General features: G+C 57.3%; 41 protein-coding genes, 1 tRNA gene and 1 pseudogene (2 of these 43 only partly in view). 15 read left to right on the top strand and 28 right to left on the bottom strand.

Annotated features, from left to right (window positions below; genetic code table 11):
* Positions 1-1,174, bottom strand: the 5' portion of a protein-coding gene (gene nrdD, locus ACSBQQ_RS16250; RefSeq protein ID WP_060428771.1) for an anaerobic ribonucleoside-triphosphate reductase. It extends 965 nt beyond the left edge of the window; 1,174 of the gene's 2,139 nt are visible here — the first part of the coding sequence; the start codon lies at positions 1,172-1,174; the stop codon falls past the left edge of the window.
* Between the two features lie 244 nt (positions 1,175-1,418).
* On the bottom strand, positions 1,419-2,333 hold the full coding sequence (locus ACSBQQ_RS16245; RefSeq protein WP_060428770.1) for a LysR family transcriptional regulator: 915 nt from the start codon (positions 2,331-2,333) through the stop codon (positions 1,419-1,421).
* 106 nt (positions 2,334-2,439) lie between these two features.
* Between ACSBQQ_RS16245 and ACSBQQ_RS16240 the strand changes: the two genes are divergently transcribed.
* Positions 2,440-2,964 (top strand): NAD(P)H-dependent oxidoreductase, encoded by a 525-nt coding sequence (locus ACSBQQ_RS16240; protein WP_047729213.1) that lies wholly within the window; start codon positions 2,440-2,442, stop codon positions 2,962-2,964.
* A 33-nt stretch (positions 2,965-2,997) separates the two neighbouring features.
* On the opposite strand, the gene treC is transcribed toward ACSBQQ_RS16240, so the two are convergent.
* From treC to treR, 3 genes are all read right to left on the bottom strand, one after another.
* Positions 2,998-4,662, bottom strand: a complete 1,665-nt coding sequence (treC, locus tag ACSBQQ_RS16235; protein ID WP_060428768.1) for an alpha,alpha-phosphotrehalase — start codon at positions 4,660-4,662, stop codon at positions 2,998-3,000.
* Positions 4,663-4,729: 67 nt separating this feature from the next.
* Positions 4,730-6,145 (bottom strand): PTS trehalose transporter subunit IIBC, encoded by a 1,416-nt coding sequence (treB, locus tag ACSBQQ_RS16230; protein ID WP_033636857.1) that lies wholly within the window; start codon positions 6,143-6,145, stop codon positions 4,730-4,732.
* A 129-nt stretch (positions 6,146-6,274) separates the two neighbouring features.
* The gene (gene treR, locus ACSBQQ_RS16225; RefSeq protein WP_060428766.1) at positions 6,275-7,222 is read right to left on the bottom strand and encodes a trehalose operon repressor TreR; all 948 of its coding nucleotides are present in this window, start codon (positions 7,220-7,222) and stop codon (positions 6,275-6,277) included.
* Between the two features lie 423 nt (positions 7,223-7,645).
* Here treR and mgtA point away from each other — a divergent pair, with 423 nt between their 5' ends.
* Together mgtA and ACSBQQ_RS16215 are read left to right on the top strand one after the other, a co-directional pair.
* On the top strand, positions 7,646-10,354 hold the full coding sequence (mgtA, locus tag ACSBQQ_RS16220; RefSeq protein WP_049232430.1) for a magnesium-translocating P-type ATPase: 2,709 nt from the start codon (positions 7,646-7,648) through the stop codon (positions 10,352-10,354).
* 211 nt (positions 10,355-10,565) lie between these two features.
* Positions 10,566-12,956: a beta-N-acetylhexosaminidase gene (locus ACSBQQ_RS16215; protein WP_039567705.1), complete on the top strand. Its 2,391-nt coding sequence runs from the start codon at positions 10,566-10,568 to the stop codon at positions 12,954-12,956.
* A gap of 36 nt (positions 12,957-12,992) precedes the next feature.
* Here the strand turns inward: ACSBQQ_RS16215 and ACSBQQ_RS16210 are convergent, their stop codons facing one another.
* From ACSBQQ_RS16210 to argF, 6 genes are all read right to left on the bottom strand, one after another.
* The gene (locus tag ACSBQQ_RS16210; RefSeq protein ID WP_060428764.1) at positions 12,993-15,980 is read right to left on the bottom strand and encodes a non-ribosomal peptide synthetase; all 2,988 of its coding nucleotides are present in this window, start codon (positions 15,978-15,980) and stop codon (positions 12,993-12,995) included.
* Positions 15,981-16,184: 204 nt separating this feature from the next.
* The gene (gene ridA, locus ACSBQQ_RS16205; RefSeq protein ID WP_033636862.1) at positions 16,185-16,571 is read right to left on the bottom strand and encodes a 2-iminobutanoate/2-iminopropanoate deaminase; all 387 of its coding nucleotides are present in this window, start codon (positions 16,569-16,571) and stop codon (positions 16,185-16,187) included.
* A 157-nt stretch (positions 16,572-16,728) separates the two neighbouring features.
* Entirely contained in the window at positions 16,729-17,193 is a 465-nt protein-coding gene (gene pyrI, locus ACSBQQ_RS16200; protein WP_033636863.1) for an aspartate carbamoyltransferase regulatory subunit, read from the bottom strand.
* A gap of 12 nt (positions 17,194-17,205) precedes the next feature.
* Positions 17,206-18,141 carry an aspartate carbamoyltransferase gene (pyrB, locus tag ACSBQQ_RS16195; protein WP_033636864.1) on the bottom strand — a complete coding sequence of 312 codons (936 nt, stop codon included), beginning with the start codon at positions 18,139-18,141 and terminating at the stop codon, positions 17,206-17,208.
* A gap of 298 nt (positions 18,142-18,439) precedes the next feature.
* Complete coding sequence (locus ACSBQQ_RS16190) at positions 18,440-20,008, bottom strand: ABC transporter substrate-binding protein (RefSeq protein ID WP_060428762.1); 1,569 nt, start codon at positions 20,006-20,008, stop codon at positions 18,440-18,442.
* A 195-nt stretch (positions 20,009-20,203) separates the two neighbouring features.
* Positions 20,204-21,223 (bottom strand): ornithine carbamoyltransferase, encoded by a 1,020-nt coding sequence (gene argF, locus ACSBQQ_RS16185; RefSeq protein ID WP_060428760.1) that lies wholly within the window; start codon positions 21,221-21,223, stop codon positions 20,204-20,206.
* A gap of 162 nt (positions 21,224-21,385) precedes the next feature.
* On the opposite strand from argF, the gene rraB reads away from it, so the two are divergent.
* Positions 21,386-21,811, top strand: a complete 426-nt coding sequence (gene rraB, locus ACSBQQ_RS16180) for a ribonuclease E inhibitor RraB (protein WP_004933365.1) — start codon at positions 21,386-21,388, stop codon at positions 21,809-21,811.
* Positions 21,812-21,991: 180 nt separating this feature from the next.
* Positions 21,992-22,756, top strand: coding sequence for a tRNA isopentenyl-2-thiomethyl-A-37 hydroxylase MiaE (gene miaE, locus ACSBQQ_RS16175; RefSeq protein ID WP_060428758.1), 765 nt, complete (start codon positions 21,992-21,994; stop codon positions 22,754-22,756).
* 15 nt (positions 22,757-22,771) lie between these two features.
* Here miaE and ACSBQQ_RS16170 read toward each other — a convergent pair whose 3' ends face one another.
* The 5 genes from ACSBQQ_RS16170 to pepA form a co-directional block, all read right to left on the bottom strand.
* Complete coding sequence (locus ACSBQQ_RS16170) at positions 22,772-24,379, bottom strand: GMC family oxidoreductase (RefSeq protein WP_060428757.1); 1,608 nt, start codon at positions 24,377-24,379, stop codon at positions 22,772-22,774.
* 226 nt (positions 24,380-24,605) lie between these two features.
* On the bottom strand, positions 24,606-25,109 hold the full coding sequence (locus ACSBQQ_RS16165; RefSeq protein ID WP_033636872.1) for a GNAT family N-acetyltransferase: 504 nt from the start codon (positions 25,107-25,109) through the stop codon (positions 24,606-24,608).
* A 200-nt stretch (positions 25,110-25,309) separates the two neighbouring features.
* A complete protein-coding gene (locus ACSBQQ_RS16160) occupies positions 25,310-28,186 on the bottom strand; it encodes a valine--tRNA ligase (RefSeq protein ID WP_060428755.1) in 2,877 nt (958 codons plus the stop codon).
* Positions 28,187-28,198: 12 nt separating this feature from the next.
* Positions 28,199-28,648, bottom strand: coding sequence for a DNA polymerase III subunit chi (locus tag ACSBQQ_RS16155; RefSeq protein ID WP_060428753.1), 450 nt, complete (start codon positions 28,646-28,648; stop codon positions 28,199-28,201).
* 84 nt (positions 28,649-28,732) lie between these two features.
* Positions 28,733-30,244 (bottom strand): leucyl aminopeptidase, encoded by a 1,512-nt coding sequence (pepA, locus tag ACSBQQ_RS16150; RefSeq protein ID WP_033636874.1) that lies wholly within the window; start codon positions 30,242-30,244, stop codon positions 28,733-28,735.
* A 282-nt stretch (positions 30,245-30,526) separates the two neighbouring features.
* On the opposite strand from pepA, the gene lptF reads away from it, so the two are divergent.
* Together lptF and lptG are read left to right on the top strand one after the other, a co-directional pair.
* Entirely contained in the window at positions 30,527-31,621 is a 1,095-nt protein-coding gene (gene lptF, locus ACSBQQ_RS16145; RefSeq protein ID WP_044029829.1) for an LPS export ABC transporter permease LptF, read from the top strand.
* Positions 31,621-32,691, top strand: coding sequence for an LPS export ABC transporter permease LptG (lptG, locus tag ACSBQQ_RS16140; RefSeq protein WP_033636876.1), 1,071 nt, complete (start codon positions 31,621-31,623; stop codon positions 32,689-32,691). Before lptF ends, lptG begins: the two co-directional genes overlap by 1 nt.
* Before the next feature lie 61 nt (positions 32,692-32,752).
* Here the strand turns inward: lptG and ACSBQQ_RS16135 are convergent, their stop codons facing one another.
* Positions 32,753-33,511, bottom strand: coding sequence for a DeoR/GlpR family DNA-binding transcription regulator (locus tag ACSBQQ_RS16135; RefSeq protein WP_060428751.1), 759 nt, complete (start codon positions 33,509-33,511; stop codon positions 32,753-32,755).
* Between the two features lie 200 nt (positions 33,512-33,711).
* Between ACSBQQ_RS16135 and ACSBQQ_RS16130 the strand changes: the two genes are divergently transcribed.
* On the top strand, positions 33,712-34,428 hold the full coding sequence (locus ACSBQQ_RS16130) for a helix-turn-helix transcriptional regulator (protein WP_033636878.1): 717 nt from the start codon (positions 33,712-33,714) through the stop codon (positions 34,426-34,428).
* Here the strand turns inward: ACSBQQ_RS16130 and ACSBQQ_RS16125 are convergent, their stop codons facing one another.
* From ACSBQQ_RS16125 to ACSBQQ_RS16085, 9 genes are all read right to left on the bottom strand, one after another.
* Positions 34,429-35,073, bottom strand: a complete 645-nt coding sequence (locus tag ACSBQQ_RS16125) for an acyl-homoserine-lactone synthase (protein ID WP_033638656.1) — start codon at positions 35,071-35,073, stop codon at positions 34,429-34,431. It lies immediately after the preceding gene.
* 1,259 nt (positions 35,074-36,332) lie between these two features.
* Positions 36,333-36,725, bottom strand: a complete 393-nt coding sequence (locus tag ACSBQQ_RS16120) for a VOC family protein (RefSeq protein ID WP_033648625.1) — start codon at positions 36,723-36,725, stop codon at positions 36,333-36,335.
* A 1-nt stretch (position 36,726) separates the two neighbouring features.
* A complete protein-coding gene (gene fucP, locus ACSBQQ_RS16115) occupies positions 36,727-38,058 on the bottom strand; it encodes an L-fucose:H+ symporter permease (RefSeq protein ID WP_033648624.1) in 1,332 nt (443 codons plus the stop codon).
* Positions 38,055-39,584, bottom strand: a complete 1,530-nt coding sequence (locus ACSBQQ_RS16110; RefSeq protein ID WP_033648622.1) for a xylulokinase — start codon at positions 39,582-39,584, stop codon at positions 38,055-38,057. The genes fucP and ACSBQQ_RS16110 overlap by 4 nt, the downstream gene beginning before the upstream one ends.
* A 66-nt stretch (positions 39,585-39,650) precedes the next feature.
* Entirely contained in the window at positions 39,651-40,364 is a 714-nt protein-coding gene (gene deoC, locus ACSBQQ_RS16105) for a deoxyribose-phosphate aldolase (RefSeq protein WP_241865632.1), read from the bottom strand.
* A gap of 189 nt (positions 40,365-40,553) precedes the next feature.
* Positions 40,554-41,939, bottom strand: a complete 1,386-nt coding sequence (locus ACSBQQ_RS16100; protein WP_074027173.1) for a GntP family permease — start codon at positions 41,937-41,939, stop codon at positions 40,554-40,556.
* On the bottom strand, positions 41,939-42,904 hold the full coding sequence (gene denD / locus ACSBQQ_RS16095) for a D-erythronate dehydrogenase (RefSeq protein ID WP_060422658.1): 966 nt from the start codon (positions 42,902-42,904) through the stop codon (positions 41,939-41,941). The genes ACSBQQ_RS16100 and denD overlap by 1 nt, the downstream gene beginning before the upstream one ends.
* Positions 42,905-42,934: 30 nt before the next feature.
* Positions 42,935-43,702 (bottom strand): DeoR/GlpR family DNA-binding transcription regulator, encoded by a 768-nt coding sequence (locus tag ACSBQQ_RS16090; protein ID WP_033636886.1) that lies wholly within the window; start codon positions 43,700-43,702, stop codon positions 42,935-42,937.
* Positions 43,703-43,757: 55 nt separating this feature from the next.
* Complete coding sequence (locus ACSBQQ_RS16085) at positions 43,758-44,012, bottom strand: hypothetical protein (protein ID WP_140367545.1); 255 nt, start codon at positions 44,010-44,012, stop codon at positions 43,758-43,760.
* 82 nt (positions 44,013-44,094) lie between these two features.
* On the opposite strand from ACSBQQ_RS16085, the gene ACSBQQ_RS16080 reads away from it, so the two are divergent.
* The 7 genes and pseudogenes from ACSBQQ_RS16080 to ACSBQQ_RS16050 all read left to right on the top strand — a co-directional run bounded on the left by ACSBQQ_RS16080 (position 44,095) and on the right by ACSBQQ_RS16050 (position 55,301).
* Positions 44,095-44,179 (top strand) — tRNA-Leu (locus ACSBQQ_RS16080).
* A 185-nt stretch (positions 44,180-44,364) separates the two neighbouring features.
* Positions 44,365-45,618, top strand: a complete 1,254-nt coding sequence (locus ACSBQQ_RS16075; protein WP_060428747.1) for a tyrosine-type recombinase/integrase — start codon at positions 44,365-44,367, stop codon at positions 45,616-45,618.
* Positions 45,619-46,273: 655 nt separating this feature from the next.
* Complete coding sequence (locus ACSBQQ_RS16070) at positions 46,274-46,915, top strand: hypothetical protein (protein WP_072269935.1); 642 nt, start codon at positions 46,274-46,276, stop codon at positions 46,913-46,915.
* 65 nt (positions 46,916-46,980) lie between these two features.
* Positions 46,981-48,897, top strand: coding sequence for a site-specific DNA-methyltransferase (locus ACSBQQ_RS16065; protein WP_060428745.1), 1,917 nt, complete (start codon positions 46,981-46,983; stop codon positions 48,895-48,897).
* Positions 48,898-48,901: 4 nt separating this feature from the next.
* The gene (locus ACSBQQ_RS16060) at positions 48,902-51,532 is read left to right on the top strand and encodes a DEAD/DEAH box helicase family protein (RefSeq protein WP_060428740.1); all 2,631 of its coding nucleotides are present in this window, start codon (positions 48,902-48,904) and stop codon (positions 51,530-51,532) included.
* 217 nt (positions 51,533-51,749) lie between these two features.
* A pseudogene (locus ACSBQQ_RS16055) lies at positions 51,750-52,834 on the top strand (IS3 family transposase).
* 379 nt (positions 52,835-53,213) lie between these two features.
* The gene (locus ACSBQQ_RS16050; protein WP_060428734.1) at positions 53,214-55,301 is read left to right on the top strand and encodes a DUF262 and DUF1524 domain-containing protein; all 2,088 of its coding nucleotides are present in this window, start codon (positions 53,214-53,216) and stop codon (positions 55,299-55,301) included.
* A gap of 98 nt (positions 55,302-55,399) precedes the next feature.
* Here the strand turns inward: ACSBQQ_RS16050 and ACSBQQ_RS16045 are convergent, their stop codons facing one another.
* Entirely contained in the window at positions 55,400-56,353 is a 954-nt protein-coding gene (locus tag ACSBQQ_RS16045; protein WP_072269934.1) for a hypothetical protein, read from the bottom strand.
* A 339-nt stretch (positions 56,354-56,692) separates the two neighbouring features.
* On the bottom strand, positions 56,693-57,671 hold the 3' portion of the coding sequence (locus ACSBQQ_RS16040) for an HNH endonuclease (RefSeq protein ID WP_060428732.1). Its footprint extends 140 nt past the window's final position; the window shows 979 of its 1,119 coding nt (coding positions 141-1,119); its start codon lies off the right edge, out of view; it ends in the stop codon at positions 56,693-56,695.

The raw sequence follows: 57,671 nt of genomic DNA, 5'->3' as shown, positions 1-57,671 counted from the left end.
CGTAGGTGCCCAGGAAGCTGCGGCAACCCATCGGCGTTTTGAACGAGCCGGTGACTTTTACCACCTGATCGTAGTTGAGGATGTCCGGGTACATGCGCTTGCTGGCGCACTCCAGCGCCAACTGCTTGATGTCGTAGTTCGGATCGCCGTACTGGTGGTTGAGGCCGTCGCGGATGGCGAACACCAGTTTGGGGAACACGGCGGTCTTGCGGTTTTTGCCCAGCCCGGCGATGCGGTTTTTCAGGATCGAGCGCTGGATCAGGCGCGATTCCCAACTGGTGCCGAGGCCGAAACCGAAGGTGACGAACGGCGTCTGGCCGTTGGCGGTGTGCAGGGTGTTGACCTCGTACTCCAGCGACTGGAAGGCGTCGTAACACTCTTTCTCGGTGCGCGCCATGGCATAGCCTTTGGCGTCCGGGATCTGCCATTCCTCCGCCACCTGCAGGTGTTTGCGGAAGCTCTCGTCGACGAACGGCGCCAGGATTTCATCGATGCGGTTGATGGTGGTGCCGCCATAGATATGGCTGGCGACCTGGGCGATGATCTGCGCGGTCACGGCGGTGGCGGTAGAGATCGACTTCGGCGGCTCAATCTCGGCGTTGCCCATCTTGAAGCCGTTGGTCAGCATGCCTTTCAGATCGATCAGCATGCAGTTGAACATCGGGAAGAACGGCGAGTAGTCGAGATCGTGGTAGTGAATTTCGCCGCGTTCATGGGCCAGTACCACGTCGCGCGGCAGGATGTGCTGCTTGGCGTAGTGTTTGGCGACGATGCCCGCCAGCAGGTCGCGCTGGGTGGGGATCACCTTGCTGTCCTTGTTGGCGTTCTCGTTCAGCAGCGCGCGGTTGCTCTGCTCGACCAGGCCGCGAATTTCCTGGTTCAGGCGGCCGCGCAGCTCGCGCGCCACGTCGCGATCGTGGCGGTGTTCGATATAGGCGCGCGCCAGCTGTTTGTACTCGCCGGCCATCAGCTGGTTTTCCACCGCCTGCTGGATCTCGTGGATATCGACGCGCGGCTGCTGCTCCATGCGCTGAGCGACCACGCGGGCGACGGTGGCGCAGTAGTCGGCGTCGACTACGCCCACCGCCAGCGCGGCGCGCTCGATGGCCTGCGCGATGCGCGCTTCGTCAAAAGGTACCTGGCAACCGTCCCGCTTAATCACTACTGGTTTCACGTTGTACTCCTTGTTCCCCGAGGGAGCGTTCATACCCGCCTGGCGTGGCGAGCAACCGTCAAATTTCGCTTATCCACAGGGCAAAGCCGCAGCGCGTAAGGGCTGTGGCGGCGTGTGGATGATTTTGTGGATAACTACTATATATAGGTGTTCGCAATTCTTAATGCACTATATATAGATATTGGCGCGATTCTTTTGATGTAGAACAAGGAAAACGGAAGAGCGTGCGCAAGCTGAACAGTCGTCAATCGCTCACTGGCCGATCGCGAAAATGTTCCAGCAGAAAGTCGACCCAGACGCGCACCCGCGGCGGCAGATCCGCCGAGGCGTAATAGAGCCACAGCTGCACCGGGCGCGGCCAGCACTCCGCCAGCACCGGCCGCAGCGTGCCCTGCTCAAAGTGCTTTTCGAGGTACCAGCGCGCCAGGTTGACGATGCCGAGCCCGGCCAGCGCCGCATCCAGCAACATTTCCGGGCGGCTCACCACCAATCGGCCGTTCAGATCCAGCGCCAGCGTTTCGCCCTGATGGCGTAGCTGCCATTTGACGTGGCGGCCGTTGCTGGGGTTGCGGTGCAGCAGGCAGTCGTGCCGCAGCAGGTCGTGCGGCGTTTGCGGTTCACCGCGCCGCGCCAGATAGTCGGGCGACGCCGCCAGCACCATGTGCATCGGGTAGAGCGGGCGCGCCACCAGCCGGCTGTCGGGATCGACCCGGCTGCCGATGCCGACGTCGAAGCCTTCGCCCACCAGATTCACCACCCGGGCGTCCAGCGCCAGATCGAGATCGATCTGCGGGTAGCGCGCCAGAAATTGCGGGATCAACGGCATCAGCATCTGGCGGCCAAAGCCGGGGATCATCGTGACGCGCACCACCCCGGCCGGCGCCTGCCGCTCGCCGCCGGCGCTTTCCAGCGTCGCCGCCAACGCCTGCCACAGCGGCGCCACCTGCGCCAGCAGCGCTTTGCCCTCGTCGGTCAGCAGCACGTTGTGGGTATTGCGCTGAAACAGCCGCAGCGCCAGCTTCTCTTCCAGCGCGCGGATATTTTTGCTGACCGCCGCCGGCGTGACGCCCAGCTGGCGGGCGGCGGCGGAGAAATTTTGCGCCTGCGCGGCGGCGAGGAAGGCCGGCAGCAGGCGGTGCACGTCAAAGGGCAGCGACATAGTGGTTGATACTTTCGGTTGAAATTGAAGTGACTTTTAACAGCCTACACCTGAAGCGGCAGAAATGGAAAAATGCCTCATCTTCTTTACGTTCAAGGAATCATTTATGTCACGCATTTTAGTGTTAACCGCCCATCGCACCCCCGACGAGTCGCGCATCAACCAGGCGCTGATCGAGGCCGTGCGCCCGCTGCCTAATGTGACCGTGCACGAGCTGATCCGCGCTTACCCGGATTACCGCATCGACGTGGCGCGCGAACAGGCACTGCTGGAAAGCCACGATGCGGTGGTGATGATGTTCCCGTTTTTCTGGTACAGCTCGCCGGCGATCCTGCGCGAATGGCAGGACGCGGTATTAACCTATGGTTTCGCCTACGGCAGCGAGGGCACCAAACTGCACGGCAAGCCGCTGCAGCTGGTGGTGAGCACCGGCGGCAACGCGCAGGCCTACACGCCGGCAGGTTACAATCGCTATCCGGTGCAGGATCTGCTGCTGCCATTCCACGCGCTGGCTAACCTGACCGGCATGGATTATCTGCCGCCGCACCTGGTGCAGGGCGTGACCGACATGAGCGATGAGCAGTTGGCGCAAGCGGCCGCCGGGGTGGTGGCGCTGATGGGGACATTGTAGGGCGCAGTTCATTCATCGCTGCGCCCTGCGGGGTCAGTCTTCGAGCAGCCACCATATCGCTTCGAACGGCCGCAGCGTCAGCGCCTGCGGCTGATCCGCCGAGTCGCTGTAGTTGCTCATCAGCGGGCGCCACTGGGCGGAGGCTTCCACGCCTTCCGCCGCCCAGGCCAGCGGCTCGCGGCTCAGGTTGGCCACCACCAGCAGGCGCTGGCCGTTCCAGCTGCGCTGATAGCACCACAGCGCCGGGTGATCCGGCGCCAGATCCTGATAGTCGCCGTGGGTCAGCAGCGGATACTGCTTGCGCAGGGTGATCAGCTGGCGGTAGGCGTAAAACACCGAGTCGAGGTCGGCCAGCGCCGCGTCGGCGTTGATCTGCGGGTAGTTCTCGGCGCAGCCGATCCACGGCGTGCCGGTGGTGAAACCGGCGTGCGGCGCGGCGCTCCACTGCATCGGCGTGCGGCCGTTGTCGCGCGATTTGTCCGCCAGGATCGCCAGCAGTTCGGCGTCGCCGCGGCCCTGGGCGCTCAGCTCGGCGTACATGTTCAGGCTTTCCACGTCGCGATACTGCTCGATGGCGCGGAAGCCGGGGTTGGTCATGCCGATCTCTTCACCCTGGTAGATATAAGGCGTGCCCTGCATGCCGTGCAGCACCATCGCCAGCATTTTGGCGGCCGGCACCCGCAGTGCGCCTTCATCGCCGAAGCGCGATACGATGCGCGGCTGATCGTGGTTGCACCAGAACAGCGCGTTCCAGGCGCGGTTATGCATCCCCTGCTGCCAGTGGCGGAAGATCTGTTTTAACTCCACATAATCCGGCGCCGCCCGCGTCCATTTTTCACCGCCGGCGTAGTCTACCTTCAGATGGTGGAAGTTGAAGGTCATCGACAGCTCTTCGCCGCTCTGCGCCGCGTATTGCTGGCAATGCTCGAGCGTGGTGGAAGACATCTCGCCCACCGTCATCAGGCCGCGTGGCTGGAACACGTCGCGGCTCATTTCCTGCAGGAACTCGTGAATGCGCGGGCCGTCGGTGTAGAAGCGGCGGCCGTCGCCTTGGCTGTCGGACGGGAAATCCTGCTGCTTGGACACCAGGTTGATCACGTCGAGGCGTAGGCCGTCGACGCCTTTATCTGCCCAGAACTGACACACTTTCTTCAGCTCTTCGCGCACCGGCGGGTGTTCCCAGTTGAGATCCGCCTGCTCGACGGCGAACAGGTGCAGATAGTACTGGCCGCTGTCGGCGTGCCACTGCCAGGCGTTGCCGCCGAACTTGGAGCGCCAGTTGTTCGGCGGCGTATCCCCCTCGCCGTCGCGCCAGACGTAAAACTGGCGATACGGGCTGTGGCGATCCTGCGCGGCCTTGAACCACGGATGCTCGGTCGAAGTGTGGTTGAACACCATGTCCATCACGATGCGGATGCCGCGCCGGTGGGCGGCGGCGACCAGCTGCTCGAAGTCCGCCATGGTGCCGTAAGCCGGATCGATGGCGCAGTAGTCCGCCACGTCATAGCCGTTGTCCACCTGCGGCGATACGTAGACCGGCGTCAGCCAGATGGCGTCGACGCCCAGCTCCTGCAGATAGTCCAGCCGCCGGGTCACGCCGGCCAAATCGCCGTAGCCGTTGCCGGTGCTGTCTTGAAAACTCTTCGGATAAATTTGGTAGATGACGCCGTTCTGCCACCAGGGGGTTGGGTTGCTCATAGCTGTATACCTTTGAATCGTGACAACGGGCCCGCGTGAGCGGGCCCCTACATTCATTTTGCGTCAATTAAACCGGCAGCTCGCCGCGGGCGGCCTTGCGTTTGTAGACCATGATGGTCAGCACCAGCGGGATGACGATCGCCACCAGAATCGCCAGCGAGTAAATCAGCCAGAACTGCGGCTTGATAGACAGGATGCCCGGCAGGCCGCCGACGCCGATGCCGTTGGCCATCACGCCGTCCAGGCCGCAGATCAGGCCCGCGATCGCGGAGCCGATCATCGCGCACAGCATCGGGAAACGGTATTTGAGGTTGATGCCGTACATCGCCGGTTCGGTCACGCCGAGATAGGCGGAGATCGCCGCCGGCACCGAGATTTCACGCTCGTTGGCCTTGCGGCTGATGATGATGATGCCGAGCACCGCCGAGGCCTGCGCGATGTTGGACAGCGCAATCAGCGGCCACACCGGGGTGCCGCCCATGCTCTGAATCATCTGCATGTCGATGGCCAGCGTGGTCTGGTGCACGCCGGTGATCACCAGCGGTGCATACAGGAAGCCGAACAGCGCGGCGCCCACCGGGGCGAAGCTGCCGGTCATCACCGCTTTCACCGCCCAGGCAACCCCGTCGCCGATCATGCGGCCGAACGGCCCGATCAGCGCGTGCGCCAGGAACACCGCCAGCAGCAGCGAAACCACCGGCACCACCACCAGATAGAGATAGTCGGGGACGATCTTTTTCAGCCGGGTTTCGATCCAGCCCAGCGCCATGCCCGCCAGGATCGACGGGATCACCTGCGCCTGATAGCCGACTTTCTGGATCACGAACCAGCCGAAGTTCCACACTTCCGGCGTTTGCTGGCCGAGCAGGTAGGAGTTCATCAGCTGCGGCGACACCAGGGTGACGCCCAGCACGATGCCGAGTACCGGGGTGCCGCCCATCTTTTTCACCGTCGACCAGCAGATGGCCACCGGCAGGAACATGAAGATCGCTTCACCGAGCAACCACAGGAAGTCGTAAATGGTTTTCCACGCCGGGTGCATCTGCGCCAGCGTTTGGCCGCCGGACATCGGGATGTCGCCAATCACGTTGCGGAAGCCGAGGATCAGACCGCCGCTGATCAGCGCCGGCAGCAGCGGGAAGAAGATTTCGGCGAAGTGGGAGATGGTGCGCTCGGTCCAGGTCATGTTCTGGCGCGCGGCCACCTTGGCCTGTTCTTTGTCGGCCTCGTTGACGCCGGTGCTGGCGATCAGCGCCTGATAGTAGTCGCCGACGTCGGTGCCGATCACCACCTGGAACTGCCCGGCGTTGGTGAAGCAGCCTTTGACCATCGGCAGCTCTTCGATTTCCTTGGGGCTGGCCTTGCTGGGGTCGTTGAGGACGAAACGCAACCGGGTAATGCAATGGCTGACGGTGGCGATGTTTTCGCGGCCGCCGACCAAAACAATCAGGCGATCAATATCCTGCTGTTTTACTTTGCTCATTATGGGATACCTGCAGAGGTGTTGGCTGAGTAATGATCAAAGCTTAGTCACTCGGATTTTTTTATGGAATGGGAACGTTCCCGGTTTGGGGCGAGGATCACAAAATGACAAAAAATGGTCGTCTTTTAATCAGGAAAGTTTGCTGGGCACCACCAGGCGGCGGATCCCCTGTTCACCGTTGAGCTGCGCCAGCAGCTGTTGCGCCGCCAGCAGGCCGGCGCTGCCGTAGCCGAACTCCACCGACAGAGTATCGGGGAACAGGAAGCTGAGCAGCGGGGTGTTGCCGATGGCGCACACCTGGATGGCGCGCGTCGGCTGCTGCTGCAGGTACTTTATCGCCCCCAGGGCGATGCTGTCGGAGGCGCAGATCAGTGCGCTGGTGTGTGTATCAATCACTTCGGCGGCGTGCTGGAAACCGCTCTGGTAGCTCAGCTCGCCCAGCGTGGCGCGCGGCGTGAGCTTGAGGCGTTCACAGGCGTCGAGATAGGCCTGATAGCGGCGCTGGCCGGTGGTGGCGTCGCTGAGCTGCACCCCCAGATAGCCGATGTGCCGGTGCCCTTGCCGGTACAGGCGATCCATCAGCAGGTTCACCGCGCCGGCGTCGTCGTAGCAGACGGATGAAAAGCCGTCGTATTCGCGCACCATCACCACCATTTTTTCCTGCCACGGTTTGAGCATCGCCGCGGTCAGCCCGGTAAAGCCGAACAGGATCACGCCGTCGACGTTGCGCTGGCGCAGCACGTGCAGGTGCTCCTGCACCAGGCGGGTTTCGAACTGGCTCTCCATCACGATAGGATCGAAGCCCTGCTGATACAGCAGCGGCAGCATGGTGCGCACCGCCTGGTTTTCCGACGGCGAATCGAGACGGGAAACGATGATGCCCACCACTTTGTCGCTCTGGCCGCGCATGGCGCGCGCCGACTTGGAGGGGGTAAACCCTTGCTGACGGATCACCGCTTCTACCCGTTCGCGGGTCTGCGGGCTCACGCTGCCTTCGTTGTTCAGCACCCGTGAGACGGTGGATTTGCCTACGCCGCTCAGGCGTGCGATGTCCTTGATGGTCAGCCGGTTTTGCATGGTTTACTTTTCGTTGAGGTGGACAGGCGTAACATAATGGCCTGTAAAACAATGTCCGTCAGCATAGCTCATTTTCCCAGGCGGATCTTGAGGCAATACGGGATTGTTGCACTGCGCTGAACGGCCGCTCCTGCCGCTCTGTTTTTCCCTTTACCGGAGGTGATTCCCCATATGGACCCCGACCCGACTGCTTTAGACACTCACTCGGTTCACCGGTAAAACCTTTCCGCCTGGCGCTGCTGTTTTACCGGTGAAGTACATCACGGTAACCGGTGGCGCGCGCTTCGTCGTTCGCTCCTGCTGCTGAAAAAAGAATAAGGATCTGCGTTGGCAGAGGCTTTTTGGCGCACCCGCCATCCGCCCGGCCGATGACGATCCCCGTTTACCCGCTGCCGTGAGGCACCGGGCGACGAGGTGCGAACCATGAAACTGAAAAAACTCCCCCGTCAGCTGCTGGGCCTGTTCGCCCGCGGCCTTCCGCGCCGTTTGGTGCGCCGCGACAGCCTGCTGGACGGCGTCGGCGGCGCTGCGCACGATATGCCGGCCGGCCTGGCGCAACAGCGGCTGGAATGCGCCGCCGCAGAGACGATGCAGCTGTTTGAGCGTTTTCACAGCCACCCGGAAGGCATCACCGCCCATGAGGCGGAGCAGGTGCGCCGGCGCTGCGGCGAGAACGTCATCGACGATCAGCAGAAAGAGGCCTGGTGGCAACACCTCTGGCACTGCTACCGCAACCCGTTCAACCTGCTGCTGACCGCGCTCGGCATGATCTCGTACGCCACCGAGGATCTCACCGGCGCGCTGGTGATCGCGCTGATGGTGCTGATCTCCACGCTGCTGAACTTCATCCAGGAGGCGCGCTCCAACCGGGCGGCCGATGCGCTGAAAGCGATGGTGAGCAACACCGCCACGGTGATCCGCAGCGATGCGCTCACCGGCAAGAGCGAACACGTGGAGCTGCCGATCGCGCAATTGGTGCCGGGCGATATCGTCAAGCTGGCGGCCGGCGACATGATCCCGGCGGATCTGCGCCTGCTGTCGGCCAAGGATCTGTTCATCAGCCAGGCGGCGCTGACCGGCGAATCGCTGCCGGTGGAAAAATCCGCGGCGCCGCAGGCGCTGGCGGCCGATCCGCTCGACTGCCAGAACCTGTGCTTCATGGGCACCAACGTGGTCAGCGGCACCGCGCTGGCGATGGTGATCGGCACCGGCGGCGGCACCTATTTCGGCCAGCTGGCACAGCGCGTCACCAGCCAGGAGCAGCAGCCGAACGCCTTCCAGAGCGGCATCAGCAAGGTCAGCTGGCTGCTGATCCGCTTTATGCTGGTGATGACGCCGATCGTGCTGCTGATCAACGGCTACACCAAGGGCGACTGGTGGGAAGCGGCGCTGTTCGCGCTGTCGGTGGCGGTCGGGCTGACGCCGGAAATGCTGCCGATGATCGTCACCTCAACGCTGGCCAAAGGGGCGGTGAAGCTGTCGCGCCAGAAGGTGATCGTCAAACGCCTGGACGCCATCCAGAACTTCGGCGCCATGGACATTCTGTGCACCGACAAGACCGGCACCCTGACTCAGGACAAGATCGTGCTGGAGCGCCACACCGATGCGTTCGGCGCCGGCAGCGAACGGGTGCTGCGCTACGCCTGGCTGAACAGCTTCTACCAGACCGGGCTGAAAAACCTGCTCGACGTGGCGGTGCTGAGCTGCGCGGAGCAGAATCGGCAGCCGGCGGCGTTGCAAAACTACCGCAAGGTGGATGAGATCCCGTTCGATTTCGTGCGCCGCCGCATGTCGGTGGTGGTAGCCAAGGACAACGAGTATCACGAGCTGGTGTGCAAGGGCGCGCTGGAAGAGATGCTGGCGATTTGCAGCCACGTGCGCCACGAAGACGAGGTGATCCCGCTGAGCGAGGCGCTGTTGGCGCGCATTCGCCGCATCACCGACGATCTCAACCAACAGGGGCTGCGGGTGGTGGCGGTGGCCAACAAGATCCTGCCGGCGCAAACCCATGAATACGGCGTGGCGGATGAGTCGGATCTGATCCTCGAAGGCTACGTCGCCTTCCTCGATCCGCCGAAGGAGAGCACCGCACCGGCGCTGGCGGCGCTGAAACAGAACGGCGTCACGGTGAAGATCCTCACCGGCGACAACGAGCTGGTGGCCGCCAAAGTGTGCCGGGACGTCGGGCTGGAAGCCGATAGTCTGCTGCGCGGCAGCGAGATCGAACAGATGGACGACGAGCAGCTGGCGCAGGCGGCGGCGCGCACCACGGTGTTCGCCAAGCTGACGCCGCTGCACAAGGAGCGCATCGTCAAACTGCTGCGCCGCCAGGGGCACGTGGTGGGCTTTATGGGCGACGGCATCAACGATGCGCCGGCGCTGCGCGCGGCCGATATCGGCATCTCCGTCGATTCGGCGGTGGACATCGCCAAGGAGGCGGCTGACATCATTCTGCTGGAAAAAAGCCTGATGGTGCTGGAGCAGGGGGTGATCGAAGGGCGCCGTACCTTCGCCAACATGCTGAAATACATCAAGATGACCGCCAGCTCCAACTTCGGTAACGTGTTCAGCGTGCTGATCGCCAGCGCCTTCCTGCCGTTTCTGCCGATGCTGCCGCTACACCTGTTGATTCAGAACCTGATGTACGATATCTCGCAGATCGCCATCCCGTTCGATAACGTCGACGACGATCAGATCACCCAGCCGCAGCGCTGGAACTCCGCCGATCTGGGGCGGTTTATGGTGTTCTTCGGGCCGATCAGCTCGATCTTCGACGTGCTGACCTTCAGCCTGATGTGGTGGGTATTCAAGGCCAATACGCCGGAAATGCAGACGCTGTTCCAGTCCGGCTGGTTCGTGGAAGGGCTGCTGTCACAAACGCTGATCGTCCATATGATCCGCACGCGCAAAATTCCGTTTATCCAGAGCCGCCCGTCCTGGCCGCTGTGCATCATGACGCTGGCGGTGATCGCCACCGGCATCGGCCTGGTGTTCTCGCCGCTGGCCGGCTTCCTGCAGCTGCAGGCGCTGCCGCTCGGTTACTTCCCGTGGCTGGTGCTGATCCTCGCCGGTTACATGGTGCTGACCCAGTGCGTGAAAGGCTGGTTCGTGCGCCGCTACGGCTGGCAATAACCCGCTCGCCCCCTCCGGCCGGGAGGGGGCAACTGTGATCCCGTCCGCTTTTTCACCGCAACGGTTGGACATCTGTTCTGGGCTGAGTCTTTATCTACAGCGTTGGCTGTTTTCCCCTGCGCCTTTCAAGCCACCGCGTTGTTGTTTATCGCCTAGCGGTGGTTTGAAATTCATTGGGGATATTTTGTTTTTTTCCTCTGAGGAATTTCCGATGCACAGACCTTTCCGTTATACGCTACTGGCTTCATCGTTATGGTTTTCTTGCGGCGCGCTGGCGCAGCCGGCCGGCGATCTGCCGCTGATGCCCTGGCCGCAGCAGGTGGAAGTGACGCAACCGGCGGGCAAGCTGGTGCTGGATCACCGTTTGTCTCTGACGTTGCAGGGCGACGATCTGGGCGACGCGCTGCCGCGCTGGCGCCAGCGCATCGAACTGCAGACCGGCTGGACGCTGGTGCCGATGGAAGAAGCGAACGGCGCGGCGATCAAGGTGGTGATCAAGGACCGGGTGGCGGCGCAGCCGCTGCCGGGCAGCGATGAGAGTTACCGGCTGGCGGTCACGCCGCAGGGCGCCACGCTGACCGCCAACACGCGTTTCGGCGCGCTGCGCGGCATGGAGACCCTGCTGCAGCTGCTGCAGACCGACGGGCAAAATACCTTCCTGCCGCTGGTGGATATCCGCGACGTGCCGCGCTTTCCGTGGCGCGGCGTGCTGCTGGATTCGGCGCGTCATTTCCTGCCGCTGCCGGACATTCTGCGCCAGCTCGACGGCATGGCGGCGGCCAAGCTTAACGTGTTCCACTGGCACCTGACCGACGATCAGGGCTGGCGCTTTGCCTCCGAGCATTATCCCAAGCTGCAACAGCAGGCCAGCGACGGCCAGTTCTACACCCGCGAGCAGATGCGGCAGGTGGTGGCTTACGCCACGGCGCGCGGCATTCGCGTGGTGCCGGAGATCGACATGCCGGGGCACGCCTCCAGCATCGCGGTGGCCTATCCCGACCTGATGAGCGCGCCGGGGCCGTATCGGATGGAGCGCGAGTGGGGCGTGCATAAGCCGACGCTCGATCCGACCCGCGACGAGGTGTATCAGTTTGTCGACACAATCGTCGGCGAGCTGGCGGCGATCTTCCCCGATCCTTATCTGCATATCGGCGGCGACGAGGTGGACGCCAGCCAGTGGCGGGCGTCGCCGTCGATTCAGGCGTTTATGCAGAAGAACGGGCTGGCGGATACCCATGCGCTGCAGGCCTACTTCAACCAGAAGCTGGAAAAGATCCTCGAGAAGCACCAGCGGCAGATGGTTGGCTGGGACGAGATCTACCATCCGTCGCTGCCGCGCTCGATCGTCATTCAGTCCTGGCAGGGGCAAGACTCGCTGGGCGCCAGCGCGCAGGACGGCTATCAGGGCATCCTCTCCACCGGTTTCTACCTCGATCAGCCGCAAAGCACCGCCTATCACTACCGCAATGAAATTCTGCCGCAGCCGCTGGGGGTCGAGACGGCGGTGCAGCCCGGCGAGCAGGCGCAAAGCTGGCGTTTCAGCATGCCGCGTCTGAAGGGCAGCGCGGTGGAGGGCAGCTTCACGCTGATCGAGGGCAAGCAGGGCTGGCGCGGCTTTATCGATTTCAACGGCAAATCGCGCCGCGCGGTGCACGACATCGTCTGGCGCACGCCGCAGCAGGTGACGTTCCGCGTCGATACCTGGATGGGTGACACGCGGCCGGTGTTCACGCTGCAGCAGGACAAGCTCAGCGGCTATACGTTGGTCGGCAACGTGCGTTACCCCACCCGCGGCGACAAGCTGGCGGCGGTGCCGGCGGGCAAGATGCCGGTGGTGCCGGACGAGAAGGGGCAGGCCAACATTCTCGGCGGTGAAGCGGCGCTGTGGGCGGAAAACGTGCGCGCGCCGCTTCTCGATCTCAAGCTGTGGCCGCGCGCCTTCGCGGTGGCGGAGCGGCTGTGGTCGGCGCAGGACGTCACCGACGAAAACAACATGTACCGGCGGCTGGCGGCGATCGACGCCTGGTCGGTGGTGTCGGTCGGCCTGCAGCAGCATGTGGAAACGGCGCGCGAATTCACCCGATTGAGCAACAGCGTGCAGATCGTGCCGCTGCAGATCCTGGCCGAGGCGGTGGAGCCGGCACAGTATTACACCCGCCAGCACCTGAAGTTCCAGGCCAGCAACTATCACCAGTTCGAACCGCTGAACCGCTTTGCCGATGCGCTACCGCCGGAGAGCGGCGCGGTGCGCGACATGCAGGCACAGGTCGCGGCCTTGTTGAAGGATAAGCGCGATAAGGCGGCGGCGCAGGCGCTGCGCGAACGGCTGCAGCGCTGGCAGGCGAACGGCGCGGCATTGCAGACGGCGATCGCGGGCAACCGCACGCTGCGCGATCTGGCGCCGGTGGCGCAGGACGTCGATGCTTTGGCCACGCTGGGCTTAACGCTGCTGGATCGCCATCAGCAGGCCAAACCGCTGAGCCGGGCCGAGGCCGAACAAGCGCAGCGCCAGCTGGATGCGGCGGCGCAGACGCGCGACGAGGTGGTGATTGCGGCGGTGTACCCGCTGGAGGCGCTGCTGCGGGGGCTTAAAACGGAGTGAGGGTGACGGGGCTCGGCCAGCTGAGCCCCGGTCTCGTTACGCCCGAAGCGACAGCGGCGCATACCCGATGGCGTGCTGCAGGTAATTCAGCAGCAGCTGGCGGGTGAAGCGCGGCTCATCGATGCCGCTGCCCTGCAGGAAGCGTTGCAGGTTGCGGCAGTCCCACCGATAGGTGTCTTGATAGAGCTCCACCGTCGATAGCTCGTCCACCATAGGATCCTTGAACAGGCTGAGCAGCGGGTACAGCGGCGCGTCGCTGTCGTTTTCCCATTGGGCTCGCCACTTTGCGAAGGGCAGAGGATGAAAGCGATAACCGAACTCGCGCTCCAGCAGGCTGAAAAACTCACGCAGCGTCAGATTATTGTCACCTTGATGGATCAGGTTGAATTTCTGCCCCAGCGCCTGCGGGTTGCGAGAGACGTGGGCGATGGCCCGGGTCATGTAATCCACGGTGGTCAACCCTTCGCGCAGATCCCGTAAATCCGGCACCGTGCCGCTGCTGATGCAGGTTCTCACCAGCCGCCCCCACCATTGGTAATCGGCGTTGACGCCGGTGCGGCTGTGGCAGGTGGCGTAGCCCAGGCGGAACGTCATCAGCGGCAGGCCTTGCTTCGCCGCCAGATCGGCGATTTTCTCCATCACCCATTTGCTGCGCACGTAGCCGATATCGCGGCTGACCGCCGGCAGGTTTTGATCGATATCGTCGCTTTCCCGCATCACCCGCTTACCGGTGTGCAGATGCCCCCAGCTGTAAACGGAGATGGTCGACAGCAGCATCAGCGGCTTGGTGCGGCTATGCGCCGCGAAACGAATGATTTCCCGCAGGCCCTGCACGTTGTCGCGCTTCATGTAGGCGTAAGGCTGGATAAAATTCACCGCGCTGGCCGAATGGTAAATCAGATCGATATCCTGACTTAACACCCGGTAAGCCGCCGGGGCCAGCGAGAAATGGTGTTCCGCCACGTCGCCGGGCAGGATATGGAGGCGTGCACGCTGCCCGGCGCTCAACGCGATCCGGTAGCGCTGCAGCACCGCCTCCAGCCGCTGTCTCGGCGGCAGTTTGGCGCCGTCGCGCACCAGACAGTACAGCTCGGCGTCGGTGGTGTGCAGCAGATCGGCCAACAGGTGCGCGCCGACGAAGCCGGTGGCGCCGGTCAGCAAAATGGCGCGCGGCGCGCTGATTTGCCGCGCATCGAACGTCGGATCGATGACGAGATCCGACGGCAAATACACTTCATCCAGCAAGGCGCGTGCCGGCTCGCCGTCTTGAGATTCAGGCGTTTGTTCTTGTCCCTGGCGTTGCTTCATCGCCTGCGCCAGCGTCGTCAGGTTCGGGTATGCATAGATATCACGCACATAGGTTTTGACCGCGAACGCTTTACCCAGTTGGTTTGCCAGGTTTGCCGCCAGCAGCGAATGCCCGCCCAGCGCGAAGAAATCATCGTCGGCGCGGATATGATCGATTTTCAGCAGCCTGCGCCACAGATCGGCGACGATCCGCTGGTGGCCGTCGAGCGGTTCAGCAGGGGCCGGCCGAGCCTCGGGCGCCAGGGCCAACAGCGCCGCCTGGTCGATTTTACCGTTGGCGTTGATCGGCAACCGAGCCAGATGCCGGTACTCGGCGGGCAGAGAGTAGGCGGGCAGCTGATCCTGAAGCTGCCGTTTAACCCGTGCAATGAGATCGCCGCCGGGATCTTCACCGGTCAAAAACGCCAGGATCCGCTTGTCGCTCGGATTGTCCGTTTGATTGACGAGGGCGATGGCGGTTTTTACGCCGGAGACCTGCGTCATCAGGCTGCCGATTTCACCGAGTTCCACGCGATTGCCGCGGATTTTGACCTGGGCGTCGAGGCGCCCCAGGTACTGAATGCGGCCGTCAGGCAAGCGGCGCGCCCGATCGCCGCTGCGGTACAAGCGCTGGCCGCCGACGTGCGGCGAAGTGACAAAACGCTCGGCGGTCAGCTGCGGGGCGTTCAGGTAGCCGCGCGCCAGGCAGAGGCCGCTGATGCAGAGCTCGCCAGGTTCGCCGTCGGTTACCGGCCGTAGGCGCTCGTCGAGGATGAATACCTGCGTATCGGCGATGGGCCGGCCAATTGTGGACGGCGGGTTTTGCGTCGCGCAGCGCACGCGGTTGCAGGTGGCGAAGATGGTGGCCTCCGTCGGGCCGTAGTAATCCACCACTGCATAGCCGATGCCGCGCAGCTCGAGCGGATTCAGCTTTTCACCGGCGGTGAACAGGTATTTCAGCGCCAGCCCGGCGGGCTGCGGCGCGCCGATGACCTCCGGCACCAATACCGTAGGGACAAAGGCGTGGGTGAGGCGATGCCGGGCGAAGAAGGCCAGCAATGCGTCCGGCTGCAGGCGGGTCTCCTCGTGCGGCAGATACAGGGTGCCGCCGCAGATCAGCGGCGCCCAGATTTCCCATTGCGCCACGTCAAAACCGACGCCGGCAATCAGCGTGGAACGGCTGTGTTCATCCATCGCGAAACGTTGGTTATGCCAGAGGAGCAGGTTTAACAGCGAACGGTGTTCGATCATGACGCCTTTGGGCGCGCCGGTGGTGCCGGAGGTGAAAATAATATAGGCAAGCGCATCGGAGGGCGGAGGGGAAAATACAGTTATGGAAACTTTAGTCAGGGAAATATTATCAATGGAAAGGACTTTGCGCGGGAGGTTGTCGATATTTACACGAGCGTCATGGTTGCTGAAGAGGATTATCGGCGAGCCACTTTGTTCGATAATATTGCGAATGCGCCGTTCGGGATAGCGGGCGTCAATGGGAATATAACAGGCTCCGGCCTTGGCGATCGCCATCATGCCGATCGGCAATTCCACCGTGCGCTGCGCGACCAGCGGCACGGCATCGCCGGGCCGAACCCCTTCCTGTTTCAGGCGCGTGCACAGTGCGCTGCTGGCTTCATCCAATTGACGGTAGGTCAGATGTTTATTATCGCCGACGACGGCGGTTTTTTCCGGATAACGGGAAGCTTGTTGGATAAAATAATCCAATACGCTAGGTGCCATGGTTATCTCCTGTCATTATTCACGGAGTGAACGAAATGAAACAGCAATGACCCGGCCGGGTGAGAAATAATTATAGGCGTATTTTTATTGTGGGATTGTAAATGTGAGCGGTATTACGCTATCGCTATAAATTAATTGGATTAATAAAATTCTTACCAATAAAAACGGCCAGCCGAAGCTGACCGTCATTCGCGTGCGTGTCGATTAACGACGCACGGCGATGGCTTCGATTTCGATCTTCACGTCTTTCGGCAGACGCGCCACTTCCACGCAGGAGCGGGCCGGGAACGGCGCGCTGTGCTCGGTGAAGAAGGTTTCGTACGCGGCGTTAACGGTGGCGAAGTCGTTCAGATCTTTCACGAACACGGTGGTTTTCACGATGTCGGCAACGATCAGGCCGGCGGCTTCGACGATCGCTTTGACGTTTTCCAGCGACTGGCGCGCCTGAGCGGCCACGTCGTCGGCGACGGCGCCGGTTTTCGGATCGACCGGGATCTGGCCGGAAGTGATGATCATGCTGCCCAGATCAACGCCCTGCACGTAAGGACCAATGGCTGCCGGGGCGAGTTCAGTGCTGATATTACGTGACATGTTTTCTCCTGATAGACCCGTTGTCTTTCACGCCGCCGCGCGGTCGGCCGCAGCTTGAAATTCGGTGGGTAGCAACGTGGGTAGAGTTATTTTCAGGCACCCATTATAGGGAGTGGCGCGCAGATTAACAGCGCCGCTCCCGTTAAAAGGGCAGAATTCAGTCGGCCTGCAACACCACCTGATGCTCGAACTCTTTCTCGCAATAGCGGCACTTCAGGTGCACTTCGCCGTCGCGCGGCTTCACGCTGAAGCTCGACGCCACCGGCTCGCTGCGGCTGATGCAGTTGCTGTTCGGGCAGGTCAGCACGCCGTCGATGTGATCCGGCAGGCTGAGGGTCAGTTTGCGCACCACTTCATAGTTGTCGATGCGGTTCACCGTGGCCTTCGGCGCGTACATCGCCAGCTGGTTGGCCTGCTGCTCGGTCAGGAAGGTGTTCTCGATCTTGATCAGATCCTTGCGGCCCAGCGCGTTGGAGGGCAAGTTCAGGCCGATGGTGATGCGCTGGTCGGTGGCGGTCAGCTTGAACAGCGTCAGCAGTTTGAAACCGATCTGCGCCGGAATGTGGTCGATCACCGTGCCGCATTTGATCGCTTCGACCTGCAGTTTGTTGTCGTGAGTCATGGCGGTTCCCCCTTAAAGAGCCAAATCTGCGTTGAGCACCAGCGCCAGCAGCGCCTGGCGGGCGAAGATGCCGTTGCCCGCCTGTTGGAAGTAGTAGGCATGCGGCGTTTTATCCACGTCGGTGGCGATCTCGTCGATGCGCGGCAGCGGGTGCAGCACCTTGAGGTTGGCGCGCGCGCCGGCCAGATCCGCGGCGCGCAGCACGAACTGCGCTTTCACGTTGGCGTACTCGGAAGGATCGAGGCGCTCTTTCTGTACCCGGGTCATGTAGAGAATATCCAGCTCCGGCACCACTTCTTCAATGCTGCTGTGCAGGCTGTACTCGATGCCTTTCTCTTCCAGCATTTTCAGGATGTAGGCCGGCATCGCCAGCGCGTCCGGGGCGATGAAGTAGAAGCGGTTGCCTTCGAACTTGGCCAGCGCCTGGGTGAGCGAGTGCACGGTGCGGCCGTACTTCAGGTCGCCGACCATGGCGATGCTGAGGTTGCTCAGGCGGCCCTGGGTTTCCTGGATGGTGAACAGATCCAGCAGGGTCTGGGTCGGGTGCTGGTTGGCGCCGTCGCCGGCGTTGAGCACCGGTACGTTGCCGGAGAATTCAGCGGCCATGCGCGCCGCGCCTTCCTGCGGGTGGCGCATCACGATGGCGTCCACGTAGGTGCTGATCACCGAGATGGTGTCGGCCAGGGTTTCGCCTTTCTTGCCGAGCGAGGTGTTGCTGCCGTCGGCGAAGCCCACCACCGAGGCGCCGAGGCGGTGCATCGAGGTTTCGAACGACAGGCGGGTACGGGTCGAGGCTTCGAAGAAGCAGCTGGCGATCACCTTGTGTTTCAACAGTTCCGGCTGCGGGTTGGCTTTCAGACCGGCGGCAGTGCGCAGCACCAGCTCCAGATCCTCGCGGCTGAGATCGTTAATAGAGATGATGTGTTTGTGATACAGCGGGTTGGCCATTTTTCACTCCTCCTCGACGCGTGCCCGTGGCGCGGGACTTTGGGATATTCTCAAGGCAAAAAAAAGCCCCTCAATGAGGGGCTTGAAACGATCGGTTTAGCAACAGGAGAAACAACGGCAGCTGGCCGCCGATAGGCAGTCGGTTTTGTCGATTGTGGCTAACAAAACAAACGTCGTTTTTCATGCTTTCTCCTGGCAAATTGTGGCGCATTATACTCGCGCTTTTCGCTACTGCAAGCGCTAAAACACCGTTTTTTGCCGCCCCGCAATCGATTGGCCGGCGATGGCCGCCCGCCGGCTATTTGCTGACGCGATCGTAGTAGACCATGTCGGCGTTCAGCCCCTGCTGGTAGCCTTTGACGTTGTCGCGCAGCACCACTTCGGTTTTGGCCTGATCGATAAACACGTAAGGCGAACTGCGCTGCAGCTCCTGCTGCATGGCGGTGTACAGCGCGCGGCGCTTGGCCGGATCGGCTTCGGCCAGCGCCGCCAGCGTCTGCTGGTTCAAGTGCGGGATCTGCCAGCCGTTCAGTCCGGCTACCGTGCTGCTTTTGCCGTCGTTATAGGCGAAGGCGCTGGCGTTGGAGTGGGCGTCGAAGTAATCCGGGATCCACAGGCGGATCGCCGCCTGATGCTGCCTGGCGCGCACGCGGGAGTAAACCTGGCTGCCCGCCGCCGGCAGCAGCTCTACCTTCACGCCGGCGGCGGCGAAGCTGCCCTGCAGCGCCTGCGCGATGGTGATGAACGGCGGCTTGTTCTCCACGTCCAGCGTAAAGGCGGCGTGGGTGATGCCCGCCTTGGCCAGGATGGCTTTCGCCTTGGCCGGATCGTAGCTGAACGGGTTGGTCTCCAGCGCGCCCGGCAGCCCGACCGGCAGGAAGCTCTGGTGCACGAAGTATTGGCCCTTCAGCAGATCCTTCGTGATGCCTTGATAATCCACCAGGTAGCGCGCCGCTTCCCAGAACGCCGGGTTGTTCAGCAGCGGATTGGTGCCGTTGCCGGTGTTGAATACCAGGTAGTTTTGCTCGGCGGACGGGATCTCCAGCACCTTGACGCCCGGCTGGTTTTTCAGCGTGTCGGTCTGATCGGCGCCCAGTTCGCGGGCGATATCGGCGTCGCCCTGCTGGATCAGCAGGCGGCGGGTGGCCGGATCCGGCACGTTTTTAATGATGATGTTTTTCAGCTGCGGCTTGTCGCCCGGCGTGGTGGGGTTAGCGTCCAGCACGATCGCCTGATGCGGCTGATAGACGCGCATCTTGAACGGGCCGCTGCCGGCGGAGTGCATTTTCAGCCAGGCGTTGCCGAAGTCGCCGTCTTTGACGTTGGCCAGCGCCGCTTTGCTGTCGACGATCGAGGCGATCGGCGTCGAGAGGATATTCAGCGCCACCGCCGGGCTGACGTCCGCCGTCCAGCGCAGCTGCACGGTATGTTCGTCAATCTTCTTCAGCTGCGCGTCGATGTTGTCCGGCTGCCAGCCGAGCACGTTGAGGATGAACGCCGGCGACTTGTTCATTTTCACCGCGCGGCTGTAGGAAAAAATCACGTCGTCGGCGGTCAGCGGGTTGCCGGAGGCGAACGCCGCCTGCGGCCGCAGTTTCACCGTCAGCGTTTTGGCTGCAGCGTCGCTCTGCCAGCTTTCCGCCAGCACCGGCGCCACCTTGGCCGGATCGTCGCGATCCGCTTGCACCAGCCGCTGGTACAGGCTGGGCACCGTCTGGATGCTGGAGAGTTCGTTGGCTTCCGCCGGATCGAGGCTGACGATGTCATCCAGCGATTGCACCACCACCAGCGTATTCGGTGGCGTGGCGGCTAACGCGGCGGCGGGCAGGGCGGCGAGCAGGAACAGCGGCAAGAGTTTGGCTTTCATCGGTGTGTATCCCCTGAAGGCGCCGCCAGGCGGCGCTGAGAACGGTTTGTTATCGTTGGTTTTCACGGCGCGAGCGCCGTCGGCCTGTCACGGTAGAACCTTTGCCGGCGGCGGGCAAAGGTCAATCCGCTATTTGATATTCCAGGAATATATTAGCCGCCCTGGCCGGGGGCGCCAGGGCGGAGGGGAGGACTGTCAGAGGGTTTCGCTCAGCGTGGCGATCAGCACCGCCTTGATGGTGTGCAGCCGGTTTTCCGCCTGATCGAACACCACGCTGTGCGCCGATTCGAACACCTCGTCGGTCACTTCCATGCCGCCGTGCAGATCGTACTGCTGCGCCATCTGCTTGCCGAGCGTGGTTTGATCGTCGTGGAACGCCGGCAGGCAGTGCAGGAACTTCACGTTCGGGTTGCCGGTCAGCTTCAGCATCGCCATGTTGACCTGATACGGCCGCAGCAGCGCGATACGCTCCTGCCAGGTCTCTTTTGGTTCGCCCATCGACACCCACACGTCGGTGTAGAGGAAGTCGGCGTCTTGCACCCCTTCGGCGATGTCTTCGGTCAGGGTGAGTTTCGCGCCGGTTTGTTGCGCCAGCGCCTGGCACTCGGCCACCAGCTCCGGCTGCGGCCAGCAGGCCTTAGGCGCCACCAGCCGCAGATCCATGCCCGCCAGCGCGGCGGCTTCCAGCAGCGTGTTGCCCATGTTGTTGCGCGCGTCGCCGACGTACGCCAGCTTCACTTCACTCAGCGCCTTGCCCGGCAGGTGCTCCTGCACGGTGAGCAGATCCGCCAGCAGCTGGGTGGGGTGGAACTCGTCGGTCAGGCCGTTCCACACCGGCACGCCGGCGTGCTGCGCCAGGGTTTCCACCAGCGCCTGGCCGTAGCCGCGATACTGAATACCGTCGTACAGGCGGCCCAGCACCCGGGCGGTGTCTTTCATCGACTCCTTATGGCCGATCTGGCTGCCGCTCGGGCCGAGGTAAGTGACCTGCGCGCCCTGATCGAATGCGGCAACTTCGAAAGAGCATCGCGTGCGGGTCGAGTCTTTTTCGAAGATGAGCGCAATGTTTTTGCCCTGCAGCCGGCGCTGTTCCTGCCCCTGCTTCTTGGCCTGCTTCAGATCGGCCGCCAGTTTCAGCAGCGCCTGCAGCTCGGCGGGGGTGAAATCCATTAACCTCAGAAAGTGACGTTGGTAGAACGCATTGCCGGTGCTCATAGTCCGATTCCCTGATTGTTTAATTGAATTAAAATTCACTTTATATGTATGAATATTCAAATTCAACCCCAGCGAGGAAATCTTTCACGTTTATCGTGGAAGCAACGTCGGCGGTGTGTGAAAATAGAAGGAATGAAGGCCATTTGACTTGAGGATATAGGCATGGCAAACCGCGAATTGCTGGAAGAACAACGTGAAGAGACCCGCCTGATCATCGAAGAACTGCTGGAAGACGGCAGCGATCCGGACGCGCTCTACACCATCGAGCACCATCTGTCCGCCGAGAAATTTGAGGTTCTGGAGCAGGCCGCCGTTGAAGCCTTCAAGCTGGGCTACGAAGTGACCGACGCCGAAGAGCTGGAAGTGGAAGACGGCTCGCTGGTGATGTGCTGCGACGTGATCAGCGAAGTCGGCCTGAACGCCGAACTGATCGACGCTCAGGTCGAGCAGCTGGTGGCGCTGGCGGAACGCTGCGGCGTCAACTACGACGGCTGGGGCACCTACTTCGAAGATCCGAACGGTGAAGACGGTGAGGATGACGAAGACGGCGACTACATCGACGAAGACGACGACGGTAAACGCCACTAATCCCTTTCCGATCAATGCCTGTGGGCCGGCTCTCGCCGGCCCCTGATATCCCCGTCGTCTTTCAAGCTGCAGCGTTGTTGGCTGCACTCTCTCACCCCAGTCACTTACCTGAGTAAGCTCCTGGGGATGAGTGAGCTGGCCGCCTAGCTGCAACTTGAAATACTTAGGGCAATTAAGCCGATGACATACCAATCCCTGTTAGCCCCGATTTTAAGCTTCCTGCACTGTGAAACGCCCGACGCCTGGATCGACGCCGCGCGCCGTCCGGAAAACCTGCAGCTGTTGCTGACCGACCACCTGGTGTGCGAGCTGAAAGCCGCGCAGACCGGCATGTGGCTGATCCGCCGCTACGTGGCGGACAAAGAGAGCGGCGACGCGCTGTTGGCGCTGCTGCGCCCTTACGAGGCGTTTCTGCACGAAGCGCAGGGCGCGCCGGACACGCTGTTTCGCCAGGGCCAGTTCATCCGCAAGATCCTGCCGAAAAACGGCTCGGCCTACGGCCAGGATCTGGCGGATCGCATGGTGCTGTTGATCAAGGAAGAGCTGCATCACTTCTCGCAGGTGCTGGAGATCATGCAGGCGCGCGGGATCCCGTATCGCAAGATCACCGCCAGCCGCTACGCCAAGGGGATGATCCGCGAGATCCGCACTCACGATCCGGCGACGCTGATCGACAAACTGATCTGCGGCGCTTACATCGAAGCGCGATCCTGCGAACGCTTCGCCAAACTGGCGCCGCACCTGGACGACGAGCTGAACCGCTTTTACGTTTCGCTGCTGCGATCCGAAGCGCGCCATTATCAGGACTACCTGACGCTGGCGGAACAGATCGCCGGCGGCGACATCAGCGAACGGGTGGCGCATTTCGGCCGCCTCGAAGCTGAACTGATCCTGTCGCCGGACAGCAAGCTGCGTTTCCACAGCGGCGTGCCCGCCGCCGCCTAACGTTGAGGCGCGCCCTTACTGCGGCGCTCCCAGCAACAGATCCACCGCCTTTTCCGCCAGCATGATGGTCGGCGCATTGGTGTTGCCGCTGGTGAGCTGCGGCATCACCGAGCAGTCGATCACCCGCAGCTGCTCAAATCCGTGCACCCGCAGCTGCGGATCGGTCACCGCGTCCTGCGGCGACGGCCCCATGCGGCAGCTGCCCACCGGGTGATACACCGTCTTGCAGAAGTTGCGCACGAACTCTTCCAGCTGCGCTTCGTCGCGCGTCCACTCCGGCTGCGGCATCAGCAGATCCTTGATCAGCGGCTTCAGCGCCGCGGTTTGCAGGAAGCCCAGGCCGAACTTCACCGCGCGCACGCTGCCGGCCAGATCGTCCGGGTGGCCGAGGTAGTTGGCGTGCAGCTTGACCGGATCGTGCGGGTTGCTGCTGCGCAGCAGCACTTCGCCGCGCGCCTTCGGCTGCAGGTAGCCGACCTTGAGCGTGAAGCCGTGAATGTTCGGCAGCGGCTCGCCGGGCACGTCGTCCCAGCTGTCCAGCAGCGGCAGGAAGTGGATTTGCACGTCCGGCCGGCCGTCGCCCTGGCTGTCGGTGAAGGCGGCGCCTTCCAGCACGTTGGACGAGAGCACGCCGCTGCGAAACGCCAGCCATTGCGCGCCGTGGCTCAGCGCCTGCAGGCCGCGATCGGCGCCGAACAGGCTGATCGGCTCGCGGGTGCTGACGTTGATCGACATGTGCAGATGGTCGTGGAAGTTTTTACCCACCGGCAGATCCGCCCGCACCTCGATGCCCAGCTGCTGCAGGTGGTCGCGCGGGCCGATGCCGGACAGCATCAGCAGCTTCGGCGAACCGACCGCGCCGGCGCTGACGATCACCTCTTTGGTGGCGCGCGCGGTCACTTCCGCGCCGCCGTTCTGGCTGTAGACCACGCCGGTGGCGACGTTGCCCTCGAAGGTCAGCCGATGCGCCAGGGCGTTCAGTTTCACCACCAGCCGCCGTTCGTCGCGCACCGCCTTCAGGTAGGTGCGGGCGGTGCTGGCGCGTTCGCCGTTGTGGGTGGTGGTTTGGTAGAAACCGACGCCGTGCTGGCTGCCGCCGTTGAAGTCGTTGCGATAGGGCAGGTTCAGCTCCTGGCCGGCGCGGATAAACGCCATGCTGAGCGGGTGGCGGTAGCGGTTTTCGCTGACCGGCAGTAGCCCGTCGGCGCCGTGGTAGTCGTCCGACAGGCTTTCGTTGGCCTCGGCGCGTTTGAAGTAAGGCAGCACCTCCCGGTAGCTCCAGCCGGCGCAGCCGTAGCGCTCGGCCCAGTCGTCGTAGTCCTGCGGCTGGCCGCGCAGGTAGATCATGCCGTTGACCGAACTGCTGCCGCCCAGCACCTTGCCCTGCGCGATCTGCATGCGGCGGTTGTTGGCGTGCGGTTCCGGTTCCGTTTCGTAGGGCCAGCTCTTTTTGGCGATGATCTTGGCCACGCCGGCCGGCATCTTGATGAACAGGTTATTGTCGTCGCCGCCGGCTTCCAGCAGCAGCACCCGCGCCTGGGTGCGGCGGATCAGCTGCGCCGCCAGCACGCAGCCGGCGGAACCGGCGCCGACAATGATGTAATCAAAGGTATTTTCCGACATGACAGCTCTCCGTGCGCGATTGGGATACTGGCAGAGTAACGCGGGGGAAAAAGCGGTCAATTTGCGATCGTTAATTTATTAACGAACTTCACATTAAATTTACATATTGGTTTTTAACGTCAGTTTATCTGCTTGAAATACGGCGTTATAGCGAGTTTTACTGATTGATTGCGATATTAATAAAAAAGGCGCAGCAAGCTGCGCCCTGATGGGAAGGCGGGGGCGATTACAGCGTTTTCAGCATGGTGACTTCGCAATCGACGTGGCCGGTAGCGCCCATCGCGTGGTCGATGTGTTCGAAGCCCAGATGTTCGTACAGCGCAACGGCCTGCGTCAGGCTGGCGGTGGTCTCGAGGTAACAACAGCGGAAGCCGTGCCGGCGGGCGAAATCCAGCGCCTGCAGCGCCAGGCGTTTCGCCAATCCCTTGCCGCGCAACACCGGCAGGAAATACATCTTCTGCAATTCGCATATATCGTCTGCGCCGCCCTGCAGCGGCGCGATGCCGCCGCCGCCGGCGACCTGGCCGTCTACCTCGATCACCCAGTAAGCGCTGCGCGGCAGGCTGTAGAGCTGATACAGGGCGTCCAGATTGGGATCGGAGACGGTATAGCCTTTATCCGCCGTCAGGCCGTGCTCGGCGGAGACTTCGCGAATGACGTGAGCAATGGCGGCATTGTCTTCCGCCGTGATGGGGCGCACCAGCAGGCGCGCCGGGGTTGCTGTTGTCATGTTTACACTCGCCATTGAAAGAGACCACGTTCGTTTTTCGTTTTTATCGCAGCACGAAACGCGCCGGGGATTATTTCCCGGCGGCGTCCCTGCAGCAGTAATATCTTGTAATAACACCTAACCCGGCCCGGATGCAACGGCGATAAAAAAACAGCGGGGAAGACCCCGCTGTTTTTCAGGCGTTGGCGTGAGCCGGTGGATTACAGCGCGGCGATGGTCGCCTGCTGTTCCTGCAGCTTCACTTTGCCTTCTTTGCAGGCCGCCAGACGATCGCGTTCTTTGGCGACCACCGCTTCCGGCGCGCGCGCCACGAAGCCTTCGTTCGCCAGCTTGCCTTCGATCGCGGCGATTTCCGCATCCAGCTTGCCCATCTCTTTCGCCAGACGCGCGATCTCGGCGTCTTTGTCGATGAAACCGGCCATCGGGATCAGCAGCTCGGCACCGTCCACCAGCTTGGTGACGGAGACCGGGCCTTTCTCACCGGCCGGCAGCAGCGCGATGGATTCCAGGCGCGCCAGACGGGCGATAAAGCTTTGGTTCTCCTGCACGCGGCGCTGGGCGTCGGCGCTGCAGTTGCGCAGCAGCACGTCGAGCGCTTTGCTTGGCGCAATGTTCATCTCGGCGCGGATGTTGCGCACGGCGATGATGGTTTGCTTGATCCACTCCAGATCGTTCAGCGCCTGCTCGTCTTCCAGCGCGGCGTCGTAGGCCGGGAACGGCTGCAGCATGATGGTGTCTGCGGTCGTGCCGGTCAGCGGCTTCACGCGCTGCCAGATGGTTTCGGTGATAAACGGAATGATCGGGTGCGCCAGGCGCAGCAGCGCTTCCAGCACGGTGATCAGCGTGTGGCGGGTGCCGCGCTGTTCCGCTTCGCTGCCGTTGCTCACCACCGGCTTGGTCAACTCCAGATACCAGTCGCAGAACTGGTTCCAGGTGAATTCGTACAGGATGTTGGCCGCCAGATCGAAGCGGTAGGTGTCCAGCGCTTCGCGGTAGGCTTTCACCGTGCGGTTGAATTCGGCCAGGATCCAGCGATCCGCCAGCGACAGCACTTTCTCGCCGCCGTTGAAGCCGCAGTCGTGCGCTTCGGTGTTCATCAGCACGAAGCGGCTGGCGTTCCACAGCTTGTTACAGAAGTTGCGGTAGCCTTCCAGGCGCTTCATGTCCCAGTTGATGTCGCGGCCGGTCGAGGCCAGCGCCGCCAGGGTGAAGCGCAGGGCGTCGGTGCCGTGCGGCTCGATGCCGTTCGGGAACTGTTTCTCGGTGCGCTTGCGGATCTTCTCCGCCAGCTGCGGCTGCATCATGTTGCCGGTGCGTTTTTCCAGCAGATCTTCCAGCGAGATGCCGTCGACCATGTCCAGCGGATCGATCACGTTGCCTTTCGACTTGGACATCTTCTGGCCTTCGTCGTCGCGGATAAGACCAGTCATGTAGACGGTCTTGAACGGCACCTGCGGCTTGCCGTTTTCATCTTTGATGAAGTGCATGGTCAGCATGATCATGCGCGCGATCCAGAAGAAGATGATGTCGAAGCCGCTGACCATCACGCTGGTCGGGTGGAAGGTTTTCAGCGCGTCGGTCTGCTCCGGCCAGCCCAGGGTAGAGAAGGTCCACAGGCCGGACGAGAACCAGGTGTCCAGCACGTCTTCGTCCTGGGTCAGCACCACGTCGGCGCCCAGGTTGTTCTCGCTGCGCACTTCTTCTTCGCTGCGGCCCACGTAGACTTTGCCGTTCACGTCATACCAGGCCGGGATGCGGTGGCCCCACCACAGCTGACGCGAGATGCACCAGTCCTGAATATCGCGCATCCAGCTGAAGTACATGTTTTCGTACTGCTTCGGCACGAACTGGATTTCGCCCTGTTCGACCGCTTCCACCGCCACTTTGGCCAGCGGCGCGGTGCGCACGTACCATTGGTCGGTCAGCATCGGCTCGATCACCACGCCGCCGCGGTCGCCGTAAGGCACCGTCAGGTCGTGCGGTTTGATCTCGTCCAGCAGGCCCAGATTATCGAAGGCGGCAACCACCGCTTTACGCGCCGCGAAGCGCTCCAGGCCGCGGAACTCGGTCGGGATTTCGTTGCAGTAGTCGGTGCAGACTTCGCCCAGAGTGTTGAACACTTCCGCTTCCTGGCGGATGTCGCCGTCGAAGGTCAGAATGTTGATCATCGGCAGGCCGTGGCGTTTGCCGACTTCGTAGTCGTTGAAATCGTGCGCCGGGGTGATCTTCACGCAGCCGGTGCCTTTTTCCATATCGGCGTGTTCGTCACCGACGATGCGGATGCGGCGGCCGACCAGCGGCAGAATGATCTCTTTGCCGATCAGGTCCTTATAGCGCGGATCTTCCGGGTTGACCGCCACGCCGGTATCGCCCAGCACGGTTTCCGGACGGGTGGTGGCGACCACCAGGTAGTCTTTGCCCTCGGCGGTTTTCGCGCCGTCGGCCAGCGGGTAGCGCAGGTGCCACATGGAACCTTTGGATTCGCGGTTTTCCACTTCCAGATCGGAGATGGCGGTGCGCAGCTTCGGATCCCAGTTCACCAGGCGCTTGCCGCGGTAGATCAGGTCTTCTTTGTGCAGACGGACAAACACTTCGCGCACCGCGTTCGACAGGCCTTCGTCCATGGTGAAGCGCTCGCGCTCCCAGTCCACGGAGTTACCCAGACGGCGCATCTGGCGGGTGATGGTGCCGCCGGACTCCGCCTTCCACTGCCAGATTTTGTCGATAAACGCGTCACGGCCGTAGTCGTGGCGGGTTTTGCCTTCTTCCGCGGCGATCTTGCGCTCCACCACCATCTGGGTGGCGATGCCGGCGTGGTCGGTGCCCGCCTGCCACAGGGTGTTTTTGCCCTGCATGCGCTGATAGCGAATCATGGTGTCCATGATGGTCTGCTGGAACGCGTGGCCCATGTGCAGGCTGCCGGTGACGTTCGGCGGCGGGATCATGATGCAGAAGCTTTCCTGGCTGGTGTCGCCGTTCGGCTTGAAGTAACCCTGATTCTCCCAATGATCGTACAGCTTCTGTTCGATCTGTTTTGGGTCGTATGCGGTGTCGAGCTGACTGTTTGTCTTTTCCATTCTTTATCGTATTCAGTGAGTTGGCGGCGTAGCCGTGGTCAAATGGAAGCCGACGCTGCGATAGGCCTTGTAACGGTCGCGCGCCAACTGTTTCAGAGTGTCTTCGTAAGGAACGAAGTCTACCACTTCATGGAAAGCGGTAGCAAAATCGGCAAACTGCGGCAGCAGGGCGATCAGCAGATCGCGCGGGGCGTTGCCGCGCTTGCCGGACCAGCACAGTTCCACCGGCGCGCCGTAGTGCGGCCCTTCGCCGGCCAGGTTGTGCGGCACGAATTCATGCGGCTCGCGCTGCCATAGCGCTTCGTCCAGCCGCTGGGCCTGCTCCTGGCTCTCGCAGGCGATCAGCACCCGTTTGCCGGAACGGAAGCCGTTGGCGGCAACGGCGCAGGCCACGGCCTCATGGGCGCTGAGCGCGCCTGACGGTTCCGCGTTGTCGAGCAAATAAAACGTCGCCTGTTTCATTAAGGATCCACCGCTGCCGATAAAAAAATGTAGGGGCACAGCATGCTGTGCCCCTTGGGATTATACCTGAATTACCGCTCAGATTTAATCGTCGCCGTTCAGGCCTGCGCGGTTCAATAGGAACTGCGACAGCAGCGCCACCGGGCGGCCGGTCGCGCCCTTGGCTTTACCGGAGCGCCAGGCGGTGCCGGCGATATCCAGGTGCGCCCAGGTGTACTTGCGGGTGAAGCGCGACAGGAAGCAGGCGGCGGTGATGGCGCCGCCAGGGCGGCCACCGATGTTCGCCATGTCGGCGAAGTTGGAGTCCAACTGTTCGTAGTACTCGTCGGCCATCGGCAGGCGCCAGGCGCGGTCGCCGGCCTGCTCGGAAGCGCCCAGCAGTTCGTGCGCCAGCGGGTTGTGGTTCGACATCAGGCCGGTGATGTGGTGGCCCAAGGCGATCACGCAGGCGCCGGTCAGGGTGGCGATGTCGATCACCAGCTCCGGCTCGAAGCGCTCGACGTAGGTCAGGGTGTCGCACAGCACCAGGCGGCCTTCGGCGTCGGTGTTCAGCACCTCGACGGTCTGGCCGGACATGGTGGTCAGCACGTCGCCCGGACGGTACGCCCGGCCGCCCGGCATGTTTTCACAGCCGGCCAGCACGCCGATCACGTTCAGCGGCAGGTTCAGCTCCGCCACCACGCGCATCACGCCGTACACGGTCGCCGCGCCGCACATGTCGTATTTCATCTCGTCCATGCCGTCGGCCGGTTTGATCGAGATGCCACCGGAGTCGAAGGTCAGCCCTTTGCCTACCAGCACGATCGGCTTAGCGTCCGGATTTGGGTTGCCCTTATATTCCATCACCGACATCAACGACTCGTTTTGCGAACCGGCGCCGACCGCCAGATAGGCGTTCATGCCCAGCTCTTTCATCTGCTGTTCGCCGATGACGCGGGTGGTGATGTGGGTGCTGAAGGCGTCCGCCAGCTGGCGGGCCTGCGAGGCCAGGTAGCCGGCGTTACAGATGTTCGGCGGCATGTTGCCGAGATCTTTGGCCGCCTTGATGCCGGAAGCCACCGCCAGGCCGTGCTGGATAGCGCGCTCGCCGCTGGTGAGCTCACGGCGGGTCGGCACGTTGAACACCATTTTGCGCAGCGGACGACGCGGCTCCACCTTGTTGCTTTTCAGCTGATCGAAGGTGTAGAGCGTCTCTTTGGCGGTTTCCACCGCCTGACGCACTTTCCAGTAGGTATTGCGGCCTTTTACATGCAGCTCGGTCAGGAAGCAGACCGCTTCCATCGAGCCGGTGTCGTTGAGGGTATTGATGGTTTTCTGGATCACCTGCTTGTATTGGCGCTCATCGAGCTCGCGCTCTTTGCCGCAGCCGATCAGCAGGATGCGCTCGGAGAGAATGTTGGGCACATGGTGCAGTAGCAGCGTCTGCCCGACCTTGCCTTCCAGTTCGCCACGGCGCAGCAATGCGCTGATATAACCATCACTGATTTTGTCGAGTTGTTCTGCGATAGGGGACAGGCGGCGCGGTTCGAAAACGCCGACTACAATACAGGCACTGCGCTGTTTTTCCGGGCTACCGCTTTTTACACTGAACTCCATGCACTCTCCTGAATCTTAAAGACAAAGGCGGACGCTACGGCTAGAATAACCGACTCCGTAACGATCTCCCGCCATTTGAGTTAACGGATTATGTTAACCTGAACGGCGTAAATTGCTCTGTTTTGGCGACTATAAGCAAGTTCCTATAGGACACCCAAACGGCTTGATGTTGTAATACTATTTTAGCTGTGAAGGTTGCCATATGATGAGAATAAATGGCGGATTAGCGATGAAATTATCGATTTTCCTGCAAAAAGACAAGTTTTCACAGGCGTAATAAGCGTGATCATCATAAGATATCTGGTACGGGAAACGCTCAAGAGCCAAATCGCCATCCTGTTCATCCTGCTTCTGATCTTCTTTTGTCAGAACTTGGTCAGGGTGTTGGGCGACGCGGTGGACGGCAATATCCCGACAAACTTAGTACTTTCTCTGCTCGCTCTGGGCGTGCCGAAAATGGCGCAGCTCATCCTGCCTTTGAGCCTGTTTCTCGGCTTGCTGATGACGCTTGGGCGGTTGTATACCGAGAGCGAAATCACCGTTATGCACGCCTGCGGGCTGGGCAAACGCACCCTGATTATCGCCGCCATGATCCTGGCGCTGCTCACCTCTGCGGTCGCGGCGGTGAACGTGTTTTGGGCCGGCCCCTGGGCCTCGCGCTATCAGGACGTGGTGGTAAACGAAGCCAAGGCCAACCCAAGCATCGCCGGGCTGGCGGAAGGGCAGTTCAAACCCTCGCAGGACGGCAACGCGGTGCTGTTTATCGGCAACGTGAAAGGCAGCACCTTCAACGACGTGTTCCTGGCGCAGCTGCGGCCGAACGGCAACCAACGCCCGTCGGTGGTGGTGGCCGAGCACGGCAACATCGTGCAGCAGAAAGACGGCTCGCAGGTGGTGACGCTCGACAAGGGCACCCGCTTTGAAGGCACCGCGCTGCTGCGCGACTTCCGCATTACCGACTTCACCGACTACAAGGCGGTGATTGGCCACCGCACCGTGGCGGCGGACAACACCGAATCCGAACAGATGTCGATGCAGACGCTGTGGGAGTCCGACGATCCGGATGCGCGCGCCGAGTTCCACTGGCGCCTGACGCTGGTGGTGTCGGTGGCGCTGATGGCGCTGCTGGTGGTGCCGCTCAGCGTGGTGAACCCACGCCAGGGCCGCGTGCTGAGCATGCTGCCGGCCATCCTGCTGTATCTGATCTTCTTCCTGCTGCAGACCTCGCTGCGATCCAACGCCGGCAAGGGCAAGCTGGATCCGATGCTGTGGCTGTGGCTGGTTAACGGCGTTTACTTCGCGATCGCGCTGGCGCTGAACCTGTGGGATACCGTGCCGATGCGCAAGCTGCGCGCACGCCTGAGAGGAGCGGCCTAATGTTTGGCGTATTAGACCGGTATATCGGTAAAACGATTTTCAACACCATCATCATGACGCTGTTCATGTTGGTGTCGCTGTCCGGCATCATCAAGTTCGTCGATCAGCTGCGCAAGGTCGGCCAGGGCGAATACACCGCGTTGAGCGCCGGCATGTACACCCTGCTGAGCGTGCCGAAAGACATCGAGATCTTCTTCCCGATGGCGGCGCTGCTCGGCGCGCTGCTCGGCCTGGGCCAACTGGCGACGCGCAGCGAACTGGTCGTCATGCAGGCTTCCGGCTTTACCCGCCTGCAGATCGCCGGCTCGGTGATGAAAACCGCCATTCCGCTGGTGCTGCTGACCATGGCGATCGGCGAGTGGGTGGCACCGCAGGGCGAGCAGATGGCGCGCAACTACCGCGCCCAGCAGATGTACGGCGGCTCGCTGCTCTCCACCAAGAGCGGGCTGTGGGCGAAGGACGGCAACGACTTCATCTACATCGAGCGCGTCTCCGGCGATAAAGAACTCTCCGGCGTGAACATCTACCACTTCAACGATCAGCGTCGCCTGGAGACGGTGCGCTATGCCGCCACCGCCAGCTTCGAGAACGGGGTGTGGCAGCTTTCGCAGGTGGATACCTCGGATCTGACCGACCCGAAACAGGTGACCGGCACCCAGACGCTGACCGGCGAATGGAAAACCAACCTGACCCCGGACAAGCTGGGCGTGGTGGCGCTGGATCCGGATTCGCTCTCCATCAGCGGGCTGCACAACTACGTGAAGTACCTGAAGCAGAGCGGCCAGGAGGCCAGCCGTTACCAGCTCAACATGTGGAGCAAAATCTTCTCGCCGCTGTCGGTGGCGGTGATGATGCTGATGGCGCTGTCGTTCATCTTCGGCCCGCTGCGCAGCGTGCCGATGGGCATCCGCGTGGTGACCGGCATCAGCTTCGGCTTCCTGTTCTACGTGCTGGATCAGATCTTCGGCCCGCTGAGCCTGGTGTACAGCATGCCGCCGGTGCTGGGCGCGCTGCTGCCGAGCATGCTGTTCCTGCTGATCAGCGTGTATATGCTGCTCAAACGCAAGTAGCGGGGCGATCAGTAGTGAAGAAAGGCGTGGCCGCGGGGCCGCGCCTTTTTTGTTGGTGGGATTAGCTGACGCTCAGCAGCGCAATGCCGGCATCCTGATAGGCCTGCGCGTCTTCCGGCAGGCGATCCAGCACCAGGGTGTCGATCTGGGCAGGGGAGGCGAACTGCGCCAGCGAGGTGTTGCTCAGCTTGGAGTGATCGCACACCACGATCACCTGATTGGCATGCTCCACCATCGCGCGCTTGGTTTCGGCCAGCATGATGTCGGCCACGCAGGCGCCCTGTTTCAGCGATAGCGCGTTGGCGCCCATAAACGCCTTGTCGATGTTCAGCGTATCCAGCAGCGAACGGCCGTTGATGGCGACCGCGCAGTGATAACCCTTTTTGACGATGCCGCCCAGCAGGATGATCTGGATCGATTCGACGTCTTCCAGACTCTTGGCGATCATGAAATCGTTGGTGACTACGGTCAGGTTGCGGCGCTGGTGCAGATGGCGGGCGATTTGCAGGGTGGTGGTGCCGGTGTCCAATACGATGATGTCGCCGTCTTCCACCAGGCCGGCGGCCAGTTGACCGATTTGCTCCTTGGCGCTGAGGTTCACCTCTTCACGCTGATCGGAACCGACCTCGAAGCTGGCACGGGTGCGCAGAATGGCGCCGCCGTGGGTGCGCGTCAGCATGCCGGCGTCTTCCAGAATGCGCAGATCGGTGCGGATGGTGGCGCCGGAGACGTTAAAGCGCGAGCTCATTTCCCCCACGGAGAGCTTGCGCTTCTCCTTGAGAATGGCGAGGAGTTTTTCCTGGCGCTCTTCTGCGAACATGCTCACTCATTCACTCCTGACAGGCACAATGGACGTACGGCTAATATACCCCGCGCATCGGCGGCAGGCAAAGCGCTTGCCGGTCGCCGCTGGCAATATTCCAGCGGGCATTATCCGCGCGAGATGCGAAGGTTACGGCGCACCGATCCTTTTTGGTATAGTCTACCCTGCGGTGTATTGGGTAGCGGGGCAGGCAGTTAATGGAATATGAAGAAAATATCAGTCACATTATCAGCAAGCATCTGGAAGCAGCATTAGGCGATTTCGGCGAGCTTATCTGGGCCTACGTGGTGTTATCCAAGAAAGATATGTCATGTATCTTTGGCGTCACCAATTACCCCGGTGAATGGGTAAAGCAATATAAAGAGCAAGGGCTGCAATATACCGATCCAGTGGTCATTACGGCGCTCAATCGCCTGACACCTTTCGCCTGGGATGAGAATCTCATGGCTGGCGCCGGCTTCCGTTTTTCTGAGTTGTTCGAGCAAGCACGCGAATTCGGCGTAGCCGATGGCTATACCTTCGTGTTGCATGACTTTAATAATAATCTTGTGACCCTTTCCTTTACCCTCGCTGCCGAGCGCAAGGCGGAAACCATGCAGATGCTGAATCAGCATAAAGGCGATATTTCGTTGCTGCTGGCATCGACCCATGAGATGTATTTAACGCTGACTTCACTGTCGGAAAAAAACACCGCGCGCCAAGAAAAAAACGCCCGTTTTACAGAGAGAGAAAACGAGATCCTCTATTGGGCCAGCGTGGGGAAAACCTACCAGGAAATGGGCATGATCCTGGGGATTAAAACCTGCACCATCAAGTTTCATATGGGGAACATTGTCAAAAAACTGGGGGTGGCGAATGCCCGGCATGCTATCCGTTTAGGGATGGAACTTCAGCTGATTAAACCGGTGGGGTGATTAGAACGCAGGTTCGTCGCTCAACGGCCAGGCGTTTAGCATGTGTTCGTCTTGCGTATTCAACTTTTTGAATATTCTGTTTTTTAATGCCTCCTGGCTCTGACGGTCAACGTGGCCCAACAGCAAATGAACAGGCTCGTTCTTTTCCGACATGCCTGTCTTCAACTGCGTGACGTTCCAGCCGGAGCTTTTGATAATATGCAACATCGGGTGGCTGGAGACTGCCAATATGCCGTCATAACCGTGTTGCCGCGCATAGTTGATTAGCGACAAGAACAGCGCCAGGGTCACAGGGAACCGGCGGCCCAGCAGAGACTGGGTCCTTTCCTTATCGACGAAAAAGCGTGTGGACTCGATGAAATTCCCCTCTGGAATGACGACGTCATGAAAGAAAGAGGAAAATGCGCTGTTCAGCATATTCTTGTGTTTCATATCAATCATCCTCGTACCACAAATTATCATGTTGTCTTTTACGCCAAATATATAGTTTGTCTTATCATTATCAAACTCATCCAGCTCCTTGCCGTCTGAACAGTTCACGGCCCATTGCAGCCTGTCTTTAAAGACGTTTTTCCTTAAAACATAAAGATCTGCTGATTTTTCGGTGCTCATTGATGCGTAGTTGGTGCTGTAAATATTAAACATAATGTTACCTTTGAATAAATTAAGAGAAATAACTTTATCCAGTAACATCAGAGAAGTTTCACTACGAGCATGCCGGTGCATGAGAATGATAAGGCTTTTTAAGCGATCGGTGCTAACCTTATTATGCCGTGCGGCGAGGCAGCTTCAGGGCAATTGAACGGTGAACAAAGCAGGTCGACGAGATTGAACGGCTTGGCCGATTAAAGGCTGGAGAGGATTGACTATCAATGACTGCCGAGCCGTATCTGCCATGGTGAAATATTAATTATTGACGTTATAATTTAGGGGGGCTTTATTATTTTAATAAATTAATTCTTACTATTTGTTACTGGGGGGGTGTCGATAGGGCATGGATTTGCCGTCCGGCAGAGGAATAGGAGTGAAAAGAGCGGCTGGTGTGATTTCTACAGTATGTCCTCGGACCTGTCTTCATGCAGTGGTAAAATGCGATATTAAAAAATATCTGATAGAGATCACATTATTTTAATGACAGGAACGGTGCTATTTCTCGACGGCTCTGCAGGAATGTTGGGTTGCTGAGTAAAATGAGCGGTGCATGGTGGCCATGGTAGAACGCCGTGGCTGCTGAGATACAGAGCGAAAAATAGTGCTGGCACCCGATTTCTGCTATGTGAAATAATAACCCAACTGAACTGATGAAGGTCTAGTTGGGTACTATACTTTAGTCTAACTAGCTTCTAACTCCCTAAGGCGATACACTTTTCTAGTCAATTTTCGACGAAAAAAACATAAAAAAAACCTGACCTCGTAGGGTCAGGCTGCCAAGATCGGCCAACACCAGGGAAAATTTTCTTACACCATCTTAAAGCTATCAACTCAGCAGAGGCAAGTGTTCTCTGCTGGTTTTTAGCTTTGGGTTGCTGTTTTGTTACGTATGCACGCTATTTTCTGTTGGTTCCAGATAAAATCCCATCTAAAGAAATAACATCTATCCCCTGACAACCCCGTTCCCATTGGCTTATTCCAGTCATGACTACCATAAATGAAAAAATATTGTTCCTGCAATGTTAAGTAAACTTATTCTTTATTGGCTGACACATGGATATGCAATTATTTGCAGTGTTGCCATTGCGGTTGGGGATTATTTGGCGCAGCCTGGTAGGGCGCTTGAGGGAATGTGGGCGATGGCCGATAAGGCGCATGGCTATGGCGGTAAAGGCTCGTGCGCTGACAAAAAATCGAATGAGGCCCGATGGCTTATCACAGCCATCGGGCCTTGTGCTATGCGGGAAGAAACATTACAGCGGCTGGCTGAACTCCACCCGCTCACCGTCCGGCCCGGCGATCATCAGATAACGCACGCCGTTGGCACCGCAGGGCTGCAGCGTCGGCCCTTCAATCACCGGATACCCCAGCTCCGCCAGCCAACGTTGCGTGGCCGCCAGATCGATGACCCGCAAAGCGATATGGTCGATACCATAGGTGTTGGCGGGGCGAGTCAGCCCTTCGTCGGGTAGCTGGTATAACTCCAGCGTTAGCTCACCCAACTGCAAAAACTGTACGGCGACGGGGCCGCCGAGCGCCAACGTTTGCCGGGGTTCGAAACCGAGCGAGCGATAGAAGCCGGCGGCTCGTTCGATATCGGCGCAGCGCAGACCGACGTGCATCAATCCGTTAATCCGGTGTGCCATATCAAATCCCCTTGCGCGCGCAGTAGAAGCCATAGAAGGCGACGTAGGCGAAGCAGACCAGCGGTACTGCGAAGGCGATCTGCATATCGCCGCCGTTGAGATCGGAGATGATGCCCATGAGTAACGGCACCACCGCGCCGCCGATGATCGACATCACTACGATCGAACCGGCCACCTGAGTTTCTTCGCCCAGCCCTTTGATCGTCAGGCCAAAGTTGGTTGGCCAGCACAGCGCCATGCAGAAGTTGACGCCCATGATCGCCACCACCGCCAGCAGGCTTTGGATGTTGACGGCCAGCAGCAACAGCAGCACACATACCGAACAGAACACGCCGAGCAACCGCGCCGGGCTGAACTTTTTCATCAGTGCGGTGGTGACCACCTTGCCGGCCGAGTAACAGACCAGCGTGGCCAGCAGCCAGTAGGTGGCCGAATGCTCGGTTGCTCCCTGTTCAATCATCTGCACAAAACGAATGGTGAAACTCCACAGCCCTACCTGCGCGCCGACATACAGGAACTGCGACAGTACTCCCAGCCGGAAGCGCGGCAGCGCCAGCAGGATCTTCAGCGATTGCATCAGCGGCTTGCCCGCTCCCTGGTGCGAGCGTTGGGTTTTGCAGGCGGGGAATTTCACCGCCACGAAGATCAGTGCCAACACGATCAGTACGCTGCCGATGATCAGATAAGGCGTGACCACCTGCGACACCATCTGGGTGCGCGCCGCTTCGGCCACAGCCGGTGGCATTTGCAGCAGCTCGGCGTGGCTGGGATCGTTTTTGCCGAACACCAGCTGCTGGCCGATCAAGACGCCAAAAATGATCCCCAGCGAGTTGAAGATCTGCGAGAAGTTGATGCGCTGGGTGGAGGTTTCCAGCGGCCCCAGCAGGCTGGAGTAGGTATTGGCGGAGGTTTCCAAGAACGACAGCCCGGTAGCGATCACCCCTAGGCAGGCCAGGAAAGCGCCATAGGTCATGATCTGCGCCGCAGGAATAAACAGGAAACAGCCGAGTGCGTACAGGCACAGGCCGATCACGATCGCCACCTTGTACGAGTAGCGTTTGATCACCGCTGCGGCGGGCAGCGCCATCACAAAGTAGCCGAGGAAGAAGATCGACTGCACCAGCGCGGTTTGGGTATCCGACAGATCGAATCCCTTCTTGAACTGTGCGATCAGAATATCGTTCAGGTTGCCGGCCATGCCCCACAGGGCGAACAGGCAGCAGACCAGCATCAGCTGCAGCCAGGGCGTGGCGGGCAGATAAGCGCTGCGGTCGATACTTTCGGCCGCGGCGTGCTGCGCGATGTCGCCCTTGTTAATCAGAGAGTCGCTCATTGCGGTGTTCCTTCATCCGGAGAAAAAGAGAACGAGCTAATAACGTCAAGCTGTTCGTAGAGGGGTTGCGCCTGGCGGTAGAGCTGTTCGAACAGCTCGAAGCAGCGCAGGTAGTGTTCGTGCTGGCGCGGATCGGGGGTAAATTCGCGCTCGATGCTGACGGTGCGGCTCACCCCCTGGGCGAAACTGCTGAACAGCCCGACGCCGACCCCGGCGACGATCGCGCAGCCGGTGGTGCCGTTCTCCTGATTGCGCGTCTGCAGCAACGGCAGGTTGTAGACCGAGGCCTTGATCTGCAGCCACAGCGGGCTGCGTGCGCCGCCGCCCGAAGCGATCATTGCCTCCGGCTCCTGCGCGTGGCGCCTGAGCTGCTGCAGATTACGCAGGGAGGCCAGCGCTACGCCTTCCAGCACCGCGCGGTAGAGATGCGGCTGCCTATGCTTGCGCTGCAGGCCGAAGAACTGCGCGCGCGAGTTGGTGTGTTCCGCCAGCCGCTCGCCGGTCAGGTAGGGCAGGAACAGCAGCCCTTCGGCGCCCGGCGGCACCTCGGCCGCCATATCGAGCATCTGTTGATGGCTGAGTTGGCCGGCGCTCAGCGCCGAACGCGCCCAGCGCATGGCGTCGCCACCGGCATCGAGCAGGGTAAAACCGCCCCAGGCCGAGTTGGCCAGGTGCAGGTTGTTGACGCCGGCGGAGAGCAGCGGGTGTTCCGAGACCACGGTGAGCAGCGTGGAGGTGCCGGTGCTGTCGGAGGCAATGCCGGCCTGATAGACGCCGGAGCCGAGCAGGGTAGCGGCCATATCCGCCGTGCCCGCCACCACCGGCACCCCCGGCGGCAGACCGGTAACGCTTGCCGCTGCGGGCGTAATGTGGCCAATCACCTCGCTGGAGAGATGGAGGGCGGGCAGCTGATCGGCGCGCAGCCCGAACTGCCGCAGCGCCTCTGGCGACCACTGCAGCGTGGCGCTGTCCATCAGGTAATAGCAGGAGGCTTCGCTGTAGTCGGTGGCGCGTACACCGCAGAGCCGGAAATTGACGTAATCCTTCGGCATCAACACCGTAGCGATGCGCTCCCACTGCGATGGGTGATGCTCGCGCAGCCAGGCCAACTTGAACGCCGGCCAGGCGGCGGTGGGGGGATTGTTCAACAGTTCAAGCCAGGGCTGCGGCGGCTGTTGGTGGCTAAAGCGCGCCACCTGCGGCTGCGCGCGTTTGTCGTTCCACAGCATGGCGCGATCGACGACCAGCTCGCCGTCGGCATCGAGCAAAACTGTGCCGTGCATCTGCCCGCAGGCGCCGACGGCGGCGATACGCGGCCAGTATTCGGCGTAGCGCGCGTACAGCTCCTGCGTACATTGGCAGACACTCTGCCACCACAGCGAAGGCGGTTGTTCCGACCAACCGGCCTGCGGCGTGATCTGCTCGTACTCGCGCTGCGCGAAGCCAAGGATTTCCCCGGTGTTGGTGACCAGCCCGGCGCGGGTGCTGCCGGTGCCGATATCAAGGGTAAGAAGTAAATCTTTCATTGTTATCACTCCCGTGGCGGATGGCGCGGGCCACCCGCAGAAGCGTGCGCTGGGATCGCGCAGGATTTAGTTATCGTTCAGTTCCGGGAACAGGCCTGGATCCTGTTCAAGCTGCTCCAGCACCCGCTGGGTGGCCGCCGCGCTCATGCCAAAGCGGCGTACGCCCAGCCGATACAACGCGCGCACCGTGTCCAGATCGCGAATGCCGCCGGCCCCTTTGATCTGGATGCGGCCGCGCAACTGATCGGCGATGATCGCCACTTTCTCCACCGTGGCGCCGGTCGGCGCCCAGCCGGTAGAGGTTTTCACCCAGGCCATGCCGACCTCGACGGCGATATCGCACACCCGACGGATCTGCTGCTCGTTCAGATAGTGCGTCTCCAGAATGACTTTGGCCGGCACCGGCGCGGCGGCCTCGACTACCCGGCGCAGATCTTCGCGCACGTAGCCGTAGTCCCCCGACAGCACCTTACCGATGTTCACCACCATATCGACCTCGCGCGCGCCCTCGGCGATCAGCTGGCGCACTTCCTGCACCTTGAGATCGGTGGTCTGCCCGCCGCCGGGAAAGCCGACCGGCCCGCCAATCATCACGTCCGCCTGGCCGCGCTCCGGCAGCAGGGGGCTGAGGAAACGCGTCCAGCACGGCAGCACGTGTACCGAAATGATGCGATAGCGGCTGGCCAACGCGGCGCAGTGGCGCACGTCTTCCTCGGTATTGGTGGCCTGCACCGCGCTTAGATCGATCAACCTGGCCATGCGTCTGGTTGTTTCATTCATTGCGTTTATCCTTATTTTGTTTTCATTTGATTTTATTTGCTCACCTTATTATCTTTCATATGGCTTTAAAATCAGCATTTGGTGAAATTGTGATCGGATTTGCGGTTTTTGGTGAGGGGCGTGAAAGGGAGAAGAAAAAAAGGGCGCGATCTAATAGATCGCGCCCTGGGGTTGACGTTGGGGGAAGCGTTACAGCAGCCAGTCCAGCAACACCACGCCGCACAGGCTGATAGCCCAGGCGATAGTGGTGGGTACCGACCACACCATCATCTGTTGGCGCACGTCCTTGATGCCCATCATGCGGTTGACCACCCAGAACATGCTGTCGTTGAAGTAGCTGAAGAACAGCGCGCCCAGGGTGGCCGCCTGCGCCGCCGCCAGCATATTGACGCCGGGCAGCAGGCTGACGATCGGCGCCGAGATCGAGGCGGCGGTGATCATCGCCACCGTGCCGGAGCCCTGTATCACTCGCACCAGCGTGGCGATGACGAACGGGATCAGCACCGGCGAGATCGGCAGCCCGGCAACCTGCTCCGCCAGCTGCGTGCCGGCGCCGCTCTCGCGCAATACCGCCCCCAGCGCGCCGCCGGCGCCGGTAACCAGCAGGATGATGCCGGCGGTCTGCAGGCCTTCTTCCAGCCGCTCCAGCGTGTCGTGCTTGTTGGCGTGCGGCATCAGGGTGTACACCGCCAGCAGCACGCTGATCGCCAGCGCGATCATCGGCGAGCCGAGAAACGCGAAGCTTTGGCCCCACAGGCTCTCCGCCAGCCAGCCCATGCCCTCGCGCTTGGCCAGCATGTTGTTGACCGCGTTAACGAAGATCAGCCCGATCGGCGTCAGGATCGGCAGCAGCGACAACATCAGGCTCGGCAGCGCCTTGCCCTCTTTCTCCGCCAGATACTGCTGATGCGCGGCGCGCAGATCCTGCGGCGCTTCCTCTTCCTGCGGCATAAAGTCCGGGTAGCGCGCGCCCAGCCAGCGCGCATACAGCACGATGCCGATCACGCAGGGAATGGCCAGCACCAGCCCGGCCAGCATCATGGCGCCGATATCCACGCCGAAGATGCCCGCTACGCCCAGCGGCCCTGGCGTCGGCGGCACCGCGTGGTGGGTGAGGATCAGCCCGCCCGCCAGCGCGACGCCAAGCGTCAGCAGGTTGCGCTTGCCCTTTTTCGCCAGCGCCTTGACCAGCGGATAAAGGATGACGAACGCCGAATCGACGAAAATCGGGATACTGACGATATAGCCGGTGATGGCCAGCGCCCACTCCTCGCGCCTTTTGCCCAGCCATTTGATAAAGCTGTAGGCGATTTGCTCGGCGGCGCCGGAGACCTCCAGCACCCGGCCCATCATCACCCCCAGCCCGATGACGATGCCGATGCTGCCGAGCGTGGAGCCGAAGCCCTTGGTGATGGCGTCGACGGTTTGCGTGGCGCCCATGCCGCCGGTAATGCCGGCGATGGAGGCGGCGATCAGCATGGCGATCAGCGCATGCACGCGGGTGCGCAGCACCAGGAAAATCAGCGCAAACACCGCCACCGCCAGCCCGATGATTGGGGTATACATCGCCATGATCAGCCCCCGCCTTGCGGCATGTCGTCGCGGATAAAGGCGCGGATCGCCTGCTCGAAGCTTTCATCGGCGGTGAAGCCCAACTGCTGCGCCCGCCGGGTGTCGAACTCGCCCGGCCAACCGGCGACGATGCGGTTGATGGCGGCGTCCGGCTCGAATCGCACCCGTGCGGCGACGGCGTCACCGGCCACCGCGCTCAGCGCTTCGAGCATCTCCCGCACGCGCACGCTGATGCCGGGCAGGTTGAGCGTGCGCAACGCGCCGAACGCCGAAGCGGGCAGCGTGGCGGCGTGGATGAAGTTGCTCACCACCGCGGCCGGGCTGGAGAGCCACAGCGCCAGCTCGGCGTCTACCGGGCACACCGCCGGCTCGCCGTGCAGCGGTTCGCGGATGATGCCGCTGGCGAACGACGAGGCCGCCTTGTTCGGCTTGCCCGGCCGCACGCTGATGGTGGGCAGGCGCAGCACGCGGCCATCGACGAAGCCTTTGCGCGCATAGTCGTTGATCAGCAGCTCGCACATCGCCTTCTGCGCGCCGTAGGAGGATTGCGGGGTGACCGCACAGCGATCGTCGATCACCGGCGGCAGCTCACCGCCGAACACCGCCAGCGAACTGGTGAAGATAAATTTCATGCCCGGCGCCCGGTGGCGCGCCGCTTCCAGCAATTGGCGGGTGGCGTCGAAATTGACCTGCATGCCGAGATCGAAATCGCTCTCCGCATGGCTGCTGACGATGGCCGCCAGGTGGAACAGCACGCCGCAGTCGGCGTCGATCAGCCGCTCCGCCGCGCCGGGCTGAGACAGATCGAGCGCCAGACACTGCAGGCGCGCATCCGGCAGCGGGGCGGGCGGCGGGGTGATGTCCGCCAGGATCAGCGTGTCGAAGGCCAGCGGGCAACTGCCGTGCAGCAGCGCTTTCGCCAGCCGCTGGCCGAGAAAACCGGCGCCGCCGGTGATGACGATGTTCATATGGTGCTCCTTTCCCTAGCGTTGTTGTTATCAGAGTTGGACGTTGTGCAGTTGCAGACCGCGCTCGCGCAGCAGCTGCTGCGCCTCCGGCGGCAGCGCGGCGTCGCAGATGATGTCGCTCAGCGCCTCCAGCGGACAGACGCGGAACATGCCGTATTTGCCGTACTTGCTGCTGTCGGAGACCAGCACCCGGCGGCGGGCGACCTCCAGCAGCGCCTGCTTGACCAGCACTTTCTCCTCGTGCGGCGTGGAGAGGCCGTGCTCCAGATCCCACGAGCTGGTGCTGATGAAAGCCACGTCGATATTCAGGCTGCGCAACAGCATGGCGGCGCTGTTGCCGACGCAGGAGTAGTTGCGCTGATCCACCTGGCCGCCGGTGTGGAACAGGCTAAGCTGCGGGCGATTCATCAGGTGCTGGATGATGGAAAAATCGTTGGTGACGACCGTCAGATTGAAACGCTCCGCCAGGCTGCGGGCGATCTCGAAGGTGGTGGTGCCGGCGTCCAGATAGACCACCTGGCCGTCTTCCACCAAGCCGGCGGCGTATTTGCCGATCTCGCGCTTGTGGCGATGGTGCAGCTGCGCCTTCTCGCAATAGGCCAGCTCCTGGCGCAGCGCCTCGCTCAGGCGCACGCCGCCGCTGACGCTGACCACCTTGCCTTGCTCTTCCAGCACGCGGATATCGCGCCGCACCGTCATGTGGGAGACGCTCATCAGCTCCGACAGCGCGCTGATGCTCGCCAGCTGGTATTCATGCACATAGCGATAGATGTAATCGCGGCGTTCGGACGGGATCATGTTCGCTCCTGTGGCCCCGGCGGCGGCAGGGGCGCCGCGAAGCTGTTATTTTTTGTTATGGAGGAACATCTTCAACCATCGCGATTAACAAGTAAGCGACAGTTATCACAAATGCCGGCGTGGGGGTTGGGGCGGTTTTGTTATTTAACTTTATGATTAATTGTTTTTTATTGAGTTTTATCGGCGTTTTGTCGCGCAACACCATGTTGTGATAATTAATGTGACGCGCCACAAGGTTTGTGAAGCGGGCGGGGCGGGAAAGCGGCGAGGAAGGGGCGGCAAACGTGCGCTGCGGCGCTTTTTTCGACACTTAACTCATTGAACAACGGATAAGTGTTGCGTGACGATCGCGGGAAGGTATAATGCACCCGTTTTCCGCATACTACTTCAGTGCCGAAGTGGCGAAATCGGTAGACGCAGTTGATTCAAAATCAACCGTAGAGATACGTGCCGGTTCGAGTCCGGCCTTCGGCACCAACAGTATGTAAATGACCTCTCTGGAGGTCTTTTTTTATGTCTAAAATCCAGCAATTACCTACTTTACCCGCTATATTAACTCTCCTCAGGGTACCCGGCACCCATGTACATCTACCAACACATGTTGGTACAGATGATGGTATTTCCGGTTCGATAATGCTTGTACCAACAGGGAGGGGGTAAGCATGGCGCTTACAGATATCAAAGTCAGAACAGCCAAGCCAACGGATAAGCAATACAAGCTGACCGATGGCAACGGTATGCATCTTCTCGCCCACCCCAATGGTTCAAGATACTGGCGTCTGCAGTACCGCTTCGGCGGGAAGCAAAAGATGCTGGCTTTAGGCGTATATCCTGATGTGTCTCTTGCAGATGCCAGAGCGCGTCGTGATGATGCTCGGAAGCTTTTGGCAAACGGCATCGATCCGGAAGACAAAAAGAAAAATGATAAGGTTGAACAAGAAGAAGCGCGCACTTTTGAGGAGCTTGCTGTTGAGTGGCATGCCACAAATAAAAAGTGGTCGGAAGAACATAGTCGACGAGTGCTCAAAAGCCTGGAGGACAACCTCTTTCCTGCCATTGGTAAACGCAACATTGCCGAGTTAAAAGCGCGGGATTTGTTAGCTCCTATAAAAGCCGTAGAACTTTCTGGACGACTTGAAGTGGCTTCCCGTCTTCAGCAGCGTACCACCGCAATTATACGCTATGCCGTTCAGAGCGGTTTGCTTGACTACAATCCCGCGCAGGAGATAGTCGGTGCCGTTGCTTCAGGTAACCGGCAACATCGACCAGCTCTTGAATTGAAACGGGCTCCCGAGCTGCTTCAGCGCATAGGCAGCTATACCGGTAGGCCGCTGACTCGCCTTGCCGTTGAGCTAACTCTTCTTGTCTTCATCCGCTCCAGTGAACTGCGTTTTGCTCGCTGGTCTGAGATCGATTTCGAAACATCTATGTGGACGATTCCTGCCGAGCGAGAAGCTATTGAGGGAGTAAAGCACTCACAGCGTGGCTCAAAAATGCGTACACCTCATCTGGTACCACTTTCCCGACAGGCATTGAATATTCTGGAGAAGATAAAGACGTTCAGCGGTGATCATGAACTGATCTTTATTGGCGATCATATCCCTCGCAAACCGATGAGTGAAAACACGGTTAACAAATCTTTACGGGTGATGGGGTATGACACACAGGTTGAAGTCTGCGGCCACGGTTTCAGGACCATGGCGTGTAGTTCGTTGATTGAATCGGGATTGTGGTCGAGGGATGCAGTGGAACGGCAGATGAGCCATATGGAGCGTAACTCTGTGCGAGCGGCTTATATCCATAAGGCTGAGCATTTGGATGAGCGTAGGTTGATGCTGCAGTGGTGGGCTGATTTTCTCGATGCGAACCGGGAGAAGACGGTTAGTCCGTTTGATTTTGCCAAGCTTGGGCGGTGATTAGCCACGATTTATACCCTACGTTGAGTACTCCCCTGCATGAGGAAGACTTTAAGATTGCCTAGATTGATCTCTAGTTGGCGCATGTGGACAAGAACAGCATCTTTAGCACCTATAACCATGCCCAGCATCTTGGTAGCAGGCGGGGGATAAAGAGGTGGCATGTTGATTACATTGATCATTTTTAACACGAAGGAGTCATGCCAACACCACTCGTAAGGTATAACTGGTCATAAAAGCTATCAACGCCAGTAAGGATACTGGCGTTGATAGATTGTTTTTTTTGCCATAAACATCATAAATGATGTTTTATTCTTGATGAGGTATGACATCAAAATGAGAGTATACGACCATGGCTTCCGTACCATGCACGTATCGCATTAATTGAATTATGTTTGTGGTCACAGGATGTGGTGGAGCCAGCGACACACCATGCCGAACAAATGGCTTTAAAACCCCAAAATCATATCTAGCACATAAATTTTATTTATCAATGTGTTATTCCGTTTCCCCTGCTCCCAGTTAAAGCGATACTCAATTAAAGTGGCTAGAGAATCACTCAGTGATTCATGTGGTGATTCTTTTGTGGATTCATTTATTGACAAAATTTAAGATTCATATATGCTAACTCAATGTCAAACACAAGAGCCTAGTCATGAGTCTATTAAATAATCTTAATAAAAAATTTAATTCCGATATTAAAAACACTGTGACCTTAAGTGTTCGAGTCACTAATGAAGAAAATGCTGTACTCCAAGAAATTGCCGATGTTGTTGGCTGTACAAGGCAAGATGTTATTTATCAGTTGATCTCCGATTATGCTATCCCCGAATGGCGTAGGATGAGAATGGAAAGTGAGAATGAAGTAACAGATATTGTTGATGAAAATAACGGTGTTTCTTATTTCCTCTTAAATACTAATAAAACAAATAGCACCGTTGACCATAACATCATTCTGGAGCAAGGAATTGCTGCCACTTTCGAAGATGATTATATAGGGAAAATAAATAGAATAAAAAAAGGGGATGTTGTTTTCTTATACGAATCAGGATCAGGGATTGTGGCATATGGTTTTGGTAGTGGCCAGAATATTGACGAGCCTAATCCTGAAAAAATCAATCATAATTCAATGCGATATCAGGTGTTATCTGATTTTTCTTTGTTAGATAAGCCTTTGTCTGCAAGAGATGTAAAGCGAGTGCTCGAAAATGATATACCTTTCGCTCAAACACTGTCACGAGTTACAAATGGTGAAGTGTTATATACATATCTAAAAAATAAAATTAATCTAGCATAACAAAAATTATTTTAATTTATTGGGTTATTAAAGTGATTTTTTTCAATCTTTCATAAGGTAATAGCATGCAAACCGAATTAATAAAAGAACTGAACAAGGTTTTGAAAGCGTTCCCGCAATTCTGGAACGGAGAAGAATTACACCGCTCAATGGTGAGTGAAGCTATCAGTCAAAAGCAGCCGGATCTAATCAAAGCATTGGTCGCTAATGAAAAAGTACGTTCTGTCTACGGTACAGATATTGACGGTATTTTCATCTTTGACTTTGACAGACTGTGCAGCCTTCTGAAATACAAAGAATACTGGGCTAATAGCTTCACTAAATATCGGAACAAAGTGGGATTAGCTAGTGAAGGAAAATACCTTGACTATAGCTCTGATGTGGTTATGAGCTTCCCTTTCAAAGATTGTGTTCTTGAAGGAGGAATGACAAAAGAAGAACAGGGTAAAAATGAAATTTACTATAATGAAATAATAGCCAAGGATGAAATAGACAAATTATTTTCACCTAAAGTTTTTTCTGGAGTAAAAAAATACGATGCGAATGGTGTGCACACTCCACTCTCGAATTTTATCAAGAAAGAAAATTTTATAATAAAAGGAAATAACTTAATCGCACTGCACTCCATAAAAGAAAAATATGCAGGTGAAATAAAAGTCATCTACATAGATCCACCCTACAACACGGAAACTGATAGTTTTAAATACAACGATAGATTTAGTAGATCGTCATGGCTTACATTCATGAAAAATAGATTGGATATAGCTAGAGAGTTACTAATGGATGATGGTGTTATATTTGTTCATTGTGATGATAATGAACAGGCATATTTAAAAGTTCTAATGGATGACATATTTGGCGAAGAAAACTTCATAGGGACAATACCGAGAAAGACTAGAAATGGAAAGTCAGATGTTTCATATAAATTCTCACAGGACTACGACTGGATAATTTCTTTCACAAAAGGAGCAAGCAAAAAAAATCAACTATTTCAAAGGGATGTTGAAAGGAAATATTACAAATCAAAGGATTTCGAGGAAAGGTGGCGTCTATCCGATTTAACCAAACAGACTACACCTGAAGAACGTCCCAACTCTAATTTTACCATGATAAATCCTAAAAATGGTGATGAGTACCCTGTAAACCCAAAGAGAAGCTGGGCTGTAACGAAAGAAACGTTCTTAGATTACTACAAACAAGGGAGAATTGTTTTTCCGGGTGATTATGATTTTTTAAATATAACAAAACCCTCAATGCGTGTATTTGAAAGCTCTGATGAAGGAAAGGCTAGCTATGTATCTAGCGACTTTATTATCGATTTAGAAAATGGGTTTGAAAATACAAAAGGAAATAAGCAAGTTGATAATATATTCGGATCTAGGGCGTTTTCATATGCAAAGCCAGAAGAAATTATAGCGCAGATAATTAGCGCAACAACTAAAGAAGACGATTTGATCCTAGATTTTCATCTTGGCAGCGGAACAACAGCAGCAGTAGCCCATAAAATGGGGCGTCGTTATATTGGCATTGAGCAAATGGATTACATCAACGAGATCACCGTGCCGCGCCTGCAAAAAGTCATCGAAGGCGAGCAGGGTGGTATATCCAAAGACGTTAACTGGCAAGGGGGGGGAAGTTTTGTCTATGCCGAACTGATGGAGCTGAACGCATACTTCGTGCATGAAATCCAGAAAGCGCAGTCCTCAGAAGAACTAGAAAAACTCTTTGCCGTGATGAAAACGGAGGCACATCTCAATTATCAGGTGGCACTGGAAAACGTGCTTTCCGCAGAGTACGAGGTGGACGGTATTTTCCGTCAAGTCGCGTTCAGCGAGCTGGAACTGAATGAGCAGAAGCAACTCCTGATTGAAATCCTCGATAAAAATCAGCTCTACGTGAACGCCTCGGATATGGACGACTCCGACCTGAATATCTCAGAGAGCGATAAAGCCTTTACCCGCAGCTTCTACGGTAAGGAGTGACTGTATGGCGAAGAAACCGATGTCAGCCGGCAGCGAGAAGCTGCTGTTTAACAAGCTGAAGCAGTTCGATGAACCGGGGCTGTTCCAAGATAACTATCAGACGCCGGATTACGTTCAGGCGAACCTGAAGGACGCGCTGCGCCCGTATCAGCATGGGGCGCTCCGTTACCTGCATTACACGCAGCGCAAGCGGGAAGAGGCGCTGCTGCATTACCGGCATCTACTGTTTCACATGGCAACCGGTGCCGGAAAAACGATGGTGATGGCGGGTACGATACTCTATCTGTTTAAAGAGTACGGATATCAGAACTTCATCTTCTTCGTACATACCGACGCGATTATTCAGAAAACCCGTGAGAACCTGCTTAACCCGCTGTCTCCGAAGTACCTGTTCAGTCAGGAGCTGGAAATCGATGGGGAAAAAATCACCATCGCCCCCGTGGAGACGTTCCCGTCCGTGCCGGAGCGCAATACGATTTACCTTAAGCTCTCGACCATCCATAAAATGCACGATGAGCTGAACAGCTATCGAGAGAACAGCATCACCTATGAGGATTTGAAAGAAATCCCGCTCGTGCTGCTCGGTGACGAAGCGCATCACTTCAATGCCGGCACAAAAGCCAAAGGCAAAGCGAAAACCTCACCGGAGAACGAGGAGCAGTCGTGGGAGCGCACGATTGAGAATATCCTCGCCCTGCGACCGGATAACCGCCTGTTCGAGTTTACCGCCACCATTGACCTTGCGAATAAAGATATCGGGCAGAAATACCGTGACAAAGTAGTGTACCAGTATGACCTGAAGCAGTTCATGTCAGATGGTTACTCGAAAAAAGTCATGCTGCTCGAAGCTAACCAGAACGACAGTGACAAGATGCTCGATGCCGTGCTGTTAAGCCAGTACCGCAAGTTGACAGCGGCGGATAACGGCATCGCCGGCTTCAAGCCGGTCATTCTGTTCAAGTCAAACAAGATTGCCGTGTCGAAAGTGAAACAGGATGAATTTTCGCAACTGATTGCCGCGCTGACGCCGGAGAGCGTCAGACGTCATCTAGCGAATAAAAAAGTACAGCTCAGCTCTGACACCAGTATCTGGCATAAGGTGATACAGCGTTACGCTAACAGCGATTTGGTGACGGTTATCGGGCAAATTCAGGAGGACTTTAACGACTTCAATCTGCTGAACGTGAATAAATCAGACCTGCTGGAAGAAAACCCTGTTTTGCTGAACACGCTGGAAGAAGTCGATAATCCGGTTAGAGCCGTTTTTGCCGTGGCGAAGGTCAACGAAGGCTGGGACGTCCTCAACCTCTACGACATTGTCCGCATCAGCGAACAGGCGAGCAGCAGCAAAACCGGCACGGACAGCGAGGCGCAGCTTATCGGTCGCGGCGCACGCTATTATCCGTTCCGTTATGACGGTAAGCGGAGCTTCACTCGCCGGTTTGATAACAGCGCGAAGGATTTAAACGTGCTGGAACAACTGCACTATCACACCATCAATGAACCGGTGTACATCAAAACACTGCACGCATCCCTTGAGCAGGCGGACATTGACGTGCATCAGGATGGTGGCGGCACGATTGAACACGCCAGACTGAAAGAGGACTTTAAAAAGTCCGCCATCTATCAGACGGGTAAACTGTATTTCAACGAAGTGGAAGAAATAGAGAGCAGTAGCCGCAACTGGGAAACGTACTCACTGGAAACGCGCTTTGAAATACCGTATCAGACCGCCGGTGAGGAGTCACTGGACAACCTGACAGGGGCAATAGGCGGCGTCACGAAACCTGAATCGCTGGTACTGGATGAGCGTTTTTACCGCAAGGCGATGCAGAGAATCCGCTTCTACGAGCTGGATAACCTGCAACGCTTTTTCCCGAAGCTGACCGGTATCCGTGAGTTCATCCGCAGTGAAGCCTATCTTGGCAAGTTGAAAATCACCGTCACCGTGCCGCAGTCTCTGGATTTCTCTGCCGTGCCGGCAAAAGAAAAACTGCACCTGCTGGAAACCGTCCTGCTGCGTATATCAGATAACGTGCGGCGCAATGACCAGAAGGTGAAAGGCACATACCGCTTCATCAGCCAGCCGGTGAAGGACGTTATCAAGGACTACAGTCTGCACATTGACTCTTCCGTGATAATTAACCAGAAAATCACTGCCGTGCAGACCATCGGTAAAAAATGGTACGTGTATGACAACGCGATACTGAATCAGCTTGAGCATCGTCTGGTGAAAATGCTGGAAGCCTTTATGCCGAAGCTCAGAGCCCGTTACGACGATATTTATGTACTGCGTAACGACGAACAGTCAACGCGCTTTAAGCTCACTGAGTTCGGCGGCGTGCGCGGCTTTATGCCGGACTTCATTATGATACTGGCGCGCCATGCGGATAACGCTTACTGGCAGGTCTTCCTTGAGCCGAAAGGGGATGACAGATTGCTGGATGACGCATGGAAAGAGAAAATGCTGGAAACCCTGAATGACAGGGATCGCATTGTGATTGATGAAAATGAGGACGTCAGACTGGTCGGGATTAAATTCTTTGCCAACAGTCAGATGGGGGCATTTGTCAACGATATGCAGGATAAAATTAACGATGGTGAGCCACTGGAAACCTCATCACTGCTGCTTTGATCACTGCAATTAAGAAAAGCGGAGCCTTGTGCTCCGCTCAGATTGATGACAACCAGCAGATAATGTCTTTCTGGGGTTTGTTTTTCTGATCTGCTGATATGTAACCTTGAACTGACCCCACCCCGGTAGACGATCCTGCCCTATAGTTTGAGCATAGGAGGAGCGTATGGGCACACCATGATTTACACCTGAATTTAAGGAAGAAGCCGTCCGTCAAATAACGGAACGCGGTTGTTCCGTTGCCGAAGTATCTGACCGTCTGGGCGTTTCTGCACATAGCCTCTACAAGTGGCTACGGGCTATTAAACCTGATAACAGTGAACAGCATGACCGGGATTTACTGGAAGCCAAAAGCGAGATCCTGACACTGCGGGCGCAGCTAAAACGCACCGAAGAAGAACGGGATATCCTGAAAAAGGCCGCGCGGTACTTTGCAAGGGAGCCCGACTGAAGTACCGCTTTATCAATGAACACCGTACTGTATGGGGTGTGATGACGATGTGTCGGGTACTGAATGTCGCCCGGGCCGGGTTCTATGCGTGGCTGCACAACTCGCTCTCGGCGCGTGATAAAGATAACCAGCGTCTGCTGACGCTTATCCGCGACTCATATTCACTGAGCGGAGGCGTATACGGTTACCGGCGGGTTCATGGCGATCTGAATGAAATCGGGGAAACCTGCGGCAAAAACCGGGTGGGGCGTATTATGCAACTGAACCGGATCAAAGCCGTACGCGGCTATAAAACTCCGCGTCGTATCGCTGGCCGACCTTCAGTGGTTGCCCCTAATCGCGTGCAGCGGCAGTTTACCGTTGTCCGGGCCAATCAGATCTGGGTCACAGACATCACTTACATCCGCACCTGGCAGGGCTGGTTGTATCTGGCGGTGGTTATCGACCTCTTCGCCCGTAACGTGGTGGGCTGGTCGATGAAGCCGACTCTCTCACGCTAACTGGCACTTGATGCGCTGATGATGGCGGTCTGGCGACGTAAACCGGACAGCGAGGTCATCGTGCACTCAGACCAGGGCAGCCAGTACGGCAGCGACGACTGGCAACGGTTCTGTCGGGCCAATAACCTAGTCCCCAGTATGAGCCGGCGTGGCAAGTGCTGGGATAATGCGGTGGCCGAATCGTTCTTCAGTTCACTGAAAAAAGAACGGATCAGAAAACTCATCTATAAAACCCGGGATCTGGCCCGAGCCGATATCTTCGATTACATTGAAGTCTTCTATAACCGGTCCCGACGCCACAGTCACCTCGGCGGCGTCAGTCCGGAGGCGTTTGATAGGGCCTCGTCGTGAAGACAGAATTTGTCTACGGTCGTGGGGTCAGTCCAAAAGCGTACTGGAGCAAGCGGAGAACTTCAAAAAGTACCTGCAGAGCTGATTGATCAAATTGAGGTTTGGCATGAAGTTTCATGTGTAACTGATTGCCGCCTCAAATGGGGATAGATGCGAGACCATTATCTCAAATATTGTAAAAATCCGCGGATAGCAGGTCACGTTGTCTGCGGGTGTTTTTAATCAAAAAGATAAAACTATGTAATGTTTGTGATGTTTACCCTTGATTGTTTTCCTTGCCTGATCAACCCTTGAACAAGGCACAGTTCAAGTGACGTCAGTAGGTGCATATTTGCACTGGCGTGCATGTAATCAGGATATCAAAAAGAGAATAATCAGGATGAAAGCTAAAGAAGCAAAATTACTCGATTTTCTACGCACAGCCCCGCAGTTAGTTATACCTATCTATCAGCGTCTTTATTCTTGGAGTTTGAAAGAGTGTGAGCAGTTGTGGGACGATATTATTCGCTGCGGTAAAGATGAAAGTAATAACGGTCATTTTATCGGTTCAGTAGTGTATATTGAGCATGGCCTTTATTCTGTTACGTCACAGTCTCCGTTACTCATAATCGATGGACAACAGCGTGTTACTACAGCCTCTTTGTTAATCGCAGCCTTAGCTGAGGCTGTAGGACAAGACGAGTTTATCGAGGGGTTTAATCAGGAACAACTACGCGGATTTTATTTGACCAACCCGCTGTTGTCTGGCGAAAAACGTTATAAATTAGTGTTGTCTCAAACGGATAATGCAACGTTACGCGCTATTGTTGACAGGAAATCGCAGCCGGAAGCTTACTCGATCAGGATTAAAGAAAATTTTGAGTTTTTCCAAGATAAATTGAAAAATAAAGAGTTACAGGAAACAGTATGTAAAGGACTTAACAAGCTTATTGTGGTCGATATTTCATTGCAGCGTGGTTATGACAATCCACAGTTGATTTTTGAGAGTATGAACTCAACAGGGAAGAAGTTGAGCCACGCTGATTTGATCAGAAACTACATTTTAATGGGGCTGGATAACGAACGTCAAACTGAGCTGTATAATGACTACTGGCGAAAAATGGAACTGCTTTTTGGTCAAGAGGCTTACTCAGAACAGTTTGATTTCTTTATGCGTCATTATTTAACGGTTAAAACCGGCGAGATCCCGAAGGTTGACGACGTTTATGAGACATTCAAGCAACATTTCTACCGGAGTAAACAGTCAGTTGATTCCGTTGTTGCTGATATTTACCAATATGCGGTGTATTATTGCGCCATTGTACTCGGGGTAGAAAAAGACAAAAAACTAAAAGAGGTATTCCAGGACATCCGTGAACTGCGTATGGACGTAGCATATCCACTTATTTTAGAACTGTATAATGATTACCAGGGTGAAAAGCTACAACATTCTGAGTTCGTTACTGTTTTGCGATTAATAGAAAGCTATGTTTTTCGTCGGGCAGTATGTGCTATTCCTACCAACTCAATGAATAAAACGTTTGCCGGTCTCAGTAAAAGTTTCAAAAAAGATCGCTATCTGGAAAGTGTTCAAGCGGCATTTATGATGCTACCTTCATATCGTCGTTTTCCTAATGATGACGAGTTTAAACGAGAAATAACTCATCGCGATCTGTATAATTTTAGAAGCCGTAGTTATTGGCTGAAAAAATTTGAGAATTTTAATCACAAAGAGCGTGTTCATGTCGATGAATATACCATAGAACATATCATGCCTCAGTGTGATAATAATGTGGAGAAAGTACCTTTAGTATGGCAGAAGACGCTCGGTACCGAATGGCAACGTGTGTGGGAAACTTGGCGCCATACGATAGGTAACTTAACGTTGACTGGTTATAACTCTGAGTATAGTAATAAATCCTTTACTGAAAAGCGCGACATGGATGGTGGATTTAAGCACAGCCCACTTCGCTTGAATGAGGGATTATCCATTGTAGAAAACTGGGACGAGCCTGCAATTCAAGCTCGAGCAAAAACGATGGCTGAGAAAGCCAGTATTGTATGGCCTTCAGTGGATCTGTCCGTAGAGGTTCTTAACACATACAAATCTGAAGATGAAATCAGTCGTTCCTACAGTATTGACGATCATCCACACTTAGCAAAAGAACAGGTGAGTGTGCTGTTTGAGGTATTTCGAAAAGCAGTATTAGCACTTGATCCTTGTGTATCTGAAGTGTTCCTTAAACTCTATATTGCTTATAAATCCGAAGTTAATTTTGTGGATGTTATTCCTCAGGCTAAGCGTATATTACTTTCTCTAAACATTCCGATTTCGGAGCTCGAGGATCCTCGAGGTTTGAGCCGAGACGTGACGAAGTTAGGCCGCTGGGGGAACGGTGATGTTGAGATTGCTTTTGAAAATAAAGAAGATTTACCTTATATAATGGCATTGGTGACTCAAGCTTTTGAACGGCAGATGGAAAGTTAGTTTTATTTGTTAAAACTAGACAAACTGTTCTTACTGATATGTAAGGACCGTTTGTCTAAGAATTAATTTAATGAGTGTATTTCATATAACTATATGCTTTATTTATAATTTTTTAGTTTTCTTTCATAATCGGTCAGAAGAAAATCTTTGTATTTGTCAGGTAAAAGTGCAACCTCGCCCCAGGTAAGTTCTTTGGTCCAATATCCTGTTCCTACTGATTCAATTGATGCATAGAACACCACTATGCGGTTTTCAGCTTTACCTGAAACAATACCTCTTGGCTCAGCGACTTTATTCGGGACTCTCACTCTAAAATCGGCATAGTTCCTCGGAGTTGCTAATTTAATCCAAATGGTTGAATGATTAATGTGTTTGTCTATTTTAGAAATCTGACCAAAGTAAAAGTTAGGGATTTCAACTTCATTATTTATGTGATTGACATCCTTTAAAGTATCGCAGAAAAGATAGCGAAGAGAGTGACCTGACTCATCAACAACGAATATCTCCCTATAATAGTTTTTTCTAAAATTGGTACAAAGAGATTGAATGCTTGTTATTTTGCTGGGTAATTTAAATGTTTGGCCATTATGTCGTGCTACAGGGACATTGACAATCGGACCATCTTTACTTTCATAGTAGGTGTCAATCGGCTGTTCGTCACCATTGTGAGGTTCACGAGGATCATTCTCAGGCTTCTCTTGCAAAAATCCATTGATAACGATTAATTCCTCGTCCTCAACAGCTTTCTTGGCCTCTTCTTCGTTAGAGTAACGCTTCCCAGTAACGGACCCGCTTCTAAGTAAGCAGAAAGGAGCATCAGGATCTGGCAAATGACGAAATAAAGCGTCTCGGCCATTGGACATTATAGACGATTCAGGATCTGAAGGTACTCTTATGAGGGGTTCGTAGCATTGAGGGCAAATTAAATGACTTTTCATAACTGATTGATAGTCAAGTGGTTCAACTTCATTACGGATAAGTAGTGGAATACCATGGATCCGTTTGTCCCAGTTTGGATCATAATAAGCATAAGCTATACGCCGAGTAATCATAAGAAAATCTCCGTTTTATAAATTATAAATATAATAATTTATAACAAATTAAAATGAGTAAATGAATCTGTTTTATACTATTTGTCACTTATTTCAGTCAGGAGTGTAATTATTGGTGCTATATTTATTGTGTCTGGAGTAGTTAACGTTGGTTACTATTGAGGGTGAGGTGAATTCAAGTATATAGTTCTATTGAAATGGGGCTAACGATGTTAGCCCTGAGCTTTACTGATTTCCTGCTAATTGTTGGGTTTCTAAACCAATTTTATATGAAACTATTTCGCTTCGGCTATGGTGAAAATAAAATCAAATGATATTTTTAAAAATAGGATGGTATAACTATTTTTCTATAGACTCTTTCAGCTCCAACTTCACCATCAAAGACTGGTTCAGCGCTTTTCCGTCAGCACCACTGTGTATCCGACGGTGGCAGGTAGGGCAGATGGCGCCCACCCACTGCGGGTGATCGGGGCCTTCATCGGCTAAGCGTTTGGTGTGGTGGGGTTCGAGGTAGGGATCTCCATTTCTTTTCTTGAACGGTGCCGGCTGGTCGCAGGCTTCACAGATGCCATTGGCGCGCTTGAGCACGTATTTCTTTACGTCTTCGCTGCGTTTAAACCAGGATTTTTTGCTGTCACTCTGTTGGCGTTGGCCTGATTGCTTTGAGGACTGCAGTGCCTTTTTGCGCAACTGCTCGAGCGTCTCTGTCTTCGTATCGTCTTCATCGGTTTCTGCTTCTTCTTCGACCGCGTGCAGTGATGAGACTTTGAACAGGTTAAAGGTGATGCCTTGGCGCATGTTATTTTCGAAATCTAAGCACTGAATGTGATCCCAAGAGTCGCACTCAAACATGCCAAGATAGCGGACGCCTTTTTCTTTCTTGTTGTCTTCGAACAGGAAGATATCTTTGCCGTCTTTTTTATGGTCGCGGATGGATTTATTGCCTCGAATAAATTCCATATCGCCTTTTTGGCCTTCTCCCGTATAAGAGAAGCTGCCTTCGGCTGTCCATCCATCTTTGTAGCCGTAGGTTTCGCCGCTTTCTCCGGTGAAGATAAAGATCACCGGGAATTCCCGCGGGGTCCAGATACCGCCTTGTAGCTGCCCGCCGTAGAGCTCGATAAGTGCTTTGCGTGTGTACAGCTTGCCTTCGGTTAAGTAGTCAAAAGGATGCGGTGTTTCGACGATCTCAAAACCGAGATCTTTGAGAAACTGGATGGCTTTTTCCGTTCCGCTATCGGCGTTGATTCCCTTAAACGGATAACCATGCTGCTCACTGTATGCTCTAGCGGCAATGCCGCGGATATCGTACTTCTCA

The sequence above is a fragment of the Serratia sp. G204Y genome, from assembly GCF_051172435.1.
Lineage (GTDB): Bacteria > Pseudomonadota > Gammaproteobacteria > Enterobacterales > Enterobacteriaceae > Serratia > Serratia sarumanii.
The sequence above is the reverse complement of the archived record's forward strand: the minus strand, read 5'-3'. Positions and strand labels throughout refer to the sequence as shown.

Coding starts and splice junctions, on each gene's coding strand:
- treR (WP_060428766.1), bottom strand. CDS start 7,222: ATGCAAAACCGGCTGACCATCAAGGACATCGCACGCCTGAGCGGCGTA.
- ACSBQQ_RS16050 (WP_060428734.1), top strand. CDS start 53,214: ATGAAAGCTAAAGAAGCAAAATTACTCGATTTTCTACGCACAGCCCCG.
- pyrI (WP_033636863.1), bottom strand. CDS start 17,193: ATGACTCACGACAACAAACTGCAGGTCGAAGCGATCAAATGCGGCACG.
- rraB (WP_004933365.1), top strand. CDS start 21,386: ATGGCAAACCGCGAATTGCTGGAAGAACAACGTGAAGAGACCCGCCTG.
- ACSBQQ_RS16065 (WP_060428745.1), top strand. CDS start 46,981: ATGCAAACCGAATTAATAAAAGAACTGAACAAGGTTTTGAAAGCGTTC.
- ACSBQQ_RS16060 (WP_060428740.1), top strand. CDS start 48,902: ATGGCGAAGAAACCGATGTCAGCCGGCAGCGAGAAGCTGCTGTTTAAC.
- ACSBQQ_RS16090 (WP_033636886.1), bottom strand. CDS start 43,702: ATGATCCCGTCCGAACGCCGCGATTACATCTATCGCTATGTGCATGAA.
- ACSBQQ_RS16245 (WP_060428770.1), bottom strand. CDS start 2,333: ATGTCGCTGCCCTTTGACGTGCACCGCCTGCTGCCGGCCTTCCTCGCC.
- ACSBQQ_RS16210 (WP_060428764.1), bottom strand. CDS start 15,980: ATGGCACCTAGCGTATTGGATTATTTTATCCAACAAGCTTCCCGTTAT.
- ACSBQQ_RS16160 (WP_060428755.1), bottom strand. CDS start 28,186: ATGGAAAAGACAAACAGTCAGCTCGACACCGCATACGACCCAAAACAG.
- ACSBQQ_RS16130 (WP_033636878.1), top strand. CDS start 33,712: ATGGAATATGAAGAAAATATCAGTCACATTATCAGCAAGCATCTGGAA.
- fucP (WP_033648624.1), bottom strand. CDS start 38,058: ATGAGCGACTCTCTGATTAACAAGGGCGACATCGCGCAGCACGCCGCG.
- treB (WP_033636857.1), bottom strand. CDS start 6,145: ATGAGCAAAGTAAAACAGCAGGATATTGATCGCCTGATTGTTTTGGTC.
- miaE (WP_060428758.1), top strand. CDS start 21,992: ATGACATACCAATCCCTGTTAGCCCCGATTTTAAGCTTCCTGCACTGT.
- ACSBQQ_RS16165 (WP_033636872.1), bottom strand. CDS start 25,109: ATGACAACAGCAACCCCGGCGCGCCTGCTGGTGCGCCCCATCACGGCG.
- mgtA (WP_049232430.1), top strand. CDS start 7,646: ATGAAACTGAAAAAACTCCCCCGTCAGCTGCTGGGCCTGTTCGCCCGC.
- ACSBQQ_RS16135 (WP_060428751.1), bottom strand. CDS start 33,511: ATGTTCGCAGAAGAGCGCCAGGAAAAACTCCTCGCCATTCTCAAGGAG.
- pepA (WP_033636874.1), bottom strand. CDS start 30,244: ATGGAGTTCAGTGTAAAAAGCGGTAGCCCGGAAAAACAGCGCAGTGCC.
- denD (WP_060422658.1), bottom strand. CDS start 42,904: ATGAACATCGTCATCACCGGCGGCGCCGGTTTTCTCGGCCAGCGGCTG.
- argF (WP_060428760.1), bottom strand. CDS start 21,223: ATGAGCACCGGCAATGCGTTCTACCAACGTCACTTTCTGAGGTTAATG.
- pyrB (WP_033636864.1), bottom strand. CDS start 18,141: ATGGCCAACCCGCTGTATCACAAACACATCATCTCTATTAACGATCTC.
- ACSBQQ_RS16155 (WP_060428753.1), bottom strand. CDS start 28,648: ATGAAACAGGCGACGTTTTATTTGCTCGACAACGCGGAACCGTCAGGC.
- ridA (WP_033636862.1), bottom strand. CDS start 16,571: ATGTCACGTAATATCAGCACTGAACTCGCCCCGGCAGCCATTGGTCCT.
- ACSBQQ_RS16170 (WP_060428757.1), bottom strand. CDS start 24,379: ATGTCGGAAAATACCTTTGATTACATCATTGTCGGCGCCGGTTCCGCC.
- ACSBQQ_RS16215 (WP_039567705.1), top strand. CDS start 10,566: ATGCACAGACCTTTCCGTTATACGCTACTGGCTTCATCGTTATGGTTT.
- ACSBQQ_RS16110 (WP_033648622.1), bottom strand. CDS start 39,584: ATGAAAGATTTACTTCTTACCCTTGATATCGGCACCGGCAGCACCCGC.
- treC (WP_060428768.1), bottom strand. CDS start 4,662: ATGAGCAACCCAACCCCCTGGTGGCAGAACGGCGTCATCTACCAAATT.
- ACSBQQ_RS16190 (WP_060428762.1), bottom strand. CDS start 20,008: ATGAAAGCCAAACTCTTGCCGCTGTTCCTGCTCGCCGCCCTGCCCGCC.
- ACSBQQ_RS16070 (WP_072269935.1), top strand. CDS start 46,274: ATGAGTCTATTAAATAATCTTAATAAAAAATTTAATTCCGATATTAAA.
- ACSBQQ_RS16120 (WP_033648625.1), bottom strand. CDS start 36,725: ATGGCACACCGGATTAACGGATTGATGCACGTCGGTCTGCGCTGCGCC.
- ACSBQQ_RS16045 (WP_072269934.1), bottom strand. CDS start 56,353: ATGATTACTCGGCGTATAGCTTATGCTTATTATGATCCAAACTGGGAC.
- deoC (WP_241865632.1), bottom strand. CDS start 40,364: ATGAATGAAACAACCAGACGCATGGCCAGGTTGATCGATCTAAGCGCG.
- ACSBQQ_RS16240 (WP_047729213.1), top strand. CDS start 2,440: ATGTCACGCATTTTAGTGTTAACCGCCCATCGCACCCCCGACGAGTCG.
- ACSBQQ_RS16125 (WP_033638656.1), bottom strand. CDS start 35,073: ATGTTTAATATTTACAGCACCAACTACGCATCAATGAGCACCGAAAAA.
- lptG (WP_033636876.1), top strand. CDS start 31,621: ATGTTTGGCGTATTAGACCGGTATATCGGTAAAACGATTTTCAACACC.
- ACSBQQ_RS16075 (WP_060428747.1), top strand. CDS start 44,365: ATGGCGCTTACAGATATCAAAGTCAGAACAGCCAAGCCAACGGATAAG.